53 protein-coding genes and 1 tRNA gene (2 of these 54 cut by a window edge) are annotated in these 56213 nt (G+C 60.4%); 32 read left to right on the forward strand and 22 right to left on the reverse strand.

Features of this window, described 5'->3' with window-relative positions; translation table 11 throughout:
* Nucleotides 1-254: the 5' end (the start) of a hypothetical protein gene (locus tag QZ383_RS13800; RefSeq protein ID WP_291446275.1), read on the reverse strand. The gene continues 280 nt to the left of window position 1, outside the view; 254 of the gene's 534 nt are visible here — the first part of the coding sequence; its start codon is at nt 252-254; its stop codon lies beyond the left edge, outside the window.
* A gap of 201 nt (nt 255-455) precedes the next feature.
* Between QZ383_RS13800 and QZ383_RS13805 the strand changes: the two genes are divergently transcribed.
* From QZ383_RS13805 to QZ383_RS13820, 4 genes are all read left to right on the forward strand, one after another.
* The gene (locus tag QZ383_RS13805) at nt 456-704 is read left to right on the forward strand and encodes a FeoA family protein (RefSeq protein WP_022658134.1); all 249 of its coding nucleotides are present in this window, start codon (nt 456-458) and stop codon (nt 702-704) included.
* Nucleotides 705-862: 158 nt separating this feature from the next.
* On the forward strand, nt 863-1117 hold the full coding sequence (locus QZ383_RS13810) for a hypothetical protein (protein ID WP_291446277.1): 255 nt from the start codon (nt 863-865) through the stop codon (nt 1115-1117).
* Between the two features lie 146 nt (nt 1118-1263).
* Complete coding sequence (locus QZ383_RS13815; RefSeq protein ID WP_291446279.1) at nt 1264-3399, forward strand: heavy metal translocating P-type ATPase; 2136 nt, start codon at nt 1264-1266, stop codon at nt 3397-3399.
* On the forward strand, nt 3377-3664 hold the full coding sequence (locus tag QZ383_RS13820) for an HMA2 domain-containing protein (protein ID WP_291446281.1): 288 nt from the start codon (nt 3377-3379) through the stop codon (nt 3662-3664). Before QZ383_RS13815 ends, QZ383_RS13820 begins: the two co-directional genes overlap by 23 nt.
* Nucleotides 3665-3741: 77 nt before the next feature.
* Here the strand turns inward: QZ383_RS13820 and QZ383_RS13825 are convergent, their stop codons facing one another.
* The 9 genes from QZ383_RS13825 to QZ383_RS13865 all read right to left on the reverse strand — a co-directional run bounded on the left by QZ383_RS13825 (nt 3742) and on the right by QZ383_RS13865 (nt 17757).
* On the reverse strand, nt 3742-4917 hold the full coding sequence (locus QZ383_RS13825; RefSeq protein ID WP_291446283.1) for an aminotransferase class I/II-fold pyridoxal phosphate-dependent enzyme: 1176 nt from the start codon (nt 4915-4917) through the stop codon (nt 3742-3744).
* A 79-nt stretch (nt 4918-4996) separates the two neighbouring features.
* Nucleotides 4997-6583 carry a diguanylate cyclase gene (locus QZ383_RS13830; RefSeq protein WP_291446285.1) on the reverse strand — a complete coding sequence of 529 codons (1587 nt, stop codon included), beginning with the start codon at nt 6581-6583 and terminating at the stop codon, nt 4997-4999.
* An 87-nt stretch (nt 6584-6670) separates the two neighbouring features.
* Complete coding sequence (locus QZ383_RS13835) at nt 6671-10021, reverse strand: efflux RND transporter permease subunit (protein ID WP_291446287.1); 3351 nt, start codon at nt 10019-10021, stop codon at nt 6671-6673.
* Nucleotides 10018-13170: an MdtB/MuxB family multidrug efflux RND transporter permease subunit gene (locus QZ383_RS13840; RefSeq protein ID WP_291446289.1), complete on the reverse strand. Its 3153-nt coding sequence runs from the start codon at nt 13168-13170 to the stop codon at nt 10018-10020. The genes QZ383_RS13835 and QZ383_RS13840 overlap by 4 nt, the downstream gene beginning before the upstream one ends.
* Before the next feature lie 67 nt (nt 13171-13237).
* Nucleotides 13238-14464 (reverse strand): MdtA/MuxA family multidrug efflux RND transporter periplasmic adaptor subunit, encoded by a 1227-nt coding sequence (locus QZ383_RS13845; protein WP_291446291.1) that lies wholly within the window; start codon nt 14462-14464, stop codon nt 13238-13240.
* Entirely contained in the window at nt 14464-16047 is a 1584-nt protein-coding gene (locus QZ383_RS13850) for a HAMP domain-containing sensor histidine kinase (protein ID WP_291446293.1), read from the reverse strand. Before QZ383_RS13850 ends, QZ383_RS13845 begins: the two co-directional genes overlap by 1 nt.
* Nucleotides 16047-16757 (reverse strand): response regulator transcription factor, encoded by a 711-nt coding sequence (locus QZ383_RS13855; protein WP_291446295.1) that lies wholly within the window; start codon nt 16755-16757, stop codon nt 16047-16049. Before QZ383_RS13855 ends, QZ383_RS13850 begins: the two co-directional genes overlap by 1 nt.
* Before the next feature lie 2 nt (nt 16758-16759).
* A complete protein-coding gene (locus tag QZ383_RS13860) occupies nt 16760-17209 on the reverse strand; it encodes a NirD/YgiW/YdeI family stress tolerance protein (protein ID WP_291446297.1) in 450 nt (149 codons plus the stop codon).
* Nucleotides 17210-17364: 155 nt separating this feature from the next.
* On the reverse strand, nt 17365-17757 hold the full coding sequence (locus QZ383_RS13865; protein WP_291446299.1) for a NirD/YgiW/YdeI family stress tolerance protein: 393 nt from the start codon (nt 17755-17757) through the stop codon (nt 17365-17367).
* A 211-nt stretch (nt 17758-17968) separates the two neighbouring features.
* Here QZ383_RS13865 and QZ383_RS13870 point away from each other — a divergent pair, with 211 nt between their 5' ends.
* Nucleotides 17969-18214: a hypothetical protein gene (locus QZ383_RS13870; RefSeq protein ID WP_291446301.1), complete on the forward strand. Its 246-nt coding sequence runs from the start codon at nt 17969-17971 to the stop codon at nt 18212-18214.
* Nucleotides 18215-18384: 170 nt separating this feature from the next.
* Here QZ383_RS13870 and QZ383_RS13875 read toward each other — a convergent pair whose 3' ends face one another.
* On the reverse strand, nt 18385-19059 hold the full coding sequence (locus tag QZ383_RS13875; RefSeq protein WP_291446302.1) for a S24 family peptidase: 675 nt from the start codon (nt 19057-19059) through the stop codon (nt 18385-18387).
* A gap of 331 nt (nt 19060-19390) precedes the next feature.
* Between QZ383_RS13875 and QZ383_RS13880 the strand changes: the two genes are divergently transcribed.
* The 22 genes from QZ383_RS13880 to clpB all read left to right on the forward strand — a co-directional run bounded on the left by QZ383_RS13880 (nt 19391) and on the right by clpB (nt 39161).
* The gene (locus tag QZ383_RS13880; RefSeq protein WP_291446303.1) at nt 19391-19645 is read left to right on the forward strand and encodes a hypothetical protein; all 255 of its coding nucleotides are present in this window, start codon (nt 19391-19393) and stop codon (nt 19643-19645) included.
* Nucleotides 19635-20267: a Mor transcription activator family protein gene (locus tag QZ383_RS13885; protein WP_291446305.1), complete on the forward strand. Its 633-nt coding sequence runs from the start codon at nt 19635-19637 to the stop codon at nt 20265-20267. The genes QZ383_RS13880 and QZ383_RS13885 overlap by 11 nt, the downstream gene beginning before the upstream one ends.
* 224 nt (nt 20268-20491) lie before the next feature.
* Entirely contained in the window at nt 20492-21175 is a 684-nt protein-coding gene (locus QZ383_RS13890) for a glycosyl hydrolase 108 family protein (protein ID WP_291446306.1), read from the forward strand.
* A 1-nt stretch (nt 21176) separates the two neighbouring features.
* Nucleotides 21177-21488: a hypothetical protein gene (locus QZ383_RS13895; protein WP_291446307.1), complete on the forward strand. Its 312-nt coding sequence runs from the start codon at nt 21177-21179 to the stop codon at nt 21486-21488.
* An 81-nt stretch (nt 21489-21569) separates the two neighbouring features.
* Nucleotides 21570-21983, forward strand: a complete 414-nt coding sequence (locus QZ383_RS13900) for a hypothetical protein (RefSeq protein WP_291446309.1) — start codon at nt 21570-21572, stop codon at nt 21981-21983.
* Nucleotides 21983-22336, forward strand: coding sequence for a hypothetical protein (locus tag QZ383_RS13905; RefSeq protein ID WP_291446311.1), 354 nt, complete (start codon nt 21983-21985; stop codon nt 22334-22336). Before QZ383_RS13900 ends, QZ383_RS13905 begins: the two co-directional genes overlap by 1 nt.
* A 29-nt stretch (nt 22337-22365) precedes the next feature.
* Entirely contained in the window at nt 22366-23742 is a 1377-nt protein-coding gene (locus QZ383_RS13910) for a terminase family protein (RefSeq protein WP_291446313.1), read from the forward strand.
* Nucleotides 23742-24524 carry a GNAT family protein gene (locus tag QZ383_RS13915; RefSeq protein ID WP_291446314.1) on the forward strand — a complete coding sequence of 261 codons (783 nt, stop codon included), beginning with the start codon at nt 23742-23744 and terminating at the stop codon, nt 24522-24524. Before QZ383_RS13910 ends, QZ383_RS13915 begins: the two co-directional genes overlap by 1 nt.
* A 1-nt stretch (nt 24525) precedes the next feature.
* Nucleotides 24526-26391, forward strand: coding sequence for a portal protein (locus QZ383_RS13920; protein ID WP_291446316.1), 1866 nt, complete (start codon nt 24526-24528; stop codon nt 26389-26391).
* On the forward strand, nt 26391-26756 hold the full coding sequence (locus QZ383_RS13925; RefSeq protein ID WP_291446318.1) for a hypothetical protein: 366 nt from the start codon (nt 26391-26393) through the stop codon (nt 26754-26756). Before QZ383_RS13920 ends, QZ383_RS13925 begins: the two co-directional genes overlap by 1 nt.
* Nucleotides 26737-27291 carry a hypothetical protein gene (locus QZ383_RS13930; protein WP_291446320.1) on the forward strand — a complete coding sequence of 185 codons (555 nt, stop codon included), beginning with the start codon at nt 26737-26739 and terminating at the stop codon, nt 27289-27291. Before QZ383_RS13925 ends, QZ383_RS13930 begins: the two co-directional genes overlap by 20 nt.
* A 70-nt stretch (nt 27292-27361) precedes the next feature.
* Nucleotides 27362-28354 (forward strand): major capsid protein, encoded by a 993-nt coding sequence (locus tag QZ383_RS13935; RefSeq protein WP_291446322.1) that lies wholly within the window; start codon nt 27362-27364, stop codon nt 28352-28354.
* Between the two features lie 98 nt (nt 28355-28452).
* On the forward strand, nt 28453-28896 hold the full coding sequence (locus QZ383_RS13940; RefSeq protein ID WP_291446324.1) for a hypothetical protein: 444 nt from the start codon (nt 28453-28455) through the stop codon (nt 28894-28896).
* An 82-nt stretch (nt 28897-28978) separates the two neighbouring features.
* Nucleotides 28979-29569 carry a hypothetical protein gene (locus QZ383_RS13945; protein ID WP_240824040.1) on the forward strand — a complete coding sequence of 197 codons (591 nt, stop codon included), beginning with the start codon at nt 28979-28981 and terminating at the stop codon, nt 29567-29569.
* A 40-nt stretch (nt 29570-29609) separates the two neighbouring features.
* Nucleotides 29610-31286, forward strand: a complete 1677-nt coding sequence (locus tag QZ383_RS13950; RefSeq protein ID WP_291446326.1) for a hypothetical protein — start codon at nt 29610-29612, stop codon at nt 31284-31286.
* Nucleotides 31286-31669: a tail fiber assembly protein gene (locus QZ383_RS13955; protein WP_291446328.1), complete on the forward strand. Its 384-nt coding sequence runs from the start codon at nt 31286-31288 to the stop codon at nt 31667-31669. Before QZ383_RS13950 ends, QZ383_RS13955 begins: the two co-directional genes overlap by 1 nt.
* Complete coding sequence (locus QZ383_RS13960; RefSeq protein WP_291446330.1) at nt 31660-33702, forward strand: hypothetical protein; 2043 nt, start codon at nt 31660-31662, stop codon at nt 33700-33702. Before QZ383_RS13955 ends, QZ383_RS13960 begins: the two co-directional genes overlap by 10 nt.
* Nucleotides 33703-33719: 17 nt before the next feature.
* Nucleotides 33720-34256: a GNAT family N-acetyltransferase gene (locus QZ383_RS13965; RefSeq protein WP_291446332.1), complete on the forward strand. Its 537-nt coding sequence runs from the start codon at nt 33720-33722 to the stop codon at nt 34254-34256.
* A complete protein-coding gene (locus tag QZ383_RS13970; protein WP_291446334.1) occupies nt 34256-34831 on the forward strand; it encodes a hypothetical protein in 576 nt (191 codons plus the stop codon). Before QZ383_RS13965 ends, QZ383_RS13970 begins: the two co-directional genes overlap by 1 nt.
* A gap of 220 nt (nt 34832-35051) precedes the next feature.
* The gene (locus QZ383_RS13975; protein WP_291446336.1) at nt 35052-36044 is read left to right on the forward strand and encodes a J domain-containing protein; all 993 of its coding nucleotides are present in this window, start codon (nt 35052-35054) and stop codon (nt 36042-36044) included.
* A gap of 114 nt (nt 36045-36158) precedes the next feature.
* Nucleotides 36159-36476: a chaperone modulator CbpM gene (locus tag QZ383_RS13980; protein WP_192113666.1), complete on the forward strand. Its 318-nt coding sequence runs from the start codon at nt 36159-36161 to the stop codon at nt 36474-36476.
* Nucleotides 36477-36557: 81 nt separating this feature from the next.
* Complete coding sequence (gene clpB, locus QZ383_RS13985) at nt 36558-39161, forward strand: ATP-dependent chaperone ClpB (protein ID WP_291446338.1); 2604 nt, start codon at nt 36558-36560, stop codon at nt 39159-39161.
* A gap of 176 nt (nt 39162-39337) precedes the next feature.
* On the opposite strand, the gene QZ383_RS13990 is transcribed toward clpB, so the two are convergent.
* From QZ383_RS13990 to queF, 6 genes are all read right to left on the reverse strand, one after another.
* The gene (locus QZ383_RS13990; RefSeq protein ID WP_291446340.1) at nt 39338-40405 is read right to left on the reverse strand and encodes a hypothetical protein; all 1068 of its coding nucleotides are present in this window, start codon (nt 40403-40405) and stop codon (nt 39338-39340) included.
* Nucleotides 40406-40753: 348 nt separating this feature from the next.
* The gene (locus tag QZ383_RS13995; protein ID WP_291446342.1) at nt 40754-41878 is read right to left on the reverse strand and encodes a glycerol dehydrogenase; all 1125 of its coding nucleotides are present in this window, start codon (nt 41876-41878) and stop codon (nt 40754-40756) included.
* Between the two features lie 57 nt (nt 41879-41935).
* Nucleotides 41936-43321 (reverse strand): signal recognition particle-docking protein FtsY, encoded by a 1386-nt coding sequence (gene ftsY, locus QZ383_RS14000; RefSeq protein ID WP_291446344.1) that lies wholly within the window; start codon nt 43319-43321, stop codon nt 41936-41938.
* A 9-nt stretch (nt 43322-43330) separates the two neighbouring features.
* Nucleotides 43331-44476: a hypothetical protein gene (locus tag QZ383_RS14005; protein WP_291446346.1), complete on the reverse strand. Its 1146-nt coding sequence runs from the start codon at nt 44474-44476 to the stop codon at nt 43331-43333.
* Nucleotides 44477-44510: 34 nt separating this feature from the next.
* Nucleotides 44511-46274 carry a lipid II flippase MurJ gene (locus QZ383_RS14010; RefSeq protein WP_291446348.1) on the reverse strand — a complete coding sequence of 588 codons (1764 nt, stop codon included), beginning with the start codon at nt 46272-46274 and terminating at the stop codon, nt 44511-44513.
* Nucleotides 46275-46442: 168 nt separating this feature from the next.
* Nucleotides 46443-46946, reverse strand: coding sequence for a preQ(1) synthase (queF, locus tag QZ383_RS14015; protein WP_192113672.1), 504 nt, complete (start codon nt 46944-46946; stop codon nt 46443-46445).
* A gap of 213 nt (nt 46947-47159) precedes the next feature.
* Here queF and QZ383_RS14020 point away from each other — a divergent pair, with 213 nt between their 5' ends.
* The 4 genes from QZ383_RS14020 to QZ383_RS14035 all read left to right on the forward strand — a co-directional run bounded on the left by QZ383_RS14020 (nt 47160) and on the right by QZ383_RS14035 (nt 49687).
* The gene (locus tag QZ383_RS14020; RefSeq protein WP_291446351.1) at nt 47160-47993 is read left to right on the forward strand and encodes a MogA/MoaB family molybdenum cofactor biosynthesis protein; all 834 of its coding nucleotides are present in this window, start codon (nt 47160-47162) and stop codon (nt 47991-47993) included.
* Between the two features lie 9 nt (nt 47994-48002).
* Nucleotides 48003-48896, forward strand: coding sequence for a UbiA-like polyprenyltransferase (locus QZ383_RS14025; RefSeq protein ID WP_291446353.1), 894 nt, complete (start codon nt 48003-48005; stop codon nt 48894-48896).
* A 10-nt stretch (nt 48897-48906) separates the two neighbouring features.
* Nucleotides 48907-49500, forward strand: coding sequence for a ribosome biogenesis factor YjgA (gene yjgA / locus QZ383_RS14030; RefSeq protein ID WP_291446354.1), 594 nt, complete (start codon nt 48907-48909; stop codon nt 49498-49500).
* A gap of 111 nt (nt 49501-49611) precedes the next feature.
* Nucleotides 49612-49687: transfer RNA gene (locus QZ383_RS14035), tRNA-Thr, on the forward strand.
* Between the two features lie 121 nt (nt 49688-49808).
* Here the strand turns inward: QZ383_RS14035 and QZ383_RS14040 are convergent.
* Nucleotides 49809-50300: a hypothetical protein gene (locus QZ383_RS14040; protein ID WP_291446355.1), complete on the reverse strand. Its 492-nt coding sequence runs from the start codon at nt 50298-50300 to the stop codon at nt 49809-49811.
* Nucleotides 50301-50454: 154 nt separating this feature from the next.
* On the opposite strand from QZ383_RS14040, the gene QZ383_RS14045 reads away from it, so the two are divergent.
* Complete coding sequence (locus QZ383_RS14045; RefSeq protein ID WP_291446357.1) at nt 50455-51198, forward strand: potassium channel family protein; 744 nt, start codon at nt 50455-50457, stop codon at nt 51196-51198.
* Nucleotides 51199-51292: 94 nt separating this feature from the next.
* Here QZ383_RS14045 and QZ383_RS14050 read toward each other — a convergent pair whose 3' ends face one another.
* From QZ383_RS14050 to QZ383_RS14065, 4 genes are all read right to left on the reverse strand, one after another.
* Nucleotides 51293-52453, reverse strand: coding sequence for an ABC transporter permease (locus QZ383_RS14050; protein WP_291446359.1), 1161 nt, complete (start codon nt 52451-52453; stop codon nt 51293-51295).
* On the reverse strand, nt 52453-53580 hold the full coding sequence (locus QZ383_RS14055) for an ABC transporter permease (RefSeq protein WP_291446361.1): 1128 nt from the start codon (nt 53578-53580) through the stop codon (nt 52453-52455). Before QZ383_RS14055 ends, QZ383_RS14050 begins: the two co-directional genes overlap by 1 nt.
* Before the next feature lie 62 nt (nt 53581-53642).
* Nucleotides 53643-55505, reverse strand: a complete 1863-nt coding sequence (locus QZ383_RS14060) for an ATP-binding cassette domain-containing protein (RefSeq protein WP_291446363.1) — start codon at nt 55503-55505, stop codon at nt 53643-53645.
* Nucleotides 55502-56213, reverse strand: partial view of an efflux RND transporter periplasmic adaptor subunit gene (locus tag QZ383_RS14065; protein WP_291446365.1) — the 3' portion only. It continues 284 nt past the right edge of the window; only the last 712 of its 996 coding nucleotides appear in the window; its start codon lies beyond the right edge, outside the window — the gene reads right to left on this strand; the stop codon is at nt 55502-55504. The genes QZ383_RS14060 and QZ383_RS14065 overlap by 4 nt, the downstream gene beginning before the upstream one ends.

Here is a 56213-nt window from a genome sequence, read left to right on the forward strand (position 1 = left end):
AACTCAGCAGCCACCTCGGCCTGAGGACGGGCCAGAACCGGCACGCTCTGCTCTAGCCGCTGGCACAGGCTGGCAACGTCCACACCGGGTTTGAGAATCAGCAGCATGGATTCAGAGCCGGGGCGCACATCAAGCACGTCCTTCTCTTTGCCAAGCGTTTTCTGCACAGCGCTGCGCACGGCAACCTCACCCAGAGCAGGATGGCGCAAACGCGCCCGGCCTTCCATACTATGCACTACATATTGAGGAAACATGGCCTCTCCTTGTTGCAGACTAAAGCCCTGATCTGTCATCAAATTTGAAAACGACTTTCTTTTCTCTTGACACAGAACCGTAATGAAGGCAAGGTTGTTTCGTGGATTACAGCAAGGGTTGAACACCCGGCCTGTCCATCCTGAACGGTTAAAAGCCATTGAACAAATTCGCCACCAGCATCAAACATAGAGAGTGCACGCATGAGCCAGATTGTCAATCTGCGTCAGATGCAAGTAGGACAGCAGGGAAAGATTGCAGCCGTTGAAGCCCTCGGCGAAATGAACCGCCGCATTCGCGACATGGGTCTTATCCCCGGCACCACGGTCTCCATTGTAGGCCGCGCGCCCCTTAAGGACCCTGTCGCCTTGCGCCTTTCAGGCGTAACCATCTCCTTGCGCAACAGCGAAGCCGACTTCATCAAAGTTGACCTTTCCGGCGCGTCCAGCTAGCTTTTATCTAAGCATCCTGCCCTGAAAATTTGCCAGTTTTACCGTCCGGTCGCAATAGAGCGACCGGACGGAGGCTGGACTATTATCTCGATTCGGCCATCTGCCGCATGCTGGAATCGCTGACCGAATCTGGACACACACGAGCAAGGAGAAGGAAAATGAACGAAGGCATGAAGTGCGGATTGTGGTTTTTGGGCGGCGTTGCCCTTGGTGTGCTCGGCGCGGTGGCCGTTAGCAAGGGCAAGCTGGATTTCAAGCCCCTGGCCACTGACCTTTTGAGCCGCGGCATGGACGTAAAAGACGCCCTGCTGAGCAAGGTTGAAGCCATCAAGGAAGATGTGGAAGACCTCACCGCCGAGGCCCGCCTTGCCGCTGAAAAGCGCAAGACCACCAAGGACGCCTCCGAGGCCTAATCCCGCAGTTTTGGCAACGCCTTTTCGGCGCTGAACTGCCAGTGCCGCCCGAGCATTCGGGCGGCACGCAAACTCTCCATCCTCAGTGTATGCAGAGGATCGTTCAGGACAGTGCGGCTCAGGCCGCCCCGCTTCAAGGAGCGCGCATGCGTTTTTTTATTGTTCATGAATTGCGTGGCATCACAACGCCGGAATCCGGCAGAATGCGCGTGCGCGCATCAAGCTGCCTCGGTGAAGGCCGTATTGAGGCGCTGGCTGGTGCCCTGGCGTCACTTGAGGGCATTACCGAAGTGCGCGCCAATGCCCTGATCGGCAGCCTGCTGATTTTTTATGACAACGAAGAAACGCGCGTCACGGCTCTCACCTTGCTGGTGGGCGCGGCTGATGCAGGCGCTCAGTTTGATATTCAGGGACAGCACTATGAAAGCGCACTTTCGCCCACTCAGGGGCTTCTGCCTCTGGTGCGCTATGTTTTCGTGCGCCCCTTTTTGCCGCTGGCCCTGCGCGTATTCAACAGCGTTATGGGCGCGCTGCCCTTTTTGTTCAAAGGTCTGGGCGCGCTTTTGCGCGGCACCCTGAGCGTTGACGTTCTGGACGCTGCCGCCATTGGCGCGTCGCTCATCATGGGCGACTTCCGCACGGTCAGCATGCTTACCCTTCTGCTGGGGCTGGGCGAGACCCTTGAAGACTGGACACGACGACGCTCCATGGCTTCGCTGACCGAAAGCCTTGCCTTGAATGTGGAAAATGTCTGGCTTTTGGTGGACGGCACCGAAGTTTCCGTCCCTCTGGCGCAGGTGCGCGAGGGTGATCTTGTGGTTGTGCATGCTGGCGGCTCCATCCCGGTTGACGGCGAGGTTGCCGAAGGCTGCGGCCTAGTGAACCAGTCGTCCATGACCGGCGAACCCCTTGGCGTGCGCCGCACAGAGGGTGCTTCTGTTTATGCTGGTACGGCCCTTGAAGAAGGGCGGCTTGTGATCCGCGCCCGCCATGTGGGCGATGGCACACGCCTGCGGCAGGTTGTAAAATTTATTGAAGAGTCTGAATCGCTCAAGGCGGGCGTGCAGGGCAAGTTTGAACGGCTGGCTGATCTGGCTGTGCCCTTTACCTTTGGCCTTGCCGGGCTTGTGTGGCTGATCACCCGCGATTTCCGCCGCGCATCTTCCGTGCTGCTGGTGGATTACTCGTGCGCCCTCAAGCTCGCCACGCCGCTGGCGGTGCTGGCCTCCATGCGCGAAGGCGCACGCCACGGCATTGCCATCAAGGGCGGCCGTTACCTTGAGGCCCTGAGCGAAGCTGATACGCTGGTCTTTGATAAAACTGGCACCCTAACCCAGGCCAGCCCCAAGGTTGTGGAGGTCATCCCGGCCCCTGGCTTTGAGCGTGATGAAGTGCTGCGCATCATGGCCTGCCTTGAAGAACATTTTCCCCACCCTGTGGCCCGCGCCGTTGTGCGTAAGGCTGAGGAAGAAGGCCTGCAACACGCGGAGGAACACGCCCACGTGGAATACGTGGTGGCGCACGGCGTTGCCTCCACCCTGCACGGTAAAAAAATGCGGGTGGGAAGCCGCCACTACATTGAGCATGACGAAGGCGTCGACCTTTCGCCCCTTGCTGAAGCTATCGGCCAGCAGACCGAGCTTGGCCGCTCCCTGCTTTTCATGAGCGAGGACGGACAGGCCGCCGGGTTGGTATCCATTGAAGACCCCCTGCGGCCCGAGGCGGCACGTGTAGTTGAAGCCATGCGCGGCCTTGGCATGCGCCGGGTACTTATGCTGACGGGCGATGACGAGCGTACGGCCAGAGCCGTGGCGGCGCAGGTGGGCATTACGGAATTTCGCGCGCAGGTGCTGCCTACGGACAAAGCCCGCATTGTGCAGGAACTGGCGGCAGAAGGCTGCAAGGTGCTCATGGTGGGCGACGGCATCAACGACGCCCCTGCCCTGTCAGCGGCGCATGTCGGCGTTGCCATGAGCGATGGCACGGATCTGGCCCGCGAAGTGGCCAATGTGCTGCTGACCCATCCCAGCCTTGAGGGGCTGGTCAGCGCCCGCCTGCTGGGTAACCACACCCTGCGCCGGATTCACGGGAACTTTGTGGCCACAATGACCCTCAACAGCCTGTTCCTGATGGGAGGCCTGTTCATGGTGCTTGGGCCAGGAGTTTCTGCCCTGCTGCATAACCTGACCACTCTTGGCGTTGCCCTTAACGCCATGCGCCCCCACCTGCCGAAAAGCCTGCCCGGCGAGGAGTTCCATTATGAACGCCATCCATCTGCTTAGGTATGTGCGCAGTTTTGTAGACGGCAGGGTCCGCATACGCCATCCCGCCCTGCGACACGAAAGCGTGTTACGGCTGGCCCGAGAGAAGATGGAAGCCATCAACGGCGTGCACGCAGTGGAAGGCAACAGCGTCAGCGGCTCCATGCTGATTACGTATGACAGCGCGGCAATCCCCCGCGAAAAGCTTTTTGCCATTGGCGAAGCCTGGGCGCGGTATCTTGATGCCGTCAACGCAGGCAAAGACAGCGCCATTCCGCAATTCTGAAAACAAACCCCGCAGGGCTACGTCTCGCGGGGTTTGTTGCATATGGCGGGGCAGGCCCCAAACATTTTAAGTTATTTTTACGCAAGGCCCGTTTTCACCAGCCATTCCTCAAACCGGGCAAGATGGGCAGCAAAACTTTTGCGGCCATAGCCTATGCGGAAATACGGTTCCTTGATGCCGTATACCGAACCCGGCAGCAGCAAAACTCCGGCTTCATGGGCCAGCCTTTCGCAAAAATCCGCCACTGGCTCGCTGAGCCGTATGCGAGGAAAGCCAATGGGGCCAGCCTGTGGGCGGTTATACGTAAACAGACTGGCATAACGGGCAAAAAAAGCGTCTGCCGTCTTGAGGTTCTCGCTAATAATAGCCCGATTTTTTGCCAGCAGATGTTTCCCATGCCGCAGAGCCACAAGGGCCAGCGCTTCCGAGGGGGTTGCCCCGCAAATGCTCAGATAGTTTTTGTAGCGCGCCACGTCTTCCATCAGTGCGGTGTCCCGGCAGGCCAGCCAGCCCACGCGCAAACCCGGCAAGCCGTAGGCCTTGCTGAGCACGCCGAGTGAAATACCCTTTTCGTACGCGTCTGCAATCCAGGGTGCGTTGTCGCCTGCCTGCTGCGCACCTGCGGTGGCCCCTGACTTTGCACTTTCCGGGTTCCAGCCCAATCCCCGGTAGACTTCATCGCAGAAAATCCAGGCTCCACGCTGGCGGGCCAGCTCGCACAACCTGCCGGTCTGTTCCGGGTTCAGGGTAAAGCCCGTGGGATTGTTCGGCGTATTGAGCACAATGGCCTTGGTGTCGGGCCGCAGCAACGCTGCCAGTTCATCCATATCTCCCTGCCAGCCCTGCTCCGTCTGACGCAGATGCCAAAAGTCCACATGGCAGCCCATGCTTCGGGCAACTTCATACAAGGACTGATAGGCGGGGAACATGCATACCACATGGTCGCCCGGCTCGAGCAGGGTGTTCATGCAGGCAAAAATACCTTCCTGCGCACCGGTAAACAGCACCACGTTTTCTTCGGCCATACCCGCGTACAGCCCTGCCACCGCGCGGCGAAGATCGGGCCTGCCGTTGTTTTCGCCATAGCCAAGGCTGGTGTTCAAAAAATCCTGCCGGGCTGAGGCCGCATCCGGCTCCAATCCCAGCAGGGCATCAATACTCATGGCCTCGCAGTCTGACTGCGCCAGAAGATACGGCGTAGAAAATTCGTATTTGCCAAAAAATACTTCAAGCTCAAATGCTGGAACACGCATGGTCTGCACCCGAATTCGGCCCAATCCGGCCCGTGTCTGCCCTGTGCTGGCGGCACTTCCACAGGGAATGCCCCGCCCGTTACTCAAGGCTGGTTGTGTAAAAACAGTAACGTCTTTTGCCAAGGCGCTTTGCCGTATACATGGCCAGATCACCCCGCCGCACCAGATCTTCGCGCGAAAGGCCCTGATCCTCAACCAGTACAACGCCAATACTGGCCGAAAGCCCCTGATACGCCTCGTGCGCGTCATACGCCTCAACCATGGCGGCCAGCAGTTCGCTGGCGCAGGTGCACAGATTTTCTTCCGTACACCCTTCGGGGAAGTAGGCGGCAAACTCATCCCCGCCCAAGCGGGCGATCACCGTCCCCCGCAGGTGCTTACGCAACAACTGGGCTGTCAGCACCAGGGCTTTGTCGCCCGTATAGTGGCCATATATGTCGTTGACATACTTGAAGTTGTCCAGATCCACATAGGCAAGCCCTGCCCCCAGAGGCAAAGTAACGGGTATCTGCTTGAAAAAATAATGACGATTGAAAAGGCCCGTCAGTTCATCAGTATTGGCCCGCTCTTTGAGCCGCTTTTCAACCTGTCGCTGCCGGGTAACATCACGGTAGATACAGATCATCCCGATCACATTATTAAAGATGTCAAGGATATCCTCTTCATACATATCAATAACGCGCTCGTGTCCATCCACGGCTGACCGCATTTTTACATGCTTGCCGTTGCGCGCAAAGCCCAGGCGCTCAACGGCCCGTTTGCGAAAAACCTCGCGCTTTTCGCCGATGATGTAATCCGTATCGGTGATGCCAAAGAGCTTTCTGAACCGCTCGTTAAAATTGACAATACGCCTGTCCGCATCCAGAAGCATGACAGCATAGGGAATACTTTGCAAAACAAGGTCAAGCTCCGCAGTCATGTTGGCAATGTCGGTCACATCGCGAGCAATACCCACAGTTCCCATAACACTGCCGTCGACATTGAACAGGGGAGCCTTGCGCGTCTTGAACTGGCGCATGCCCTGCGGGGCTTTAACCACCTCATCAAAAACCCCCACCTCGCGTGAGTTCATGACGATCTGATCCGTCTCAAGACAGACAAATTCACCCTGCGCGTATTCCTCCGGCTCAAGATCCCATATGAAATAATGCCCGCGCCCCTCAACAACCTCACGTTTTTTGCCCACAAGACGGCAAAAGGCTTCGTTCACCTTTACGTGTGCGCCCTTGGCATCCTTGAACCACACAAGGTCTGTGGTCAGGTCAATGACTGTGTTCAGGTGTAGTGTTGCGAGGTCATGATCCCGGTGCTGGCGCACGGCATCGAGCAGGCGCGCCACGTGAAAATCCCACAACGTGCTGTTTGCAGGGCCAAGCCATATATCATCAAGCATAGGCAGATATTCTGCCCCAGGCTGAACCTCGCCCGCAAAGATGAAAAGGGCGCCTGATCTGACGGCCTGGCGCATGGCGGGCAGATATTCAAGCCAGGGAGCGTCCAGCAGCACAATATCGGCCCCGGCGCATTGGGCCTGAGCGTCAGACTCCGGATCATGGTCGGCAGTAATTATATGGGCAAAACCGGGGCGTGGCGCGGCAGCGCCCAACGAGGCCTCCAGCAATGGATCCGAGCTGAGCAGCAGGATGTGCAGTGTGTGGTGGTACATGACATTCCTCGCTGGATCATCAGGTGGGGGGAATGACCATATCCTTTCCCAAATACAGGCAAAGGGCAATGGGGCTGCGCAGAAAACTTATGGTTTAACTACGATTTCCTTACTCTGCCGCGTCACCGAGCGACGCCGAGCTTTACGCCAGAGGTTGAAGCGGTGGCTCAGACGGTCAAGGCACAGATAGACCACCGGGGTTGTGTAGAGCGTCAGCAGCTGGCTGACAAGCAGCCCGCCCACGATGGTGACGCCCAGAGGCTGCCGGATTTCCGCGCCATCGCCATGCCCAAGGGCCAGAGGCACGGCGCCAAGAATGGCCGCTGCCGTGGTCATCATGATGGGACGGAAGCGCAGCATGCAGGCCTCAAAAATCGCTTTATCCGGCGGCAGATTACGCGTGCGCGATGCCTCCAGAGCAAAGTCGATCATCATGATGGCATTCTTTTTGACAATGCCGCAGAGCAGCAATACGCCGATCAGCGCAATGACGCTGAACTCCATGCCGCAGGCCATCAAGGCCAGCAAGGCCCCGCCGCCCGCCGAAGGCAGGGTTGAAAGAATGGTCAGCGGATGAATGAGACTTTCATAAAGCATACCCAGCACAATATACAGCGCGGCCAATGCCGCCAGCACCAGCACAACCTGATTGCCAGCTGTATCGCTGAACATTTTTGCCGTGCCCTGAAAACCGCTCACCACAGAAGACGGCATGGCAAGCTCCGCCTTGATGGCAGCCAGCGCCTCCTGCGCCTGAGAAAGCGATACACCGGGCGCAAGGTTGAAAGAGATGGTCACTGCGGCAAACTGCCCCTGATGCGCTACAGAAAGAGGCGCAAAAGCGGGAACCACAGTGGCGACGCTGAGCAGCGGCACAAGACCGCTTGTGCCCGGCAGGCGCACCTTGCCAAGAGCATCGGCCCCGGCCAACCAGTCAGGCCCGTATTCCAGCACCACATGATACTGGTTTTTATCCTGATAGATGGTCGATGCCTGACTTTGCCCAAAGGCATTGCCAAGGGCGGCGTCTACATCCTTCATGCTCAGGCCATAGCGGGCCAGGGCGTCGCGATCCACCTTGACCAGCGTTTCGAGGCCGCGCTCCTCAATATCGCTGTCCACATCCTTGAACAGGGCGTTTGCGGCCATAGCCCTTTGCAACTTGCGCCCCCATGAGCGCAGATCATCCAGATTATCGGCCTGCAAGGTATACTGATACTGCGAGCGCGAACCGCGCCCGCCCATCATGATATCCTGCGCTGGTTGCAGAAAAATCTGCAAGCCCGGTTCTGCAGCAAGTTTGGCACGCAGCCGCCCGATAACGCCCATGGCGTCTATCTTGCGCTCCGGCAGGGGCTTGAGGGCTATGAACACCCCACCGCCGCCGCGCCCGCCGTTGATATGGCCCGAAACGTGCTGCACGGCTGGATCGGCTTTGATAACGCCGATGAGCTTGCGCAGCTTTTCCTGCATGGCCTGGAACGAAGCGCTCTGGTCGGCACGTATGCCGCCCATGATAACGCCTGTATCCTGCTGCGGGAAAAATCCTTTTGGCACAACCACATACATCCACACATTGGCGGCAATGACCACCAACAGCGAGCAGATGGTCAGGCGCGGGTGCCGCAGCACCACGGGCAGGGTTGCAGCGTACCCCTGCTGCATGCCGGAGAGCATGCGCCCCCAGAAGTCCCCCACGCGGGCAAGCACACGCCGCCACCATCCCACAAGCCCGCCCGAGCCCATCCCGGCGGCCTGAGCTGCTGCGGCATCTTCATGAGTCTTGGAGCGCAGCAGGCGGGCGCTCATCATGGGCGTTGTGGTCAGCGAAACAACCATGGAAACCAGCACTGCAGTGGTGAGAACCACTGAAAATTCTCGGAACAGCCGCCCCACCAACCCACCCATGAACAGAATGGGCGTGAATACCGCCACCAGCGAAATGGAGATGGAAACGACGGTAAAACCCACCTCGCGAGCGCCGCGCAGGGCGGCGCGCAGGGGTGTTTCGCCCATTTCCAGCCGCCGCACGATATTTTCGAGCACCACGATGGCGTCGTCCACCACAAAGCCAGTGGAAACAGTCAGGGCCATGAGCGAGAGATTGTCCAGACTGTAGCCGCACAGATACATGACACCAAAGGTCGCCAGCAAGGACACGGGAGCCGCCACCGCCGGAATGGCCGTGGCCCTGCCGTTGCGTAAAAACAGAAACGTCACCAGCACCACCAGGGCCATGGAAAGCGCAAGGCTTTTTTCCACTTCGCGCAGCGAGGCGCGGATGGTCAGCGAGCGGTCAAGCCTCTGCCCCAGATCAGCACTCTCCGGCAGCCATGAGCGCAACTGCGGCAGCATTTCCTTTACCTGATCAACTGTCTCAATAATGTTGGCCCCAGGCGAACGGAACACAATCAGCAGCACCGCCGGTTTGCCGTCAGATACAGCCATGGCGCGCACGTCTTCCGGCCCGTCCTTGACCTCGGCGACATCGGAAAGCCGTACGGTTTTATCCCCCCTGCGGGCAACAATAAGCGACTTGTAGTCTTCAGACTTGCGCAACTGGTCGCTGGCCCCGATCAGCCAGAACTGGCCGCCGCTCTCCACTTGCCCCTTGGGCATGAAGGCATTGGCAGCCGCCAGGGCGGTGCGCACATCACTCATGGTCAGCCCCGCGCGGTTGAGCGCATCGGGGATCACGTCCACCCGCACGGCGGGCAGTGCGCCGCCGCCCACAATGACCTCGCCCACGCCCGGCAATTGCGAAATTTTCTGCGCAAGCACGGTTGAGGCCGCATCGTACAGCTGGGTACGGGTCAGCACGTCGGAGGTAATGGCCAGAATCATGATGGGCGCGCCCGCCGGGTTCACCTTGCGGTAGGTGGGGTTGGAGGGCATGGTGGGCAGATTGGAGCGGGCGGCGTTGATGGAGGACTGCACGTCTCTGGCCGCGCCATCAATGTTTCTGTCAAGGTCGAACTGAAGGATGACTTCCGTATTGGACAATGTGCTACTGGAGGTCATTTCCGTGACCCCGGCAATGCGCCCAAGCGAACGTTCAAGAGGGGTGGCCACCGTGGCGGCCATGGTTTCCGGCCCTGCGCCGGGCAGCTTGGCGCGCACGATCACCACGGGAAAATCCACCTGCGGCAGGGGGGCCACGGGCAACAGCCCAAAAGCCACTATGCCTGCAAGGGCAATGGCAAAGGTTAGCAAGGCCGTGGCAACAGGCCGCCGGATGAACGGAGCAGAAAGATTGGCCGGCAGAGCCTCCGGGCCAAAACGGTGCCTGCGGCCCTGCTCCAGCAGGGCTTTGAGCCTGCTCGCACGGCCAGGGCTGGCCTGCCCCTCCGGCTTTGCCGAGGTGACGGCATTGTCGGCCTGTTCAGCAGAAGGGCCTTGCAGAGGCGGATTATCCGCGTCTTGCCGTTCTTTACTCATGGCCGGGCCTCTTGCGGAGGCTTGCTCCTGGCTGCGGTTCCGCCCTGCCCTGCTCCGCTGTCTGCCGCATGGCCCTTGAAGCGGCGGCTCACGCGGTCAAACCACAGATAGATAACAGGCGTTGTGAACAGGGTGAGCGCCTGGCTGAAAATAAGCCCGCCAACCATGGTCACGCCCAGAGGACGCCGCAATTCCGCGCCCATGCCCCAGCCGACCATAAGGGGCAATGCGCCCAGCAGAGCCGCCATTGTGGTCATGAGGATGGGCCGCAGACGCAGCAGGCAAGCCTGACGAATGGCGGCAAGCGGCTCCTTGCCTTCGTTGCGTTCTGCATCCAGCGCAAAGTCGATCATCATGATGGCGTTTTTCTTGACGATGCCGATGAGCAGGATGATGCCGATGATACCCACCACGCCAAGATCCATATCTGCCAGTATCAGGGCCAGCAGCGCCCCCACGCCCGCAGACGGCAGGGTGGAAAGAATGGTGACGGGGTGAACGTAACTTTCGTACAGCACGCCCAGCACGATATACATGGTGATGATGGCCGCCAGAATAAGCCAGACCTGATTGTCCGTAGATGTGGTGAAGGCCTTGGCCGCGCCCTGCAACTGGGTGCGCAGGGCCGTGGGCAGCTCCAGTTCTTTTTCGGTTTCTTCCACAGCTTTGACCGCCGCGCCCAGCGAAGAGCCGCGCGCCACGTTGAAAGAAATGGTCGCCACCGGGAACTGCCCCTGACGCGCAATGGAGAGCCGCACGGGGCGCTCCTCAAGCGTTGCCAGGCTTGTGAGCGGCACTGGTTTGCCGTCGCCGCCCGTAACATAGATATTTTCAATGGACTGCGGCCCCAGGCGGAAACGGGGGGCGGTTTCAAGCACGACCTTGTACTGGTTGGTCTGCGTGAAAATGGTTGAAATCAGCCGCTGCCCAAGGGCATCGTACAGAGCGTTGTCAATGGTCGACATGCTTATGCCAAGGCGGCCAGCGGCGTCACGATTAATGTTCAGCCATGCCATGCGGCCCGGATTCTGGTAGTCGCTGGTGACCATTTCAAGCTCTGGCCGCTGGGCAAGGGCGTTCACAATACGCGGCAGCCACTGATCCAGCTGATCCCTGTCCAGCGCTTCTATTGAAAACTGGTACTGGGTGCGTGAAATGCGGTCTTCTATGGTCAGATCCTGTACAGGCTGCAAATACAGAGTCATACCGGGCAGAGCAGTGGATTTTTCCATAATGCGACGCGCAATGGCAGGCGCGCGGGCATCACGGTCATCCAGCGGCTTCAGTTCCACCGAAAGGCGTGAAGTTCCCATGCTCTGGTTGACGCCGTCCACACCCACAAAAAACACCACGCTCTCAACCGCAGGGTCTTGCAGTATGAGGTCGGCCAACTGGCGTTGCCGCCCGGCCATGGCCTCAAAGGACGTATCCTGCGGCGCTTCGGCCACCCCCTGGATGACGCCCGTATCCTGCACAGGAAAAAAGCCCTTGGGTACGCCAATGTACAGCAGAACCGTGAGCACCAGCGTTCCCACCGCCACAGCCAGAGTCAGGCTCTGGTGTTGCAGTACCCAATCGAGTTTTTCTTCATACCAGGCCAGCAGACGCGTAAAAAAACTGCCGTCTTCCTGCTGCGCATGACTTCCGTCATGCTGCTCGGGGCGCAGCATGATGGCGCAGAGCATGGGCGTGAGCGTGAGTGAAATAACCGCAGAAATAAGAATGGTCACGGCCAGCGTTACCGCAAATTCGCGGAACAGCCGCCCCACCACATCCCCCATGAACAGCAGGGGAATAAGCACCGCCACCAGCGAAATGGTCAGCGAAATAATGGTAAAGCCTATCTGCCCTGCCCCGGTCAGGGCGGCCTGCACGGGTTTTTGCCCCTGCTCAAGATAGCGCGAGATATTTTCAATCACCACAATGGCGTCATCCACCACAAAGCCGGTGGCGATAACCAGAGCCATGAGCGTGAGATTGTTCAGCGAGTACCCGGCAAGATGCATGACGCCAAGGGTGCCCACCAGCGAAAGCGGCACAGCCAGAGCAGGAATAATGGTGGCCCTGGCATTGCGCAAAAACAGCCAGATAACCCAGATCACCAGCGCCACAGCCAGCAGCAATTCAAGCTGCACATCGTGTACCGTGGCGCGGATGGTTGTGGTGCGGTCCGTAACCACGCGCACGTCCACATTGCCGGGCAAGGTTTGCTTGAGCACGGGCAAAAGCCGCAAAACCCTGTCTGCAACGTCTATGACGTTGGCTCCTGGCTGGCGTTGCACCGAGAGAACGATTGCAGGCCGAAAGCTCATGCCCTCCCCTGCCACATAGGCTGCAAGGCGGGCGTTTTCCGCACCCTCCACCACTTCGGCCACGTCGCGCAGGCGCAGAGGGCCGCCGTCCTTGTAGCCGATTATGGCCTCGGCATAGGCATCGGCAGAGGCAAGCTGATCGTTGGCGTCAATGGTGCTGGCCCGTTCCGGGCCGTCAAAGCTGCCCTTGGCGTTGTTGACGTTGGCCTTGGAAATGGCCGTGCGCACGTCCGCCAAGGTAAGGCCCGCATTGGCCAGCGCCTTGGGGTTCACCTGCACCCGCACGGCGGGGCGCTGCCCGCCTGAAAGCGTCACAAGGCCCACACCAGGCAGTTGCGAGATTTTCTGGGCCATGCGTGTGTCTACCAGGTCTTCCAGCCGGGTGAGGGGCATGGCGTCGCTGGTGACGGCAAGGGTGATGACCGGGGGATCCGCCGGGTTAACCTTGTTGTAAATGGGCGGCGAAGGCAGATCGCTGGGCAGCAGGTTATTTGCGGCGTTGATGGCCGCCTGCACTTCCTGCTCGGCCACATCCAACGCAAGCGTGAGGTCGAATTGCAGGGTCACCACCGAGGCGCCGGCGGAGGAAAGGGAACTCATCTGCACAAGGCCGGGCATGAGGCCAAACTGGCGCTCAAGGGGGGCCGTGACGACAGAGGCCATAACATCAGGCGATGCGCCAGGATAGAGCGTCTGGACCTGAATGGTGGGGTAATCTATCTGAGGCAGGGCCGCCACGGGCAAATAGCGGTATCCAAGCAGCCCTGAAAGAAACAGGGCCACCATGAGCAGCGAGGTGGCGATGGGCCGTAAAATAAATATGCGCGATAGGTTCATATGGCGGGTGCTCCCCCTTGCGGGAAGGGGTGGAAGACACGGTGGGCATTCCGGCTACGCCGGGCTGCTATTCTGCGGGCTGTGCCTTGGGCGTTTCTGCGGTGGCCGTAATTTTCACTTCAATACCATCGCGCAGGCGGTCAAGACCGTCTACCACCACCTGTTCGCCTGGTTCAAGGCCCTTATCAATAACGGTCAGGGCGTCCGTGGCAATGCCGGGGGTTACAGGTCGCACCGTTACGGCATCCTGCCCCTTGCCATTCTTGGCCGCCACATAGACGTAAGCTCCGCGCGACCCGAGCTGCACCGCCGAGGTGGGTACTGTGACGGCATTTTTAATGACGCGCACCTGCAAACGGGCGTTAACGAACTGGTTGGGGTACAAGGCCCCTTCCGTGTTGGGAAAACGCGCCTTGAGCTTTACCGTGCCGGTGGAAAGATCAATCTGGTTGTCCAGCGAGAGCAGCCCGCCCACATCAAGCAGATGTTTCTGCTCTCTGTCCCAGGCCTGAACAGGCAAGGGGCGGCGGTCAACGTCATCTTCGTGAGCACGCAGAGCCTGCACGACCAGCGGCACCTGACTTTCCGGCAGGGTGAACACGACATCACAGGGGCTGACCTCGGTAATGCGTACAATGCCGGATGTGTCCGAGGCTTTTATCATGTTGCCTTCGTCCACATTGCGCAGGCCCAGGCGGCCCGATGTGGGGGCCGTGATGCGGCTGTAGCTCAACTGGAGAGCGGCGGAATCCACAGCGGCCTTGTCGGCCTCTACCGTGCCCTCGTACTGGCGCACAAGGGCGCGCTGGGTTTCAAACTGCTGTGTCGCAATAAAATTGCCCTCTGCAAGCTTGGCATAGCGGGCCAGATCCTTGCGGGCATTGTCCAGCTGGGCCTGATCCTTGGCAAGAGTCCCGCGCGCCTGATCCAGCGTGGCCTGAAAAGGTCTAGGGTCGATCTCCGCCAGCAAGTCGCCAGCCTTGACCCGCTGGCCTTCCTTGAAATGCAGGCGTTGCAACTGGCCGTCCACACGACTGGTCACGAGCACATCGCTTGAGGGCAGCACCGTGCCCAAGCCATTGAGAAAATGGGGAACATCCTGAGCAAGAGCGGCGGCAACCCGCACGGGCGGCGTATCCATACCCATGCCGCGGCGCGCCTGATTGCCGCTAAAAAATAAACGCCAGCACAGCAGCGCAACCACTGCCAGCAGCAAAAGCAGCACCCATCGACGCTTGCCTGAAAACAAACCAAAAGCAGAGGCCATGCTCTGCCGAGATTGAAGACCGGGCATTATATGTCAACTCCATGAGATGTCTGAGAAAATATTACACGGAAGACAGCTTCGCCGTCTGCCGGATCTGAAACCATATCAAGCCGCCAGCCAAGCCTTTCGCAGGCTCTGAGCGCCAGCGAAAGACCAAGGCCACTGCCGCTGACTGCCTTTTGGGTACAGCGCACACCCCTGGCAAAAATATCAACACCAGGGGGGATACACCCGCGATTGCGAACAAGCAGCTCTCCCTGACACAGGGAAACACTGGCGCGCCCATTTTCAGTATACTGGCAGGCATTGTCCAGCAGATTGTTGAACACGATCGCCGCCAGTTCTTTTTGCCCACGGGCCAGTACAGTGGGGGCGATATCAGCTTGCAAAGCTACAGGCGGGCGCTGCTCCGGGCCTCGCCCGTGCGCTTTTTTGCCAGCGATGCGTGGCGTGGGCACCGTGGCAGTTTCATGGGAGGGGGCATCATTACCTGAAAAAGACGATTGAGACGGTGCATCAGCAAGGCCCGAGGCAAATTCAGAGGCCAAGTCAGTACTACTAACAGGAGCAGGATCGGGCAAGCGGCCGGAAGCAGAAGAGCAATGCAGCAGACCGTCCCCTTCCATTTCCCGCACTATCCCCCACAGCAAAGCGCTGCAATCCAGCGTTTGAAATTCTATTTCTTCGGGCCGGCGAGCCAGCATCAGCAGGGTGCGCACGGTATTGGACATACGAGCCGTTGTGCGCAACAGGCGCTGCACCACCGGGGCGAGACTTTCAGCCTGCGGCAGCCTTTGCAGTTGCAGTTCAAGAATTTCAAGGCCGCCCTGCATAACTGTTAGCGGCGTACGCAGCTCATGGCTCACATCGCCCGTGAAGTTGCTTTCGCGCAAAACAAACCGTTGCAGGGCTTCTTCGCGCGCAGCAATAGCCCGCGCCAGTACGCCCACTTCGTCATCAAGACCTGTCAGCGGAATGGGAGCCATGCCATCCGGCGTTTCCTGCGCATGGGCCTGCATACGCTCCGGGGGTCGGCTTTCCACAGCAGTGGTGAGCCTGCTGAGCGGCCCGGTGAGGCGGCGGCTCAGCACAACCGCCAGCACAACCGCCAGCGCGAGGCCGCTGACGGCGCAGAGCAACAAAATACGGTTCAGGCGCTGCTTCAGGGCCAAAAAAGCGCCCGTGCCGCCATTAAGCACATAGATGACGTCATCCCTGCGCTCAATGAGAATAAATTCTTCCATGTGGTTGATGAAGTGCAGGCCGTCCGGCATCTCCTGCCACTGCTGCGGTACCTGCTTGCCCACAAGAAAACGCCAGTGCATGACCACGGCAAGGTCTTCGCCGTAATAGAGGTTGCCGCCGCCGTTGTCTTCGGCTTCCCAGGCGCGTTTTTCTGCCTCAATAAAGGCTTCCATCACGGGTCTTGCGTGCCAGCCCACAAGGTAGGTTGCCAGCGAATCAAAGGAGAGCCGCCCCACGATGCCCAGGGCCGCGCTCATGATCAGGGCCAGAAACACAAAAGCCGCCAGCAGACGACGGCGGATGCTGGTTCTGCGGCGGGGTGCGGCTGCGTAGCTGCCTGCAAGCGGTGGTTCTGGCCGGGGCATCAGTCGTTGTCTCCGGGGTCGGTACTCAGGCGATAGCCTACATGCGGCACGGTGTGCAGCAGGGGGGCGGCAAAGGGTTTGTCCAGTTCGCGCCGCAGCTCATGAATATGGGTGCGCAGGGCGCTGCCTTCCGGCGGGTCGTCCCCCCAGAGGGCGTGCTCCAGGTCTTCGCGCCGCACGAGGCCGGGCGCAACGCGCATCAGTTCATCAAGAATGCGAAAACCCGTGGGGCTCAGGCGCAGGCGGCGGCCCTGCCGCTCGGCCCAGTGCTCGCCCGAATTAAATGTCAGATCCGCATATGTCCACACAGCCCCGCCATCGGCGCTATTGCCGGAAGACATGCGCCCACGCCGCAGCAGGGCACGTATGCGGGCTTCAAGCTCCTTGAGGGCAAAAGGTTTGACGAGGTAATCGTCAGCCCCGGCTTCAAGCCCCTGCACCCGGTCTGCCACGGCATCCCTGGCTGTAAGCATGATGATGGGAGTGTGTTTGTGGTGCTTGTCGCGCAGTTCGCGGCACAGGCTTATGCCGTCAATGCCGGGCAGCATTATGTCCAGCACTATGCAGTCAAAGTGCTGGTCAAGCGCCATGGCAAGACCCGTTCTGCCGTTGCGCGCGCAGTCAAGCTCATAGCCCAGCGGTTCCAGAAAGGCGTAGAGGTTGGCGAGAATATCCTCGTTGTCCTCCACAAGCAAAAGGGCAACGGCCATTGTCAGCGCCTTGCAGGGCCAGTTTTTTGCGCCGGAGCCGCTGTTTCAGGCAGATCCTTTGGCGTTATGGGCCCCATGACGGATATGGAATCCACTTCCACCTCGTTGGGCCGCTTGCGGTTCCAGTCCACATGCCCTTGCAGGCGCACCTTGTCCTTGGGCGTGATCGTCAGTTGCTCAAAAATTTTGTTGTCGATTTCCACAACAACCTGACCACTGTGATCCTCAAACAGGTAGCGGTGCTTGCGGCGTGGCAGCTTTTCCACCAGATGCCCCTCAAGAACGCATGGCGCGTCATCCTGCGCGCCCAGCACGTCAACAGCCCGCGTTACGGTGGTGGCAACGCCAGGCCCTTCAAAACCCGCTGCGACCGGAGCTGATTCCATAGAGATCACAAGACTGAACGCAAGGAACAGAATAAAAAGATACGGGGCGGGGCGCACTGTTTGCATGCTGTTCTCCAGAAAGGCCGGGCTGCGCCGCCGGATGGATTAATTTACTGTGGGGAGTGAAGGCAGGAGGCAGAAGATATTTTAAAAGCAGTTCCCGATGCCCGCGCACTGTGGCGCAGCCTGCGGACATCGGGAAATTTCCGCAATTTCGCGGTCTACTGCTGCATTTCAGCCTTACGCACGGCCATCACGCCTTCTTTGCCAGCCTTGACCACCATGACGCCGGTCAGGTGAACCTTGCTCTGCGCTTCAATATGCGCGGCAGCGGCGGCCTTTTTGCCAAGGGCCACGGTCATGCGGCCAGTGCTGTCTTCAAAGACGTAGCGGTTTTTCTTGCCCTGCACAGGTTCCACGATGGTGCCGGTAACGGACACGGGGGTTTTGTTGGCAGCGGCCAAAGCCTTGGCTACCGTATCGACCGGAGCGACTTTTGTCACGCCCTTGGCCTTGCGGGCAGCATGAGGGGCAGCAGGAGCATCGGTGGTGCTGGCGGCAAAGGCCGGGGCGGCAAGCATGAGGGACATGATCATAACGAGCAGATAACGCATATTTCCTCCAGAAACGTGCTTAAAAATTTTATGCAACGCGCCACATGTCGCGTGCGGACTTACATTGCAAACATGCACGTCAGCAAAACGTTAAGAATGCCCCTCCCTGCCTGTAAAAAAAATATTTCTCTGCTGCGTCTTTCACACGGGTGCCCTTTATTAACAGACGCAGTCCTTGTGATGCCGCTTCAAAACTGGTATGGTGGCTTATATGAAAGAGCTTGATCCGCACACCATCCGCCCATGCCTTGCATGCGGCGGCACCAATGTCCATCTGGAATCCATGCTCCCCCCTGGTCGCAGGCAGGAGGTATGGCGCGTTGTCTGTTCTTGCGGGCAAACCTCTCAGCAATGGTCGGTGTCGCAGGGTGCAGCCATCCGCGCATGGAACCGTAACCTTGCCAGCGAACACGACATGGATAAAATCGCCGCCCCCAGCGTAGCCCTCAAGAATTGACCGCAGGCTGACCCCGCGCAGCCCAGTAGCTGCCCCGCCTCTAAGGCTCAGGCTTTGTTTTGCCAGACCGTGCTGGTGGGGCAGATATCTGCTGCGTATGGCTGACGCTGCACTCCAGCCGAGGTCGAGCCCCTGTGTGCGCCAACCGTGCCGCATACGGGTTGATTGGCTCAGTCCAGCTCCCGCCCCACCCATACGGCCCTGCCAATGATACGCACCAGCCCGCCCAGTTGCTCGCTGGTATCGGCTTCGATAGGGGCAAAATCCGGGTTTATGCTGGTAAGTATGAGCTTGCCCGGCATGGCATCCAGCACCTTGAGATAGACCATGTCTTCCACACCCACAGCGTATATGCGCCCAGGCACTGGTTCACGCTGGCTCTGGTCTATCAGCACCACGTCATTGTTCACAATACGGGGCTGCATGCTGTCGCCGGAGACGCGCAACAGCACCATCTGCGCAGGGTTGCCCTTGCGCCGCAAAAAATCCCACCTGAAGGCATAGTGCCGCAGCACCTCGCCGCCGCTTTCAAAACTTTCTGTCCCAGCAGAGAGCCGGGCCTCAGCCATGGGAACCATCATAAGCCGCGCTTCAGGCGTCTGCGCCATACCGTTGCCGCAATCACCACGCCCGGCCAGCAGCCAGTCCAGTGAACACTCAAGGGCATCGGCGAGCCGCACGGCGTGACTGCCCTTGGGCATCTGCCCATTCTCATACTGCTGAATTGTCGTCAGGCTCAGACCCACCGTGTCTGCTAGCACCTGCTTGTGCAAACCCAAGTTTTCCCTGCGCTGACGCATGCGCGCGCCAAAAGCTGATACCAGGGGCGCTTGTGCTTTCTTCATGTTTTTCCCTTGTTTTTTGTTGTCTTGAGATGCTGTGGCATCAGATGGCCGACCATAGGCAGTTCACATTTTTTTATAAAAAAAACGAGCTGTTTATACACATCTATATTTGTTTTTAGGTAATTTCAAGTTTTCCTTAAAATTCAAAGAAAACTTTTAGAAGATTGATGTCAAGATGCCATATTTCGCGTATAATTTTTAATTTATGTTAATAAATTCATAATATTAAAACTTTTCTTATAAATAAAACTTTTCCTTGACTATCCCCATAAATAGTGATTTTTCTATTTTACGGCCCAATAAATTTAATTTCCTATTTCTGGAGCATAGCATGTCCGCATTTCCTGACGACATCCGTAACCTGAACGCTGTGCTGGATTTCTTACACTCCGGCGAGTGCGCCATCCAGCAGCCCATACTGCGCCTCGTCATCGCCCACCTGCGTCTTCTGGCTTGCCAACTGGATCGGGAACTTTCCCCGCAGTTCCTCATCCACTCGCAAACACCCCCCTCAACGCCAGAATCGCCCGCAATCAACATGTCCGCGCGCGCCTGCCAACCAGTGGAGACGCGCTATGACCAATAGGATCATTAACCCAGTACAACCCGATAACAACCAACCAGAACCCGCCAAATCTTCGGCGAAGACCTCTGCACCGGAAGGTGATTCACGTGCACGCCGCAAAAATAATCCCGCATGGGGCCATGCCCTGCGCATGGCTGAAACTGAAGAACAATGGAGGGAGCTTATCAACCACTTGCCAGACAACGCGCGCCAGATATGGCGGGCCCTGAATGACATGAAACAATTCTGGGGAGTGTTGCGCGCCTTTGGCGGGCAATGCATACGCGTCCCCCGCAAAGTGCCCAAAGACAGAACTCATCCGCTGCGCAAAACTCTTGGCCTTAAATGCCTGCGCAAGCTCATGGCGACTTTTGGCGGCACAAACCTTTATGTACCCCGTTGTACAGCTCTTATGACCCGCGTCCGCCAGCATGAGATCATCAAAGGTTTTTCACGCAGCACAGGGCGCGGCTCAAGCAGTACGGCTGCGGTGTCCAGCCTGGCACGCCGCCACGGCGTATCCGACCGCCGCGTTTGGCAGATTCTGAAAAAAGAGAGCTCCGTTCCCCCGCAGGGCAAACTGCTGCTGATGCTTGGAGATTCCGCGCAAATTTCTGCCCAAAAGCAAGATAATGCGCTGTAACTTAAGCCAAAGGCAGCAGATTCCCTGCCCCTAAAAAATTTAAGCCAGCGTTTATGCTGGCTTTTTTTGCCACCAATTTCTCATTTTCCGCCCAGATACCGCAAAAACAACGCATCCTGCGCCTTTGACGCTACTGAATCCTTTCAGTCTTACGCGCGCCCGGCTTTTTGGCATGTTCTCCTCACGCCGCTGATTGCGGCCACACTATGCCAAGGAGCCTCATCATGCCCAACCTGTTTGATACCGCCCATGCTTTTACCGCCAGATGGGAAGGCGGCCTCACCGATCATCCCGCTGATCCGGGCGGTCTGACCAAGTACGGTGTTTCCCTGCGCTGGGTGCAGGATCTTGCCCAGCAGGCACGGCAGGAATGCCTGCGCCAGCACAGAAGCTGCGACGGCTGTTCCGCTGCGTGTACCCCCAATTGCACATACAATGGCCTTGATCTGGATATGGACGGCGATGTGGACGCTGACGACATCCGCGCCTGCACCAGGCAGCAGGCCGCCGCGCTCTTTAAAAAGCACTTCTGGGATGCTCTTGGCTGCGCCGCTCTGCCCCTGCCTCTGTCCGTGGCCCTGTACGATGGAGCGGTCAACATGGGGCCAGCCAGAGCCGTACGCCAGTTGCAACAGGGCATGAACGCCGTTGGCGAAGATCAGCTCGACCACTATCTGCCCATTGCCGAGGACGGCATCCCCGGCCCGCGCACGGCTGAACTGGCCGAAGCGCTGGAATCAGCCAACCTTCAGTGGTTTGCCGCCCGGCAGATACTGCGCCTGCGCGATGCCTTTTACCGTGATCTGGCTGCCCGCCGTCCGTCCCTCAAAGTGTTTCTTGAAGGCTGGCGCAACAGGGTCAAGGCCCTGGCCCAGTATCTTGCGGAACTTGAGCGGGAGGCAAACTGACATGTGGGCTCTGCTAGGAACTCTGTTGGGGGGCATTACCGGCGCTGTGGGCAAAATACTGCCCGACCGCAATAGGCAGAACGATGCGCAAAGCCACATCAACGAGGCCGAAGTTGGCGGCGCGCCAGCAAGCATATTGCGGCTGTGGCGCTCCTTTCTTGGCTGGATGCTCTCCTTGCTGTTTTGTTGGGAGGTCGCGGGCAGGCTCATCATCATCCCCCTGCTTTTCCCGGCCTTGCGCGACCATCTGCCGCCCTCGGCCCTGAACCAGATCATGACCTTGCTGCTGGGCATGCTGGGGCTTGGATTTTAGGACATCCCGCGCTCGCAATCATGGTGCAGCAAGCAGAGCCAGGCACTTTAGAGCAGGCCAGCAGGCCTGGAGGATACTGTAATGATGGACATTTTTTCTTCCACAGGGGCAAGCCTGCTTGTTTTGCTTGTGCAGGGGCTGTTTGCCTGGGCCTTGTGGAGCCTGCGGCGGGCCTTTGTGCGGCAGGAGGACTACCTGCTGCACGTACAGCGCGATACCCGGCGTGAAGCCGCAACCACCCGCAGGCTCAGCGCCATAGAGGATAACCCGCGGCTCGCCCCCGATACCGCTGATATGGCAGGCCTGCACAACGAACTGGCGGCCCTGCGCGGTGAAATCCAGGCGCTCAATGTGCGCATCTCTGGTCTGGACAGGCTGCTTGAACGGCTTGAGCACAGCTTTGAGCGGCAGGAAGACCGCCTGCGCCTCGTGCCTCAAAGTAGTGCGGCCTTCGCGTGCCGCACAGGCGGCGATGCTGCGGGAGGCTGCAACTGATGCCCCCTGCAAAACGCAAAAGCACTTGCCGCAACTCCCCCTTGCTCGACAGCCTGGAACAACGGCTCGACCTGCTCACCCGCACCCTCAGCGCAGCTGATATTGCGGAAAAAAGCATCGATATCGTCAAAGAAATAAAGGAACTGCATGCAATCCTGCGCTCCCTGCGCGATGAAGCCTCGCCCGAGGCTCCGCCCAGGATGGTGGTTGTGTGGGGCGGCCCCCCAAGCGCCGCATCCGGCAGGCTGTCCGCAGATTTGCCCAAAACGTTACAAACATCACCCAAGGTGTCAGACACATCCGGCAAACCGCCCGCGCAGAAAATTCTGCCGCAATACGGCTCAAGCAACTAACGTTTACCTGAAAAACAAGGATATTTTCCATGTCCCAGCCTGCGCCCCATGTCATCCCCTATTGCCCTCGCCCTTTGCAGTGGCGCTTTCACGAGGAGCGAACCCGCTTCTGCGTGCTGCTCTGCCACAGGCGCTTCGGCAAAACAGTGGCGGCGGTCAATGACCTGGTGCGCCAGGCATTGCGCGTGGGCAGGCACGACTGGCGGGCAGCCTATGCCGCGCCCTTTCTTGGGCAGGCCAAGGCCGTGGCCTGGGACTACTGCAAGCAGTTTGCCGGGGCCGTGCCCGGTACGCGATTTCTGGAAAGCGAGCTTGTCTGCGTGCTGCCCACCGGGGGCCGCATCCGTCTGCTGGGAACGGAAAACGCGCAAGCCCTGCGCGGCCTGTATCTTGATGATCTGGTGCTGGACGAACCGGCAGACATGCCTCGCGAGGTGTGGACGCAGGTGTTGCGCCCCATGCTGGCCGACCGTCAGGGCCGCGCGCTTTTCTGCGGCACGCCTCAAGGCACGGACAACCTGCTCTATGACGTATGGCAGCAGGCAGGCGCTGATGAAGAAGGCATCTGGTCGCGCTTCCGCTTTCCCGCCTCAGAAACCGGCTACCTGCCGCAGCAGGAGCTGGCAGCGGCGCGCCGGGGTATGGACGAGGCCGAGTATCTTCAGGAATTCGAGTGCTCTTTTGCAGCGGCGGTGCGCGGTGCTTACTACGCGCCCCTGCTGGATACAGCAGAACGCGAGGGGCGCATCCGCCCCTTGCCCCACGCGCCGGAGCTTCCCGTGCATACAGCCTGGGATCTGGGCATGGATGACGCCACGGCCATCTGGTTTTTTCAGGTGGAGCCATCAGGCTGCTGGCGCATCCTCGACTATTACGAAGCTTCCGGCGAGGGGCTGGCGCACTATGCGCAGGTGCTGGCCGCCAAGGCCCGCCCTGCCGAAACGGCGGAATCAACGGCCCCCAATCTCCCAGATGGAACCATTGCCGGACGTGGATTTGTTTATGGTAGCCACATCGCCCCGCATGACATCCGTGTGCGCGAACTGGGCACCGGGCTGAGCCGCTGGGAAAGCGCCGCCCAACTGGGCATACGTTTTACCCTGGCCCCGGCTCTCTCGTTGGCTGACGGCATAGACGCCCTGCGCCGCCAGTTGCCGCGCTTCTGGTTTGATGCGGCGGCCTGCGCCCAGGGCGTAAAGGCCCTGCGGGCCTACAGACGGCGCTGGAAGGCTGGCTCCGGGCAAAGCTCGCAGGTCGCGCAGGCAGGCTCAGGCCCCTTGCACGACTGGGCAAGCCACGCGGCAGATGCCCTGCGCTACGCCGTCACGGGCTTTCGCCCGCAGCAGGAAACAGCCTCTGGCGCGCGCCGCGCCCGCACCGACTACGATTTTTTTGGAGGACGCTGATGCGCTTTACATACGCCCCCATTGTGGATCAACACGCCCGCGATGACGTTTTTGAACACATGGAAGCCGAAGGCCTCACAGCCAGCGCCATGAGTTCTCTGCTCAAGCCCACGCTGGCCCAGTGGCAGACAATCACCGCGCCGGAAAGAGGCGTTTTGCTGGGCTGTTACGGCCCGCCGCCGGAAGCCGCCTCTGCTTACGCGTCCACCCCGGCCCCATTGCTGGCCTGCGCCATGTTCAGTCCCCGCAGGGGGCGGGTGTGGGAGTTTGATTTCACCACCTTTCGTCAATGGGCGCGGCTGGCAGTGCCCATGGCACACGGGGGCTTGAGCTGGGCTTTTGCAAACCTCGACTGTTCCGCCGTCATGGGGCTTTGCCCGGCCCCCAACCGCCATGCATGGAGACTGGCCGAAGCCTGCGGATTCCGCGTGCTCGGGCGCTTGCCCGGCGCATGCCTGCATACCCGCAAAAATACATGGGTGGACGGCGTACTGGTGCTCTGCACACCGCAGGACTTGTCAGCAATCATACAGCATCAACAAACGGCAATCATTAAACATAAGGAGCACGTCATGGGATTTGGAGGAGGCGGCACGCCCGATGTACCCGCAGTTGCGCCCGTTCCCAAGCAGGAAGTGGAAAAACCCGTAACCGAGGCCGCCACTGCGGCGCGCCAGAACCAGAAAGACAAGGCCGCCAAGGCGGCGGGCATCAACGGCTCTGTGTACACCAGCCCGCTCAACCGCGCGGACGCAACGCGCAAAACCCTGCTGGGGCAGTAGCGTGACCGCACACATCCAGAACGGCATTGCACCTGCGGGGCAGTCAGCGCCCCTGAGTTCCGCGCAGAGCTCTGCGCAATATGCTGTGGACGTGCAGGCCCTTTCCCGGCGGCATGATGCCTTGCTGCGCCGCCGCGCACCGTGGGATGCGGCATGGCAAAGCCTGGCGGATCACTTTCTGCCCACGCGCTGCCGCCTCAATCCGCAGGTGGACGCGGCGGAAGAAGGCCCCATGCTCAACCGGGGGCTTGTGGACGCCACCGGCATTCTGGCCATGCGCACGCTTGCGGCGGGCCTTCAGGGCGGCCTCACCAGCCCGGCACGGCCGTGGTTTCGGCTGAGCCTTGACGATGCCGATCTGGCCCGCAGCCGTCCCGGTCAGGCATGGCTGGACGAAGTCGCCAACCGGATGCGCACCGTGTTTCAGCGGTCAAACTTCTACAATGCCATGCACACCATGTATGGCGAACTGGGCACCTTTGGCACGGCCTTTGTGTTTGAGCTGGCCGACCCGCAGCACGGCTTCCGCTTTATCCCCCTTTGCGCGGGGGAATATGCGCTGGACTGCGATGCAGCGCGGCGGGTGGATACGGTGTTTCGCCGCAGCGCCATGACCCTGCGCCAGATCGTTCAGGCATTCGGCCCCTCGGCCTTGCCCGAAACTCTGCGCGAGGCGGCGCGCCGCAATCCCGAGGAGCGGCGCAACGTCATTCAGGCAGTATACCCGCGTGAAAACACGCAGCACGGGCTGGCAGACGCAAGCCGCATGCCCGTGGCATCCGTCTACTGGCTGGAAGGGCGCGACGGCAACCGCCATGCACTCAAGGTTTCGGGCTTTCGCTCCTTCCCGGGCTTTGGCCCGCGCTGGGATGTGGCTGGCAACGATGTGTACGGGCGCTCGCCCGCCATGGACGCCCTGCCCGACTGCCGCATGCTGCAACAGATGGGCGTCACCACGCTCAAGGCCATCCACAAGGCGGTTGACCCGCCCATGAGCGTGGCTGCGGGCCTGCGCTCCGTGGGGCTTGATCTCACCCCTGGCGGCGTCAACTACGTGGACAGCGCTCCGGGTCAAAGCCCACAGGCGGCAACGCCCCTGTTGCAGATAAACCCCGACCTCGCCACGGCGCGCAAAGCCATGGAGTCGGTTCAGGATCAGATCCGCAAGGGGCTGTATAACGATCTGTTCAAGCTCATCCTTGATGGTCGCAGCGGCGTGACAGCCAGCGAAATCGCGGCGCGGGAGGAGGAAAAACTGGTGCTCGTTGGCCCGGTGCTGGAACGCCTGCACGATGAGCTGTTCATCCCGCTCATGGACCGCACCTTCGAGTGCATGCGCGAGCTGGACATGCTGCCCCCCTGCCCGCCCGAGCTGGCGGGCCGCCGCCTGCGCGTGGAGTTTGTATCCCTGCTGGCGCAAGCCCAGAAGCTGGTGGGCATCAATGCGGCAGACCAGTACATGGCCCTGACCCTCAAGGCTTCCAGCGCATGGCCCGAAGCCCTGGACACCCTCAATGTGGATCACCTGCTCGACAATTATGCGGAAAGTCTGGGCCTGCCCGTGAGCCTCACGCGCCCGCCGGAGGAACGCCAGCAGTTGAGGGCCGCCAGGGCTGATGCCGCCCAGACGCAGGTTCTCACAGAGGCCCTTGGCAAGGGGGTGGATATGGTGCGTCAGCTCTCGCAAAGCCCGCTTTCCGGCCCTGACGGCAAACAGGGCAGCGTGCTGGACGGCATCGCGCGTCTGCTACGAAACGCCCTGCCGGGCGGCCTGGCCCGCGCTGAACATACGAAAAAGGCACAGGCAACAGGACAGGCGGGGCAACGTAACGAACCCAAGGGCGCAAAGCCGGAGGAATATTGTTGATGGATGTTTTTGCCCCATACGAACAGGCGGAGCAGCAGGACCAAACAAAACAAAAGGCGCAGCAGCATACAGCCAACCGCGCCCAGACGTTCGATGCGGCCATGCGGGCCGCAGTGGACGGACTGATGGCTCAACCTCACGGGCGCGTATTGCTGCGCTGGCTGCTGCATCTGTGCCGCAACTTCAGTGCCGAGGATGTGGGCAATGCGCCCGAATCCTGCCAAAGCTCTCGCCTTTTCTACGCCGAAGGCCAACGCATGATCGGCATGCGCCTTATGCGCCTCATGCAACAGGCAAACCCCGGACATTTGCCCCGGTTGCTGCAAACCAAGGAGAACGACGCTCATGATCTCGACACCTTCTGAGGCTTCCTCCCCTGCGGAAAACGCCTTTTCCTCTGCTACCGGCTTTTCCGGCGCAGATCAGAGCAATGGAGAAACCGGCGGTGCCGCCCCTGCCGCCTCAACGCCACAGGCTGCCGCTGGAGCGGAAAATCCCGCTCGAGCGAATGAACAGGTCAATTCGCAGGCAGATCCGCAGGCCGCCCCCTATGCCCAACGCTTGCGCGAACATGAGGCAGGCCAGCGCCTCCAGTGGCAGGAACAGGTCAACAAATGGCGCAAGGAGGCCACGGAAGACCCGCAGATAGGCGGTGCAAACCTGCCCGCCACTGTTGCCCGCGCCCAGCTTGCCCTTGACCGGTTTGATGAAAGCAAGCGCATCGGCCAACTGCTGGAACAGACCGGCTACGGCAACAACCCTGACGTGCTGCGCTTTTTCAACCGCCTTGCCGATGCCCTCATGGAGGACGGGCTGGTGCAGGGACAGGCTGGCGGCTCCATGCCGCCGCTTGAAGAGCGCATGTACGCGGGCTGGAGTTCGCGCAGCGGAAGTATCTGATCTCGCCCCTGCAAATTGCACAGCACAGCAACAAAATTTCTTGAGCAACCTGCAAACAGACGAGGGTATTATGGCTAATTCCATGGGTTTGGTGGTGTCCCTGGCCGAGATGGAACAGTTCTACCGTGGCGACAAGGCCGGGCAGATCATCGAACTGATGAACAAAACCAACGACATCATGGACGATGTGCTCTGGATGGAATCCAACCAGAGCGACGGCCACCTCACCCGCATCCGCACCGGGCTGCCCGAAGTTTACTGGCGCAGGCTGTATCAGGGCACGCCGCCCTCCAAGTCGCAGTGGAGCCAGGTCAAGGAAGGTTGCGGTATCCTTGAAGCCATCATGGAACTGGACGTGGAAGAACTGCGCCTCTACGGCAGCCGCGACAAAGCCTTTCGCATGAGCGAAGGCGTGGCCTTTGCCGAAGCCATGCGCCAGAAAGTGGCCACCACCCTCTTTTACGGCAACAGCAATCTGAATCCTGATGAATTCAACGGCCTTGCCATGCGCTATCCCGCGCTGGACGCCAAAAACGTGCTCGATGCGGGCGGGCGCGACGAGAACGGCTGCACCTCCCTGTGGCTTGTCTCTTGGGGCGCGCAGTCGGTGCATGGCGTCTACCCCAAGGAGAGCAACGGCGGCCTCTCGCACGAAGACCTCAAAACCTACATGGCTCAGGACCCGGACGGCCGCAAATATCAGGTGGTGGGCGACAAATACAACTGGCGCTGCGGCCTTGCTGTGCGCGACTGGCGCGGCATCGTGCGCATCGCCAACCTGCCCGTGGCCTCTCTCGGCAAGCGCAAGGGGCAGAGCGGCTTTGTGGATATGCAAAAGTTGACCATCGAGGCCAAGAACCTCATGCCCCAGCACTTGCGCCAGAAGGCCGTGTGGTACGCCAATGCCGATGTGCTCACGGCCCTTGAGTTGCAAAATTCCGATGCGGGCAACGTGCAGTTGCAGTACGGCGAGTTCTTTGACTCCAAGGCCGTGCCGGTGCTGCATGGCCGCCCCGTGCGTCAGTGTGATGCCGTGCTCTCCAGCGAAGGCGTGGTGGCCTAATCACAATCCTTTGTAAACGAGTGGAAGCCCTTGCCGGGGCTTCCACGCCGCAATCCGCATTTTTGCCGTTCTTCCACTCTCATGCCAAAGGAGTTTCCATGGCTATCATCGACCGCAACTCCGTTTTTTTTGAAGGCCCCCTTACCGCCAACGCCACGGGACAACCGGTGGCCCTTACCGGCCTGAAGCTTCCGGGGCGCATGGAACCAATCCCCCTGCGGCTTTCTGTTACCGAGGCCTTTGCCCCGGATGAAACGCAGAGCCTCAGCATCTGCATGGAAGAGGCGGATCAGGCCGACGGCCCATGGGCTGCCGTTTCTGGTGCTTCGGTGACAGTGCCCAACCCGGTGGAATCTCCCGGCCTTGGCCTTGGTGCACGCCCCTACCTGCGCTTTTTGCCCCAGGGCGTCCGCAAGAGCTGGCTGCGTCTGACCTTTGCCGTCACGCCTGTTGACGGCAAAACCGTGAGCAAGGGTCGCATCTTTGCCGCCCTCACGCGGGAGGAAGACCTGCCCTACGAACCTGCCATCATGGCTGGCTAAAACACAGCCCGTCAGTCTACAGCCTCCGGCCCCCTGCGGGGCAGGCCGGAGGCTTTTTCTCCACTTCATCACAGGAACTGCCATGACCATCAGCCAGATAAGCGTGTGGAACCGCGCGCTGGGCTTTCTGGGGACGCGCAGTGTTGCCTCGGAGCAGGAAAATACGCCAGAGGCCCTGCAATGCCGCCTGTATTGGGATTCCGCCCGGCGGCAGGTGCTGCGCGATTTTCCCTGGAGCTTTGCCCAGCGCAGAACATGGATGGCCCTTGTGCCGCTGCCCGAAGGTTACGCGCCGGAATTCCGTTTTGCCTACGCCCTGCCCGATGACTGCCTCAAGGTGCACGAGGTGCGCCACGAGGGCATTACGGCCCGGCCCTTCTGCCTTGCGCAGAATGCTGCGGGCGATGGCTCGCTGCTGCTCACCGATGCGGCGCGTGCCCTTGCCCTGTACACGGAAGATGTGCGCAACAGTCGCCTTTTTGATGACCTCTTCGCGCATATGCTGGCCCGCAAGCTGGCGGCTCTCATAGCTGCCCCATTGCTTAAAGGCAGCAGCCAGAAGGCAGCCGAGCTGGAGCAGCTCTATGCCGCAAGCCTGCCCCCGGCCCGTAGCGCCGCCGCGTCTGAACGCAGTGACCGCCCTGTGGAAGACCCCTGGCTTGCCGTGCGCTGAGTGCACCCGCAATCACTGTAAAACCAGCAAGGAGCGAGGCATGACCCTGCCCTACAGCCCCAGCCGCGCCGTGTATGAAGGAAATGGCGCAGCAACGGCCTTTCCCTTTGCCTTCAAGGTCTGGAGCACAGACCAGCTTAACATCAGCATCACATCACCCAAGGGAGAGACCTCTCCTGCTCAGGGCTGGACAGCCAGCATCGGCGAAAGCGGCGGCACCGTGACCTATCTGCACAATGGAGCGCCCCTGCCCGCAGGCTGGCGGCTTGCCATAGTACGCAACATGCCCTTTGCGCAGGGCATAGACCTCATATCTGCCTCACGCTTTGATCCGCAGGTCATAGAAGACGGGCTGGATCAGGCCACTGCGGAACTTCAGCAACTGAACGAAAAACTCGCGCGCGCCGTCATTATGCCTGCCACCAGCGATAAATCGCCGGAAGAAGTGGTTGCATCCATCTATGCCAGCCGTGACGCAGCAGCCCAAAATGCCACCGCCGCCGAGCATTCTGCCGCTGCCGCAGTGGCGAGCGCAGCCACAGCCGCTCAAACGGTGGCCGAAGCGGCAGAAGCAAGCGTGAGCGCCGCCACTGCACAGGCTGATATTGCAGCGGCAAGCGCCTATACTGCCCAAACTGCCGCATATGCGGCGCAACAGGCCGTGCCGGACAACTTGCTCAGCCGCATGGCAGATGCGGAAGCAAAAAACACCCGGCAGGATGCGCGGATGGATGCTGCGGAGCAAGGTATCACCGCCATCAGCACTACCCTGATCGGTAGCGTTATGAGTGTGATGGCGGCAGAGGGCTACGTGCCCAACGGCACTGTTCCCGCTGACGGCGCGGAATACACGCGGGAGCAGTTCAGGGAGTTTTACGACACGTATCTTGCTGGCGGCAAACTGCTCACCTGCACATACGCCGCCTTCGCCGCCCAGGTGGCATTGACGGGCAACTGCGCCAAATTCGCAGTGGACACCACAGCCCAAAAGTTCAAGGTGCCGCTGCTGAAAAACGGCGATTCCATCACGCATGCCGCCAGTTCCACAGAGCTGGGTAAGAGCGTCAAAGCCGGGTTGCCTAACGCAACGGGTACCTTGGGTTATATCTTTGGGCGTGATTCCGGCACGAACTATAGTGTTCATTCTGGAATTTTTGCGCAGGTAAGCGAAACTACCAGATTTGCAGGTGGGGGTGGGGAGGCCTCTGTAGTGTCCGTGGACTTGTCACGAAGTAGTGCTATCTACGGCAACTCCACCACAGTCACCGATGAACAGGTACGCCTGCGGCATTTTGTGGTTCTGGCATCTGCGCAGAACCGTGCCAGCGTGTTCGACTGGTCAAATTACATGGCAGGTCTGGCGGGCAAGGCCAACCTGGATATGGATAACCTGACGCCAGCAGGCTCCGCCAAGGTGGCGGACTACGCCATGCCCAGCCAAAGGGTGGTGGCGGTGGCCGTTCCCGCTTCTGGGGGGTACACAGTACCAGCACCATCCGCAGGTTGGTTCAAGCTTGCTGGTGTATCCACAGCCGCAGGACAGTACATACGCTTGTCCACAGCTAACTATGTGGTAGATATCCTCGACTGGTCTTCTGGGCCGGGGCAATCACTGGGGATAATGGTACCAGTACGCAAGGGGGACGTAGTGTGGGCCAGTTATAGCTCACTAAGCGCAATGTATATGCACTTTGTTATTACAGAAGGAGGCAACTGATGCCTTGCCATATACTGTGCAATACCGCTGGCGATATTGAGATGTGGGACGCGCAGCCATTCCCCGGCAGTACCCGGGTGGATTATGAGGTGGTGCGCGGCTGGGACGGCAGGCCGTATAAGGCCGGGGAAGAACCGCCACGGCCTGCGAAAGCAATCTTTGAAGCCTTGCGTGCCTCCCGTGATATGCGGCTTGCCGCTACGGACAAGTATCTGTTGGCCGACTACCCCATCAACGAGGATGATCTGGCACAGATCAAGGCATACCGGGCCGCCCTGCGCGCCCTGCCCGAACAGCCCGACGCGCCGTGGGATGGTGGCGGAGAAGCTACCCCCTGGCCCGATGCTCCTGGGATTTTGCAGACGGGCCAGTCATGCGCATAGCCCTGCAAAACTTTACCGGCGGCGAAATATCGCCCACGCTCTCGGCCCGGTATGACCTTTCCCGTTACCGCAACTGCGTTGCCTGCATGGAAAACATGCTCCCCGGCCTGCACGGCGATGTGGCCCGGCGGCCCGGCACCCGCTTTCTGGCTGAGCTTGGGGCGTATTCCGTGTTGCTCCCATTCACCTTCAGCGCGCATCCGAGCCAGAATTTCCTTCTGGTTTTTGGCGAAAAAACCCTGCGCGTTGCTACAGTTGCCGGATTCACCACGGCACCTGCCATGGCGACCCCCTATGCGGCGGAAGACCTGCTTTCTGTCTGCCACGCGCAGGTTGGCGATGTGGTCTATCTGGCCCACCAGAAATATCCGCTGCACAAAATAGTGCGACGCGACGCGGCGGATGGAAACTATACCTGGAGCCTGGAACAGGTGAAGCTGAACACATCCCTGCCCGCCCCCGCCGCACCCACGCTGGCCTTTACTGGCAGCAGCGGTTCCTACACCCTGCGCTACAAGGTGGCGGCGGTGGATGCCAACGGCAGGCAGTCCCTAGCTTCTCCTGCCGGGGAGTGCACCGGAGCGCGGCACCCCTCCGACTGGGTGGTGGGCAACAGCACAACCATAAGCTGGCCTGCCATTCAGGACGCTGCGGAATACAACGTTTACCGCGAGGAAGCGGGCTACTTCGGCTTTATTGGCGTAGCCTCCGGCACCAGCTTCAGCGACCAGAACTACAAGGCCGACACCACTGACACGCCTCGCGAAGACTGGAATCCATTTGCGGACAACAACAATCCCGGCGTGGTGGCCTTTCACCAGCAGCGTATGGTGCTTGCCGCCACCCCCGGCACGCCGCAGGCGTTTTACATGTCGCGCACGGGCGATTTTGAATCCTTCCGCAAGTCGCGCCCCTTGCAGGATGACGACCCGGTGGAATACCTCATCGCCTCCGGTTCCATAGACTCCGTAACCTGGGTTGCCAGCTTCGGTGATCTTCTGGTGGGCACCTCCGGCAGCGAATACAAGGCCAGCGGCGGCGATGGATCAGCCATCACGCCCCAGAAGGTCAGTATCACTGCCCAATCATACTGGGGCAGCGCGGGGCTTGCGCCCATCATCATCGGCAACTCAGTGCTGCATGTGCAGCGCCACGGCTCGCGAGTGCGCGATCTTTTCTATTCGCTGGAAAAAGACGGCTATTCTGGCAACGACTTATCCATTCTTGCGCCGCACCTGTTTGAGGGGCACACCATCAAACAGTGGGCCTATCAGCAGACCCCCGGCTCAACCATCTGGTGCGTGCGCGATGATGGCCTGCTGCTGGCTTTTACCTACATGAAGGAGCACGACATCTGGGGTTGGTCGCGCCATGTGACAGACGGCGAGGTTATTTCTGCCGCAACAGTGGCGGATCAGGACGGCGACGCGCTGGCCCTTGTGGTGCGCCGCACCATTGCAGGCCGGACGCGCTATTTTCTCGAGCGGCTGGCCCCGCTCTGGAGCGACAGCCAGCCCATTGCCGAAGCCTATTTTGTGGATTGCGGCCTTGCCATCCGCACTGATACGCCAGCTTCAACCGTGGAAGGTCTGGACCATCTGGAAGGCTGCGCGCTTTCCGTACTGGCGGACGGCAGCCCTGTGGAGGGCTGCGTGGTGCGTAATGGCCGCATAGAGCTGCCCTACGCGGCCTCGGTAGTGCAGGCGGGCTTGCCGTATGCATCCGTGCTCTCCCCCCTGCCGGTGGAGGGCGACTTCAATTCCGGCACGACCCTGGCGCAAGGGCGGGCTTACGGTTCCTGCTCGCTGCGCCTGTATCGCAGCGTGGGAGGGCAATACGGCCCCAGCCGCAACGAACTGTACGACCTGCCCTTCATGCCGGAGCACTGGGGCGAGGCCGTGCAGCCCTTTTCTGGCGATATCACGTGCGCTCCCAGCGGCGGTTGGGACAACCAAACGAGCATCTGGCTGGTGCAGCGGCGTCCCCTGCCCTTTCGCCTTCTTGCGCTCACGCTGGACATAACCTTTGCCTGACACGGCAGGAGCAATCCATGCTGACCATAGCAACAGAAACATTTTCGCAACTATCCGCAGAAGCGGAACAACTCGCTGCCGCCCACTGGGATGAGGTGGAAGCCTCCCTGCACGGCGCACAGCATTACCGCCTTGACCATGAGCGCTATGCCAGTCTTGAACGGCTGGGCATGCTGCACATCAGCGCCGCACGCGGTTTGCCCGAGGCCGACCAAGGCGCGCCCTCCGATACTTCCAGCGCTCCACTGGCGGGCTACGCCGCCTTTACCCTGGTGGCCTGCCCACATTGCCCGCAAACCATGCTGGCGGCTCTGGACGGGCTGTATCTTGCCCCTGAGGCACGTGGCGGCCTGTTTGCCCTGCGCCTGCTGCGCCACGCGGAGTCGGCCCTTGCCGCGCGCGGCGTGAGCCTTGTGCAGTACAGTTCGCCGGTATCCCGCCCCTGCCATGCGCTCTACCGCCGCCTTGGGGCGCAGCCCACGGAGACCATCTGGCACAAACCCCTGCCGACAGCGCCAGCCAAGGCCGCAGGAACTATCGAGGAGGACAGCTAATGGCCATAGCAACCAGCACCGCCGCCATGATCAGCGCCGCCGTGGCCCTCGCCGGGGCAGCAGCCGGAACCGTGAGCGCCGTGCAGCAGGCAGAAACCCGCCGCCAGCAGACGGAATACCAGTCCGACCTTGCGGCCCGCAACGCCCAGCAGGCGGAACTGAGCGCACAGGCGGCAGACGAGGCCGCCCGGCAGGAACGCCGCGCAGGCTACGAAGCGGCGCAGGCCAAACGGCAGGAGGCGGCCCGCATCATCGGCGCGCAACGCGCTCAGGCCGGGGCATCAGGAGCGCAGACCGATGCAGGCTCCACGCTGGATAAAACCCTCGACACCGCAGAAAGAGGCGAACTGGACGCCCTCTCTGCCGAGCAGCAGGGACAAAGCAGAGCACACGCCCAAGACATGCAGGCCTGGAGCCTGCGCAACCAGGCGGCGGAATCTGCATCCAAGGCCGACTTTGCTGGCTCGCGCGCCGAAACGGACTATCTGGGGCTGAGCAGCACCCTGCTCAACGGAGCCTCCCGCGTGGGCCGCAACTTTTACACTATCGGTTCACGCGGCCCGCTGCTGCCGTAGGGCACCTATCACTGCCATGCCTATAAGCTCCTGCCGTCCCCTTTCGGGCGGCAGGGGACTTTTGTTGTTATTTATGGAAAGCCCCGCGTAATGCCAGACAAAAACACGGCATTTGCCTATTGACGATGCGCGGCCCGATATTACTTTTTATGGGCAGGCGTTGCGAACAGGTGTATTCTGGACGCACGTCAAGGAAACGACCCGACGGGGAGCACGCATCATGGCAGTATCGTACAAGGATTATTACAAACTTCTGGGAGTAGAACGCGCAGCGAAAGCCGAGGAGGTCTCCAAGGCTTACAAAAAGCTGGCCCGCAAATACCACCCTGACCTCAATCCCGGCGACAAGCAGGCAGAGGAGAAGTTTAAGGAAATCAACGAAGCCTATGAAGTGCTCAAAGACCCGGAAAAGCGCAAACTGTACGACCAGCTTGGCCCCAACTGGCAGCACGGCCAGCAGTTTCAGGGCGAACCGGGCTTTGAGAATGTGCATTTCACGTTCAACGGCAAAAATTTTGACGGTTCGGGCTTTTCAGACTTTTTTGAAACCCTGTTTGGCGGCGGTGGCCAGTATGGTGGCGGCGCTCAGTTTGGCGGCCCCTTTGGCGGCCAGATGGGCGGACAAGGTGGCGGGCGCGGGGCCAATTTCGGCCCTGATCCCTTTGGCGGATTTTCGTCCCGTCAGCGGCGTGGTCGCGATGTGGAAGCGGAGCTGGCCCTGAGCCTTGAAGAAGTGCTGCGCGGCGGCCCGCGCTCCGTGTCCATCAACATGCCCGCAGGTTCAAAGACCCTTGAGGTCAATGTGCCCGCCGGCATCCGCGAGGGGGCAAAACTGCGCCTCGCCGGGCAGGGCGACCCTGCGCCGGGCGGCACGCCGGGCGACCTCTTTTTGCGGGTGCGCTATCTGCCCCACCATGTTTTCAAGGTGGACGGAGACAACCTGCAATGCGATCTGACCCTGGCCCCGTGGGAAGCAGCCCTGGGCGCGCGGGTTGAAGTGCCTACCCTTGAAGGCAGCGTAGAAATGCAGATTCCCGCAGGCTCCAGCTCCGGGCGCAAGTTCCGCCTGCGCGGCAAGGGCCTGGGCGCTGGCGACAAGCGGGGCGACCTGCTGGCAAAGATCATGATTCGGGTTCCCGCCCAGATCACGGACGAAGAACGCGATCTGTGGAACAAGCTGGCCGAGACATCAACATTCAAGGCCCGCGCGTAGGGAACAATCAGGCAGCCGCCAGCGGACACCCCCGGGGCTGCGCAGGGTTTGCATGCATATTCCAGCGGCGCCGCCGCAGGCGGCAACCGATACGGTTACTGGTGGAGGACACAAATGAGCATGACCCCGAAAAAACCTTCACTGCCCGTGCCTTCAACGGTCATGGTCTGGCAGGAATTCATTGAAGCCACAGGCATTGCGCCGGAGCGGCTTCAGGAACTGATGGGCCTTGGCTGGATTGAAGCCCGCACCAGCGCGGCGCAGGATTTCCTTTTTCGCGATGTAGACATCTACCGTGTACGCAAGCTTGAGCGCATCTGTTGCGACTTTGAGCTGCCCGTGCTCGGCGGCACTATTATTGTGGATCTTCTGGAGCGCATAGATTCTCTGGAACGCAGGGTGCAACGCCTGCAGCATTTTGAAGACGAATAGCCGGTTTGAGAGCATGCAGCCTCCCGGCCAGAAATAACAAAATTTTGCCCGCCGCAGCGCGGGCGCGTGTGGAGGAAGCTTATGGACATCAACAAATTTACGGATAAAGCCCGCGAGGCTGTGGGTCAGGCCCAGAGCATTGCCGCGGGCATGGGCCATCAGGAGACGGATGCCGAGCATCTGGCCCTGGCCCTCGTGCAGCAGGAAAACGGCATTGTGCCCCGCATTCTGGAACAGATGGGCGTGCAGCCCAAGGCCCTCAGCGTTGCCATCGAGGGCGCGTTGCGCAAGCGGCCTTCTGTTTCCGGCGGCGGCATGGACCCCAACAAGATCATGATTACCCAACGGCTGGCAAAAATTCTGGGCGATGCGCAGAACGAAGCCAACCGCATGAAGGACGAATACGTAAGCGTTGACCATCTGTTTGCCGCGCTTACCGATGTTGCGCCCTCCTCGCCCCTTGGCGAAGTTTTCAAGGAATACAAGATCGCCCGCGCCCGTTTTGTGGCAGCCATGGAAGAGCTGCGCGGCGGCGCGCGCGTGACCAGCGCCACCCCAGAAGACACATTTGAAGCGCTGACCAAGTATGCCCGCGATCTTGTGGAGGCAGCCCGTCAGGGCAAGATGGACCCGGTCATTGGCCGCGATTCCGAAATCCGCCGCGTTATCCGCATTCTCTCGCGCCGCACCAAAAACAACCCGGTGCTCATAGGCGAGGCGGGCGTTGGCAAAACCGCCATCGTGGAAGGTCTGGCCTTCCGCATCGTCAAGGGAGACGTGCCGGAGGGCCTCAAGGGCCGCAAGCTCTTTGCTCTTGATATGGGCGCGCTCATTGCAGGCGCAAAATACCGTGGCGAGTTCGAGGAACGCCTCAAGGCCGTGCTCAACGAGGTGGAAAAGAGCGAGGGGCAGATCATTCTGTTCATCGACGAACTGCACACCATCGTGGGCGCGGGCAAGACCGAAGGTGCCATGGACGCGGGCAATCTGCTCAAGCCCATGCTGGCCCGCGGCGAGCTGCACTGCATCGGCGCAACCACGGTGGACGAGTACCGCAAATATATTGAAAAAGACCCGGCTCTGGAACGCCGCTTCCAGCCCGTCATGGTTGAAGAACCCACGGTGGAGGACGCCATCTCCATCCTGCGCGGGTTGAAGGAACGCTTCGAGGTGCACCACGGCGTGCGCATCAGCGACTCGGCAATTGTTGAAGCGGTGGTGCTTTCGCACCGCTATATCACCGACCGCCAGTTGCCGGACAAGGCCATTGACCTCATTGACGAGGCCGCAGCCATGATCCGCACAGAGATCGACTCGTTGCCCGCTGATCTGGACGAAGTGAACCGTAAGGTCATGCAGCTCGAAATCGAGCGCGAAGCCCTGCGCCGCGAAACAGATGCCGCCTCGCGCGAGCGCCTTGAAAAGCTTGAGAACGAACTGGCTGACCTGCGCGCCCAGCAGGCCAACATGCGCAAACAGTGGGAGAGCGAAAAAGGCTCCATCGACCATGTGCGCGAAATCAAAGAGCAGATCGAGCAGACCAAGCTTGCCATTGAGCAGGCCGAGCGCGCCTACGACCTCAACAAGGCCGCCGAGCTCAAGTACTCCAAACTGCTTGAGCTGGAAAAGAAGCTGGCCTCCGCTTCCGGCGCTGGTTCGGAACACGAAGGCCCGCGTCTGCTCAAGGAAGAAGTGCGCCCCGACGATGTGGCCGAAATTGTGGGCAAGTGGACGGGCATTCCGGTAACGCGCCTGCTTGAATCCGAACGCGAAAAACTTCTGCGCCTGGGCGACCAGCTGCACGAGCGCGTGGTGGGTCAGGACGAGGCCGTTACAGCAGTGGCCGATGCCGTGCTGCGCGCCCGCGCGGGGCTTTCCGACCCGGCGCGGCCCACAGGCTCGTTCATCTTCCTTGGCCCCACGGGTGTAGGCAAGACCGAGCTTTCCAAGGCTTTGGCCGAGGCGCTCTTTGATACGGAAGACAACATGGTGCGGCTCGACATGAGCGAATACATGGAGAAGCACTCCGTGTCGCGGCTCATCGGCGCGCCTCCAGGATACGTGGGCTATGACGAAGGCGGTCAGCTTACCGAGGCAGTGCGCCGCAAGCCCTACTCCGTCATCCTGTTTGACGAGATTGAAAAGGCGCACCCCGACGTGTTCAACACCCTGCTGCAACTGCTGGACGATGGACGCCTTACGGATAGCCAGGGACGCACGGTGGACTTTCGCAACTGCATAGTCATCATGACCTCCAACATCGGCTCCATGCACCTGCTGGACGGCATCTCCGCCGACGGCTCGCTGAAGGAAGGCGCGAGGGAAAGGGTCATGGAGGATTTGCGGGCGCACTTCCGCCCCGAATTCCTCAACCGCGTGGACGAAACCGTGGTCTTTCTGCCCCTGCGGCGCGACCAGATTGCCCGCATTGTGGATCTTCAGGTCAACCGGCTGCGCAAGCGGCTTGAAGACCGCAAGATCAGGCTTGAGCTTACGGATGCGGCCCGCAAGTTTATTGGCGATGCAGGTTACGACCCTGTGTACGGCGCGCGGCCCCTCAAGCGCTACGTGCAGCAGGCTGTGGAAACCCCGCTTGCCAAGGAGCTGGTGGGCGGCAAAATCCGCGATGGTCAGTGCGTCACTGTGAACGCCACAGACGACAAGCTGACCTTCCGGGCCGAGTAAGCGCATACGGATCACAGCTTAGCAGGCAAAATCATGAGGCCCACACGAACCATTTCGTGTGGGCCTCACTTTTTGGGGGGTAGGGATGCGGGACAGGTTGCGCGGAATATCTGGCGGAATATCCCGCTGAATGTCAGATCACTGCGTCAGGCGGCGGGACCGCCAGCGCGTTCGGGCTACTGAATTTCTTCGGGCTTGACCACAAGCCAGTTTTTATCGGCGGTGACTGGCTGGCCCAGTTCCTTCTGGCGGGCAGCGGCCTTGGTCCACATGTCTTCCATCTTCTTCATGGCGCTGTCTTTGCGGTTGATCCACACGCGCGCGCCGCCCTTTTCCACATCCACGCCGTTCAGCAGCATGTAGCCGTCAGAAATGGGCGTGTCGCCGCCCACGATGATGGGCTTTTTCCACTGGTCGATGTAGCCGAGGATAGTGCCCATCTTGCCTTCGTACCAGGTCATGGGATTCATGAGGTGGGTGGTGAGCAGCATGTCGAGGTTCTTTTTCTGGTCGTACTGGCCCTTTTCGATCTGGAGGCGCGAGGTGGTCAGGGCGCCGCTGGCGGGATCCTTGAGCAGCATGGTGACGCCAATGACGTTTTCAGGCTTTACGTTGTAGCCGTACTTGGGGTCGCTGGCCACCATGCGCACCAGTTCTTCACTGGCGGCTGTCATAACATACACGTTGATGCCGTTTTCCATCAGCTTGGCGTACAGTTCCTGCATGCCGGTAAAGGGCTTGGGCGGGTTGATGCTGGCTTCTTTCACGGTGTCGCCGCTGTAATACTTGGCCTTGAGGGGTTTTTTGTATTCCATGAGGCCGTCCACATGGCCCTTGAGTTCCTTAAGCGTAACGCCAGCAAAAACCTGCGCAACCCAGGGGTAGCAGATGAGGTCTTCGGTCTCGCACAGGCGGTAGTAGTAGCTGACCAGACCTTCCTTGAAGTCCTTGGTATCCTTGAAGGGAATGAGACGCAGTTCCTGGGGCAGCTTTTCGCGTGAGAGCGCGCCCTTCATTTCCATGTAGGCCAGCAGGGATTCTTCCAGATCATAGCGGTAGCTCGTGTTGTCCATGTCAAAAACGGCAAAGTTGCCCTGATTGGCATTTTTTTCAATCACCTTGTCGAGCTGTTCTTTCACAGGGGCGGGCCAGTGCTTCAGCTCTGTAGCGGCGTTGGCCGACTGGCTGAGCGTGAATGCAATGACAAAGCAACTGACAAACAATGCAAGGCAAATTTTTTTCATCACACGACTCCAAGCGTTAAACGTAAACAATCCCCACAAAATACATATCGGCCCACAAACCCTTTCAGATGTATTCTCAGCACCAGATAGATGCTCAAATGATTATTTCAGGCCAGCGTAACCTTCCAGTACAGGGGAAAGTCAATGGGGGTTTTCATATCTTGTTAAGCAGTGAAGGAACCCCCACTCGCAAACCGCAAAACGGCAAAATGCGCCCCAACCGGGAATAACAGGAGATCAGACTTCTCAGTGTTGCCCTGCAAATACGCAGAAAGGGGATTCCCGTGCAGGAATCCCCTTTCTATTGCTGACAATTTCAGCCCTGACGGCTTGCGCCGCAGGATGCTTTTAGCTTCTGAATGCGTTGCCCAGAGCGTCTGCCGCCATAATGGCCGCAGCGACGCTCTCTTCCGTGATGGGAAAGGGCATGGCGTGGATGGATTCTTCGGGCAGGCAGGCCTTGCGGGCCACCTTGCGCAGGGCTTCCGGGCTGATATCCGTAATACCGATATCGCTCAGGCACACAGGCAGGCCCACTGAGGTGCAGAAGCCCAACACTTCGTCCAGTTCTTCCGTGGGAGCGTTTTCCAGCACCAGTTGCACCAGCGTGCCAAAGGCGACCTTTTCGCCGTGCAGATAGGTGTGGGTTTCTTCCAGCGCGGTCAGGCCATCGTGGACGGCATGGGCTGCCGCCAGACCGCCGCTCTCAAAGCCCAGGCCGGAAAGCAGGGAATTGGCCTCAATGATGTTTTCCAGCGCTGGCGTCGCCATCTTGGCCTGACAGGCCAGCACGGCCTTGTAGCCGTCATCCAGCAGGGTGCGGTAGCAGGTGGCTGCAAGGGCTTGCGCTGCAAGGGTGCCTCTGGCCGGAGGGCAGTCGCCCGTGCGTGCGCCGCAGGGCAGGCCCGCGTTGACGGGAGCGCATGAACGCACGTTGGCCCGCGCCTCAAAATAGGTGGAAAGGGCATCGCCCATACCCGACACCAGATAGCGCACCGGCGAGGCGGCAATGATGGAAACGTCCATCAGCACTACATCGGGATTGCGGGGAAAGTAGGCGTAGTCTTCCATTTCGCCGTCTGGCGTGTAGATCACCGCAGAGTGGCTCGTGGGTGCATCCGTAGCCGCTGTGGTGGGCACCACAATGACCCCCTGCCCCGCCGCCACGCAGCGCGCCGTATCCAGCGCCTTGCCGCCGCCAAGCCCCACGGTGCAGTTGCAGGAATGCTGGCGCGCCAGCTCGCCAAGGCGGGCGATTTCAACGCGCGAACATTCGCCCTGAAATTCTGTTTCCACAAAGGTCACGCCAAACTTGGCCGCTGTGGCGTCCAGCGTCTGGCGCACCCTGTTCACGCTGCTTTCCGTGGCCACCAGCAGGGCTTTTGTGCCGTACTGCCGCACAAAATACCCAAGGTTGAGCAGTTCGTTCTCGCCCTGCACATACTTGGACGGACAGATAAACGCTCTTCTCATGGCATGCTCCGCTTCCGGCAATTGCGCCGGCATTGCAGGTTTGAATCCTGACCGGGCCTACGCGTCTTCCTTCACGCCCAGCAGGGCGCGGGCATAATCCTCGCCGCTGAAGGGACGCAGGTCTTCCATTTTTTCGCCAAGGCCCACATAGGTGATGGGCAGGTGATGCTGCATGGCAACGGCTATGGCTACGCCGCCCTTGGCCGTGCCGTCGAGCTTGGTGATGATGAGTTCATCAATGCCCGCAGCTTCCTTGAACAGTTTGGTTTGCGAAAGGGCGTTCTGCCCGGTGGTGGCGTCAATCACCAGAATGGTGCGATGCGGCGCGCCCGCATGCTTTTTGCCCAGAACCTGACGGATCTTGCTCAGTTCTTCCATCAGATTGACCTTGGTCTGCAAGCGGCCAGCCGTGTCCACATAGAGCACGTCCACGCCTTCCTGAAGCGCGCGATCCATAGCCTCGTAAGCCACGGCGGCAGGGTCGGAACCGGCGGTGCGCGCATGAAACAGCGCGCCCACGCGCCCAGCCCAAACCTGCAACTGCTCGATGGCGGCAGCGCGGAAGGTGTCGGCGGCGGCAATCATGACCTTTTTGCCCTGCATGCGGTCGCGGTGGGCCAGCTTGGCAATGGTGGTGGTTTTGCCCACGCCGTTGACGCCGATCATCAGCACAACTTCGGGCTGGTTAACGGCTGCAATACGGCGCGGCGCGCGAAAGATTTCTTCCACTTCAGCCATGAGCAACTGGCGTACCTTGCTGGATTCCGTAACCTTTTCCTTGCGGGCGCGCTCTTTCAGACGTTCCACCAGTTCAATGGACGGTTCGTAGCCAAGATCGGCCATGATAAAAAGCTCTTCCAGCTCTTCCCAGAAGGCGTCGTCCAGTTCGCCATGCCCGGCAAAGAGAGCATCCAGCCCCTTGGAAAACTGTTCGCGGGTGCGCGAAAGGCCCTGGCTGATCTTGAGAAACAGGCGGTTGCGCTCGTCCTCTTCGTCTTCCATATCAAGGGCGAGAGCCAGACGGTACTGCAATTCAGAGCGGAATTCCTCCACCTGCCGATAATCCATGCGGGTAAGCCATTCCTGAAAATCGCGCACAAAGTTCTGCGCTTCGGCCTCCGGGGCATCAAGGGCGCGCAGCAAGAAGAACAGACGCTGCCACAGCAGGTCGCCCGCTTCATCCACACCCTCAAGCACAATGCCAAGCCATACGGAAAGCCGTGGCTCGGCCTCGCGCAGCCGCAGAGTAAGAGCCTCATCAGCGGCAGATGCCGCAAAAGGCTGGGCAGTGGCTTCTGACGCTGGTCTCGCGGCAGGTTCTGCAAGGGATTCAGGTGCGGCTGCACCAGCTTCTGCGCCAATTTCTGCGGGCGCTTCCTGCGCCGCATTGGCCGCATCTTCCGCGCCGCCGAACATTTTTTTTATGGCAGAGAAAAAACCCATATGATCTCCTTATCTTCCGCCCTCTTGCACCGAGGGCTTGCTTTCCTTGCGGGCCGTTTGCCCTTCCAGCGCGCCCAGCACTTCGCGCAGCGCCAGCACGCATTCTTCCACGGCCTGAGCCGCAGAAGCGGCGTTCGAATCATTCACGGCCCATTGCATTGCATGCGCGGCAGAGGCCAGCCGCTCCGCGCCCACGCAGGGCGCTGCCTTTTCAAGAATCCGCCCCAGGCGGCAGAGGTTGTCCGCGTCTTCCAGCGAGTAGAGGCGCAGCAGCAGATCAGGGGCAGGGGCAAACGTTCTGCCGAACATGCCAGCCGTAACGCGCCAGGCTTCCGGGCGGCGCAGCAAAAAGGCCCGCCCAAGCTCGGCGCTCACAACAGCCCCGGCTGCGATATCTGCGCTCAGGGGCGCGGCGCTCCCGCCCTGCGCCTCTGCGGTTGGCTGCGGTGAGGCCTCATGACTGCGCGCGGCGCTGTCTCCTGCCGAACCAGATTCAAAAATATCTGCAAGGCCGGGTTCCATTGATGCTGCAGGAGCCGAATCAGCAACAGATTCAGTGCCGGATGCCGCAGTGCCGCGGGGTGCGGTACGCTCCAGTAGCAAGGCTCTCAGCCGGGCCAGATCGCCCCAGTGCCAAAGCAGGGCCAGCAAAACCAGGGTTGAAAAAAGGGCGGAAAGGCAAAACCGCGCCACTTCCCGGCGGGCCTTCTGGGCCAAATCCTCGTCAGTAATGCGGGGTGAGAGGTACACTTCCACCGACCCCACGGGGCGGCCTTCCATCTTGAGCGGATTCATGCCCTGCACGCTGTTTTCCGCAATTTCATCGTCCCAGGGGATGGGTTCCCACTGGTAGTTGCGCCGCTGCCCTTCCAGCATGCCACGCGGCGTCTGCACCTTGATGGCGTAAATGGATTCATCGGTCATGGCCGCCATAACGATTGTGCGGGCGGTCAGTTCGTCCAGCTCCCAGGCTGGCAGGGAAAGCAGGGCCGCCAGTTGCGCTGCGGTACGTCCGGCCTCGCTGCCAAGGCGGTTTTCCGCCTCCTGCCTGTCCTCGTTGACGTTCCAGACGCCAAGCAGCAGGAACAGCAGCAGTGCCGCCACCCAAACAGTCAGGGCAAGCCTGCGGCGCAGAACGTGTGAGATATTGGGCATATGCTTTGCCGCGAGAAACACGCTCCCGCGCTCCTTACTGTTGGTGTGGCCTGCCATGCAGACGGTGCGCCAGTGCGCGGGCAGCCGCAAGGGCATCAGCATCGCGCAGAACAAACAGACAAACAGCCCAGGCCGTTGCGCCGCCAATGATGGCAAGGGCAAGCCCCAGCCATATGCCGCGCCCGTGCAGCAGTTCCAGCAATTGCCATGCGGCAAGGGCCGTGGCCGCAGCAGCGGCACATTGGCGCAGTACAGCACCCGCCGAAGGCAGACATGCGCTGGCGGATGCCGCGCCAGCGGAACTTTTTTTCAGCGCCCTGCCCAGAATAGACAGCAAAAAGCCGCATTGCAGCCACAAGCCAAAGCTTACGGCCAGTGCCGGAGCCATGACACCAAGACTGCCCGAAAGACTATGGACCAGTGCGGCCCCGACCGCAAGCGTAGCAACCACAGCCCATACAGCGCTGACCGCTGTGCGTCGCACCTCGCCCAGCGCATTACAGGCCGCCAGCAGGGAGCGGTTGACGGCAAAGGCGGGCAGGCCCGGCAAATAAGCCCACAGGGCGAGACCTGTCTCGTAAGCCGCATTGTCGCCAAAAGCTCCGTGGCGCAGCAGGCCTTCCACCAGACGCGGCCCCACGGCCCACAATCCTGTGGCGGCTGGCAGGCTCAACAGCAGGGTCAAACGCAGGGCTGTGCGCAGCTGATCCGAAAAAAGCGAAAATTCTCTGGCAGCGGCAAGGCGGCTCAAAGTGGGCAGGCTTGCCATGCCAAGGCACACGCCCACCAGCCCAAGGGGCAGTTCAAGCAGCCGTTCGGCATAGTAGAGGGCAGCCACCTGCCCCCGGCCCATACTGGATGCCAGGGACATGGCAGCCAGCATGGCAAGCTGCGGGGCGGATGCCCCAAGCAGGCCCGCAGGCAGACGGCCAAGGCAGTTCCAGGCGAGGGATGCCGCGCGCCTTTGCAGCGAGGATTCATCCGCGCCCGCGCTGCCCTGCGCTGCATCCGGCCTATCGCCAGGCCCGGCATTATGCAGCGGCAACAAACGCCGCACGGCCAGCCACTGCGCCAGCCATTGCGCAATACCGCCGCAAAGCATGCCCACAGCCAAAGCCGGAGCCGCAGGCAGCAGGCCCAGAGCAGCCGCCCCTGCAAAACACAGAATGACAATATTGAACAGGGCAGGAGAAACAGCGGGCAGCCAGAACACGCCAAGGCTGTGCAAAAGGGCCATGCCCAGAGCCGCCATGCCCGCCGCCAGGGTATAGGGCAGACAGATGCGCAGCAGGTATATGGCCTCCTGCCGTTCCGGCCCATAAAAACCGGGAGCCAGAATATCAGTCAGCCAGGGGGTGCCCACCAGCCCAAGCACTGTGAGCAGGGTCAGCACAAGGCCAAGCCTCACGGCCAGCGCGCGGGCCAGCAGGCGCATGCTGCGGCTGCGCTCCCCCTCCACGGCATGACCGGGTGATGCGCCCATACGCTCCAGATGCACAAGGCTTGCCGTCAGGGTCATGGAAAGCGAGCCTTCGCCCAGCATGCGGCGCAGCACATGGGGCAGCCGCATGGCAGCCACCAGCGCATCGGCGGCAGCGCCGCCGCCCACAAGCCAGGCCATGCTCATATCGCGCAAAAGGCCGAGCACACGCGAAACAAGGGCAAAGCCGCCCAAAAGAGCCGCCGTGCGTGCAATGCCGCCAGAATACCCGGGGCCGTGCTCGGCAGGGCCAGCAGCGCAAGACGAGGGGGATTCACCACCTTTGCCGTGCGCGCAGCCGCTTTCAGAAGCGCTCATTATTCCTCGTTTCAGCCTTGCAAAAAATCAGGGCAGCGCACCGCTGGGCAGTTCTGGGGGCGCTTGTCAAAACACGTGAAAGCAAGCTGCCTGCAACAAACATTTCCGCTCCCGGCGGCACTGGGCTTTTAACAGCCCTTGGTGCCGCCGGGAGCAAACGAGTCGCAACTACGGGCGGTGCGGATCGGGTTCGGACTTCCACGCGGCCACGGCTTCGCGCACAAGGCGATTCTGCTCTTCGGGCATGGTATCCTTGAAAGTTTCGGCAAACACGTGGATACGCGTGCCGCCGCGTGGCGCAAACAGGCCCTTGACCCGGCACCAGCAGGGATTGAGCAGAGTGCGCAGGTCTTCCAGCACATTGTTGGTGATGGTTTCCATAAACGACTGGTGATTGCGAAAGGCGAACATATAGAGCTTGAAGCTCTTGGATTCCACGCACAGCTCATCGGGAATGTACTCCACCGTGATGGTGCCGCAGTCGGGCTGGCCGGTCACGGGGCAGAGCGAGGTAAATTCGGGAAAGCTGATGCTGATCACATACGGGCGCTGGGGAAAGCAGTTGGGAAAGGCCTCCAGCAGGGCTACGCTGGGGCCGCCCTCCGGGGACTGAAGGCGGCCTGTGCCTAGAACCTTCAGGTCCTGGGTCTGATCCTGGCTGCGGGTACTCATGGGGATACTCCTTAAAATACACGGAAATGACGCTACTAGGCAGCGTTGGGGGGCCGCCTGAGCGGCGGACGCGGCATGCGCAGGCGAAAGGCCTCACTGGCTGCGCAAACGCAGGCGCGTATCGGACTTGTAACCCATTGCGCTTGCGGCTACAATAATCTATTGCCCACTCCAATCCGATACCATCCATCGGCCAGTTCCCCGGAGCAACGTATGAACATCCTGCTGCACGTACACGCCTGCAAGCGGGGCCAATGTCTGCCCCTGCTGCCTGTTGCCGCCACGGATACCGATTTTTGCCGCAGTCACGGCCTCATGACGCCCGAGCCGTGGGCAATGCCCCACCTGCGGGTGGGCACATGCTTTTGCGGGGCCTGTGGCACAGCCCTGCTCAAGGTTACGGGGCGCGCCTGGATGCCCTTGCCGCCAAACGTGGCAAACCCGGGCGGCAACGGAGAGGAACCGTGGCAGGCAAGCCACGCGGTGCAATGCCTGTTTTTGACTGCCCTGACGGATCTGCCCGAAGGCCCGCTGGAAGTAACCGCCAGAAAAACCGGGTACAGCCTTGCCTGGGTAACCCTTTCGGACAAAGGCGCACGCGGCCAGCGGCTGGATTTGAGCGGCCCCGCCATTGCCGAAATGGTCGGCTCCGCCATGCCGCTGAGCCACAGCCAGGGATTTTTGCTACCGGATGAAGCCGTGCGACTGCGCGCCCTGCTGACGGAGCTTGCCCTGAGCCAGGGTTTTGACCTTATATGCACCACCGGCGGCACCGGGCTTTCGGCGCGAGATATTACGCCGCAAACCACTGCCGCCCTGCTCGACACGCCCTTGCCGGGCTTTACTCAGGCCATGCTGGCCGCCAGCCTTGCCAAAACGCCCCACGCGGTTATTTCGCGCGCGGCTGCGGGCGCGCTGGGGCAAAGCATCATCATCAACCTGCCGGGCAGCCGCAAGGCCGTTGTGGAAAACCTTGCCGCCGTACTGCCCGCCCTGCCCCACGCCCTTGCCAAATTGCAAGGCGACCCCGCCGACTGCGGCGGTTAAGGAGAACACATGGGCTTTTTTCCGCATTCCGGCATGAGGCTTTCCACGCCTTTTGGCCAGTTTGGCGACATTTGCCGGATGATCAAGATTGAGCATTCCATTTTTGCGCTGCCCTACGCCTGGGCAGGAGCGGTACTGGCAGCACGCGGCTTGCCCTCTGCGCGCAGCCTGATTTTTCTGACCATCGGCATGATCGCGGCGCGCTCATTCGCCATGGCCTTCAACCGGCTGGCCGATCTGCCCTTTGACCGCGACAACCCGCGCACACAGGGCCGCCCCCTGGTCACGGGCGTTATCAGCAAGGGGCAGACATGGGCCTTCTGCGCGCTCATGGCAGTTATCTTTATTGCCTCCTGCGCGGCGCTGAATACCGTCTGCCTGTGGCTTTCCGTGCCTGCGTTGCTGTTTGCGGCCATCTACAGCATGCTCAAGCGCTTTACGGCCCTGTGCCACTTCTGGCTGGGCGCGACCCTGGGTCTTGCCCCGCTTGCTGGCTGGCTCTCGGTCAATCCCGCAAGCCTTGGCCTTGCGCCCGTGCTGCTGTTCTGGGCTGTCACATTCTGGGTAGCGGCGTTTGACATCTATTATGCGTTTCAGGACATGGATTTTGACGTGGCCTTTGAGCTGCATTCCGTGCCTGCTTCTTTTGGGCCGGATACAGCCCTGACGCTGGCCGCGTTCTCGCATGCCATGACGTCCATCTTCTTGTTGCTGGCGGGTTTTGCCGCCGGGCTTTCCTGGCCCTGGTACGTGGTGTGGTTCGGCATCAGCATCATGCTGCTTGTGGAGCACAGGCTCATGAAGCCGCAGGATCTGCGCCATGTGAACACAGCCTTTTTTACCATCAACGGCATCATTTCGCCGGTCGTGCTGGCTGGCGTGTTGCTGGGCATCTATATCTGACGGAGAGGCAATGCCGCGCAAAAAACAGTACCAATGGAAATCCAGCGATGAGGCAGAAGGCTTTGACTTGCCGCCCAGCCGCTCTGAAAAAAAACGCCAGAGCCTTGCCCTGCAAAACATGGGCGAAGAACTGACGCGCCTTGGCCCGCAGGAAGTCAAAAACCTTGACCTGCCCGCAGACCTCAGGGAAGCGCTGCAACTATACGCCCGCATAGGCGACCACGAAGGCCGCCGCCGCCAGATGCAGTTTATTGGCCGCGTCATGCGCGAGATCGACCCCGCGCCCATCCGCGCCATGCTGGATGCCCGACGCGAGGTTTCAGCGGCAGCCACCGCAGCCCTTCATCAGGCAGAGCAGTGGCGCGACCGCCTGCTGACAGCTGACCAGGACGAACTTGCGGGCCTGGTGGAAACCCTGCTGACCGCAAGGGCACTGCCGGAACAGAACGCAGAAGAAGCGCAGACATCGGGCAAGGGCGCTCTGCCAGGTCAGGATGAACTCCTGACCATGACCCTCGCCGCCCGCAAGGAAGCTGCGGAGAACACCTCCCCGCAGGCCCGGCGCGCGCTTTTTCGCGCCATCCACGGCATGCTGAAAGCGTAATCCCGGCGATTTTTATCTCCCAACCCTGTGCTTTTTCATAAAAATAAAAAAAATGCGCAGGAATGCTTGACGATCACCTACGGTTAGGATAGAAGCTTTCTTCGTTGCTACGCCCTTGTAGCTCAGTCGGTAGAGTGCATCCTTGGTAAGGATGAGGTCAGCAGTTCAATCCTGCTCAAGGGCTCCACAAAGAATCAAAGGACTTACGGAGAAATCCGAAAGTCCTTTTTTTGTATCCCCGCCTGACTGGAATTTCAGATAAAAAAAAGCCGCCCATACGGACGGCCCAAAATCATAAAAATTGCACATCAGGGAAGCTGCGGCGGTTGCGGCATCAAGGCCCGGTAGGGGCCGCGCATGCTGTACACAAAGTTTGCCATGCGCGCATCACCGCTGACCACAAGCATGAGCAAAAGTTTGGATTGCGCATCCTCACGCACAATGCCGTAGCCCTTCACGCCCTTTTGCTCAAAGGTAAATTCCCACTGGCCATTGCTGCGAAGTACAGGCGTCGAGCCCTGCAAGCGTTTGGCATTGCCCTTGGCGGCCTGCTCGGCCTCGCCCGCATTGGCAGGCCCCACAATAATGAGCGCAGAACTTTTGTGATCCTTCTGCCCCATCACAACCTGTACGGCTTCCTGCACCTTGGTAGGGCCGTTCACCACCACCCAGTCTGCGGGCAGATCAAGGCTGTAATATTTTGTGGTCAGGGGCGCGGCCTGCGCCTGCGCTGCAAGCAGAACCATCAGCACAAGCAGGGGCAAGCCCCGCATAACAAGCCGGATAAATTTCTGGGGCATGGCAATCTCCATTACATTCCAAGGATGCCGGAGTGTACGGCTCTCCTTCCCGCCTGTCCACACGCCATGCTGCGGATACATGGGCGGGTATAAGGGCGCGCACCCTCTTGCCGGGGAAGATTCATACCTGTAGTATGCGCGCAATGAGGATAGTATGCTGAAACTACGAGCACTACGCGCCCGGCTTTATGAAAATCGTTTTGAACTGCTCATGCTCTCGCTGTGGTGCGTGTTCATCCTGAACATCATATTTCCAGAAAATATCTACAGGGGCACCGCGCAGGCAATATATCTGCCCATCCAGTTGCTCGCGGCTCTTGTACTTTTTGAATTCAAACCCCGCATTCTGCGGCTAGTCCTGATTTTCGGCGCGCTACTGCTCGTGGGCCGGGCCATGGATCTATTTTTTATCAGGACTATGAAAGAGGAAATGCTGCTGCTCTATCTGTGTTTTTTCGGCAGCATCATGTTTGAAGTATTCCGGCAGATAGCCCACGCTCAGATGTTTACGACCAAGATTGTTTACGCTGCGGTGTGCGGCCTGCTGCTCATTGGCTATTGCGGGTATTTTCTGTTTCTGGCCATCGAGTTCCATCAACCGGGTTCTTTCATAGGTCTGGGGCCGGGCGATCAAGCGGTCAACGATCTGTTCTACTTCAGCTACGTGACCATCCTCACCATCGGCTACGGCGACATCACGCCAAAGACATGGATCGCCAAAAACGCCACGGTGCTGGTGGGCTTTACAGGCTACCTCTATTCCATTGTCGTTATTGCGCTTATTGTGGGCAGGGCCCACCGCATGCCGCGCAGCGCCGTTGCCCCCACAAAAAAACCAGCCCCGCTGCCTGCGCGCTCTCCGCAATCATCTTCCGCCAAGAAACCGCCGGAAGCCTGACCCACATCCTGATTCTGCACCGCTTCACTCCAGCAGTCAGCAGCACACGGCCTGCCTGATTCGTACCCCTATGAGGGGCGCGCAAAACGTCCGCTCAGGCCTTGCGTTTGAACATCCACACGGCAACGCTCACAGCCACCGCGCTGATGCAGGCAATCTTGCCTAGGCTCACCGCTGCCGCAGCCACGGTAATATCCTTGAGAAAAACACCCTGCACAATGGTGGTGAAATGCCGCATGGGGTTCAACTGGCTGGCGTATTGCAAAAACGGCGGCATGTTGATGACGGGCGTAACCGCGCCGGAAATAAGGATGCACGGCACCCCTACGGTAAAAGCCCCCAGAAAGGCTTGCTGCTGCGTGGCCGATAACGACGATACCATCAGCCCCACCCCGCCCGAAGCCATGGCAAAAACCAGCATGGCCATGTAGAGCAACACCAGCGAACCGCTAAACGGCACCCCGAAACCGAATACGGAGATGAGCAGAAAAATGGTGCCGTGCACCAGCCCCACCAGACAACCCGGCACCAGCTTGGCAAGGGCGATCTCCGTAGGCGTGGCCGGGGAAACCAGCAACTGGTCAAAGGTGCCCACCTCGCGCTCCCGCGCTACGGAAAGGCCCGTCACCACCAGCCCCAGCATAAAGCCCAGCATGCCTATAAGGTTGGGCAAAAAGAACCACTGAAATTCCAGATTGGGGTTGAACCAGCAGCGCACGCGCACATCCAGCTTGGGTGCGCCGCCTGCCGCGCTGGTTGCTGCGCCGAGCGCCAATTGCCCCCGTGGCGTGGATTCCCCAATGCCGCGCACAATGGTTTCAAGATAGTAGGAGGCAATCTGCGCCGCATTGGAGCGCCTGCCGTCGAGTATCACCTGCATCTGCGCTGGCGTACCCGCATCGATCCTGCGGGAAAATTCATCATCAAACACCATGACAAACAGGGCATTTTGCCGCTCGATGGTCGGGCGGATATCCGCCTCGCCATTCAGAAATGTCACGCTGCGGAAGGTGTGCGACCCCTGTAGCCTGCGCACGATCTCGCGGCTCCAGTTGCCGCTGTCCTGATTAAGCACGGCCACGTCCACATTGCGCACTTCCATGGTGGCCGCCCAGCCAAATACCACAATCTGCATGAGCGGTGGCACGATAATAAGCATGCGCGAAACCTTGTTGCACAGCAGCACCAGCAGCTCTTTGCGCACAATGGTCGCCATGCGCCGCAGGTTCAGACGGGGCAGCGTTATTCTTGCCATCACGCGTCCAGCCTTTTGACAAGGTTGCGGTACACCAGCCCCAGCAATACCGAGGCCAGCAGCCCCATGAACAGAAGGCTGGGGCCAAACACGCCCCACACATCCCCGGTCAGAAAGATGGTACGCAAACAGGTATTGAAGTAGCTGGCGGGCAAAAGCCGCGTCAGCGCCTGAAGCACGGGCGGCATGCTGTTGATGTCAAATACGAAGCCCGAGAGCAGCAATGCGGGCAAAAAGCCGGAGAACAATCCCGCTTCAGCAGCCACCAGTTGCCCGCGCAGGGTTACGGAAATCAGCAGCCCCTGCCCCAGCGCGCTCAGCATGAATACGGACGACAATAACACAAGCACCCACAGGGAGCCGCGAAAGGGCACGGCAAAGAGCGTCACCGCCGCCACCGCGCACAGGGCCATGCTGAACATGCCCATGCAGAAATATGGAATCAGCTTGCCCAGCAGCAATTGCATGCGGCTCACGGGCGTGGCGAACATGGCCTCCATGGTGCCGCGCTCCCACTCGCGGGCAAATACCAGAGAGGTCAGCAAGGTGCCTATCAGGGTCATAATTACCGTGATGGCCCCCGGCACAAGAAACTGCACGCTCTTGGCGGCAGGATTGTACCAGAAGCGCGGCTGAATATTGATGGGCAGCGCTGCTGCAACGCCATCTGGCAAGGCCGTGCGCTGCCAGGACATAATCAGCCCCTGGCTGTAGTTCTGGATATACTGTGCGGTATTGGGTTCTGAGCCGTCCACAAGCACCTGCACGGCCCCGGCGCTGCCCCGCTCAAGCTGCTCGTCAAAATCCTGCTGGATCACCAGAATGCCCTGCACCACAGAATCGCGCATCATACGCCCTGCATCGGTCATGGTGCCCACAGGCCGCGTGGCAAACCACGGGGAGTGGGCAAAATCCGCCGCAAGGCTCAGCGAATGCCGCCCGCCGCTCTGATTCAGCACGCCCAGCCGCAGCACGCCCGCATCCAGCGTGATGCCGTAGCCAAAGAGCAGCAGAAAAATGAACGGCAATACCCCGGCCACCAGATAGGACGAAGGATCGCGCACGATCTGCTGAAATTCCTTGCCCACGAGGGCAAATAGCTGTCGTAACCAGATGTTGCGTAGCATAGAGCCTGATTTTGGGTTGTATGTCCCGGAGCAGCGGCTTGCAAAAAACTCGCGCAAGGCGGCTACTGCGGATGCTCCCTGTCGTATTTTTCAATGCTGGCGATAAAGGCTTCTTCCAGCGTGGGGTCTTCCACCCCGGTGCAGGACGCCTTGAGTTCGTCCGGCGTTCCCATGCTGATCGTGGCCCCGCGATAGATCAGCGCGATGCGGTCGCAGTATTCGGCTTCTTCCATGAAGTGGGTCGTCACCAGCACGGCGGCCCCGGCTGTGGTCATGGCGGAAATGTGCTTCCAGAAATCCCGGCGGGTACGCGCGTCAACGCCAGAGGTCGGCTCGTCAAGAAACAGCACGGGCGGTTCGTGCAGGGTGGCGCACAGCAAGGCCAAGCGCTGCTTTTGCCCCAGCGGCAATGAGCCTGTGCGGCTGCGCAGATAGGGCTGCAATTCCAAGGCCTCTGCCAGTTCTGGCAAAAGGGCGTTGCGCCGCTCCCTGGAAAGACCATACAACTCCGCAAAAATGGTGATGTTTTCGCGCACGGGAATATCCGGATACAGCGAAAACTTCTGCGCCATGTAGCCCAGCCGCGAGCGGGCCTCGCTGCCCGCGCTCAGCAGGTCTACCCCGTCCACGGCGCAACTGCCGGATGTGGGGCGCGAAAGCCCGCAGAGCATGCGGAAGGTGGTGGACTTGCCCGCCCCGTTGGGCCCGAGCAGACCAAAAATCTCGCCGGGGCGCACATCAAAGGAAATATCGCGTGCCGCCACAAATGCGCCAAAGCGTTTGGTGAGGTTGCGGGCCGAGATGGAAAAAGTCGGGCCGGAATCAGCGTGAGCAGCGGACAAAACTACGTCTGACGGAGTGGCAACAGAGGGGGGCGCTCCTGACGCACCCTCATGCGCCAGAACAATGCTGCCACCGCCGCTGCCCTGAATGCCGGAGTGGTTGCCGCCGTTGTGGCCCACATGCAGTTTGCCATAGGGCGAAGGACTCTGGTTGATGCCGCCCACGGCGCTCATGTAGGCGTCCTCCAGCCGTGGGGACACAGCCTCCCCGCCACGGGCCAGCACCTCGCGCCGCAGATCGTCAGGAGCATTTGCCGCCAGCACCAGCCGGATGCGGCTGCCCTGAATGAGGGCGTCTTCAATGCCGGGTCGCATGGTCCACAGGGCCAGCTCCTTTTTATGCGTCCCCGCATCGGCCCGCAGCAGAAAAACCCGCCCTTCGGCCCGCGCGGTGAGTTCCTCCGGCGGCCCGGCAAACAGTACGCGTCCACTGTCCAGCATGATCACGCCGGGGCAGCGCTCAGCTTCATCCAGATAGGCGGTGGACCACACAACCGTCATGCCGTCCTGACTCAAATCCTGCACCATGCGCCAGAGTTCACGGCGCGACTGCGGGTCAACGCCCACGCCGGGTTCGTCAAGCAGCAGCAGGCGTGGCGAACCCAGCAAGGCGCAGGCAATGCCCAGCTTCTGCTTCATGCCGCCAGACAATCTGCCTGCAAGGCGCTCGGTAAAAGGGGCAAGACTGGTGAATCCCAGCAGCTTTTCAAACACACGGTCGCGATCCACCCCTTCAAGGCCGCGCAGGCTGGCATGCAGGCGCATGTTGGCCATGACGGAAATATCCTCGTACAGGCCAAAGCGCTGCGGCATGTAGCCAATGCTGTTGGGCTGGCTGCGCATAAGCTCTGCAGGACTTTGCCCAAAGAGGTTTGCGCGCCCCTCACTTGGCGGCATAAGGCCCGCCATTATGCGCATGAGCGTGGTTTTGCCCGCTGCGTCAGGCCCCACCAGCCCGGTAATGCGCCCGGCGGGGATGACCGCATTCACGCCGTCCAGAGCGGTGACGGCCTCGCGCCCCTTGCCAAAACGCATGACCAGCCCTTCCAGACAGACAGCCTGATTGGCGGCGCTGTCGCTCATGGCGCTGGCGTATCCTGCAAAATGATGGTCACGGGCATGCCCTGCCGCATGACGTTTTCCGGGTCTTGCGCCTGTACACGCAGCCGGTAGACCAGAGCTGTGCGCACCTCGCGCGTTTCAACGGTCTTGGGGGTAAACTCCGCCGTGGGCGAAATAAAACCCACAGTGCCGGAAAAGCTCTTGCCCGGCGCCGCGTCCACCAGAATCTTCACGGGCATGCCGGGTTTGACGCGCCCCAGATTGGGTTCGTCCACGTAGGCCCGCAGCCACAGGGGGTCAGTGAGGGTGAGGGTGTACACGGTCTGCCCGGCCTGCACTATGGCCCCGGCCTCGCGGGCGCGGGTGAGTACAATGCCCTTTTGCGGCGCAACAAGCACGACGTCGCGCAGCTGGATTTCCGCATGATTGAGGGCTGCGGCGGCAGCGGCAACAGCCGCCTTCTGCGCCAGCACTTCCTCTTCCCGGTAGCCGGAGAGCAGCATGTCCAGCTGATCCTGATTGGAACGCAGCTTGGCGCTGGCCTCACTGTACTGAGCGCGGGCGTTGTCCAGATCTTTTTGCGAAATAGCGTTGGAAACGCGCATGGCCGCCACGCGGTTCAGGTTGATCTGCGCGTTTTCTGCCAGAGCGGCAGAGCCGCTCACCGCCGCGCGGGCCTGAGCGATTTCTTCCACGCGGTAGCCGCGCTCAAGACGCAACAGGGAGGCC

This window comes from Desulfovibrio sp. (assembly GCF_019422935.1).
Lineage (GTDB): Bacteria > Desulfobacterota > Desulfovibrionia > Desulfovibrionales > Desulfovibrionaceae > Desulfovibrio.

Excerpts from the sequence above, each read along its gene's own strand:
- QZ383_RS13875 (WP_291446302.1), bottom strand. The coding sequence starts at position 19,059 with ATGAAGAAAGCACAAGCGCCCCTGGTATCAGCTTTTGGCGCGCGCATG.
- QZ383_RS13865 (WP_291446299.1), bottom strand. The coding sequence starts at position 17,757 with ATGCGTTATCTGCTCGTTATGATCATGTCCCTCATGCTTGCCGCCCCG.
- QZ383_RS13870 (WP_291446301.1), top strand. The coding sequence starts at position 17,969 with ATGAAAGAGCTTGATCCGCACACCATCCGCCCATGCCTTGCATGCGGC.
- QZ383_RS13960 (WP_291446330.1), top strand. The coding sequence starts at position 31,660 with ATGCGCATAGCCCTGCAAAACTTTACCGGCGGCGAAATATCGCCCACG.
- clpB (WP_291446338.1), top strand. The coding sequence starts at position 36,558 with ATGGACATCAACAAATTTACGGATAAAGCCCGCGAGGCTGTGGGTCAG.
- QZ383_RS14055 (WP_291446361.1), bottom strand. The coding sequence starts at position 53,580 with ATGCTACGCAACATCTGGTTACGACAGCTATTTGCCCTCGTGGGCAAG.
- QZ383_RS13810 (WP_291446277.1), top strand. The coding sequence starts at position 863 with ATGAACGAAGGCATGAAGTGCGGATTGTGGTTTTTGGGCGGCGTTGCC.
- QZ383_RS13860 (WP_291446297.1), bottom strand. The coding sequence starts at position 17,209 with ATGCAAACAGTGCGCCCCGCCCCGTATCTTTTTATTCTGTTCCTTGCG.
- QZ383_RS13830 (WP_291446285.1), bottom strand. The coding sequence starts at position 6,583 with ATGTACCACCACACACTGCACATCCTGCTGCTCAGCTCGGATCCATTG.
- QZ383_RS13910 (WP_291446313.1), top strand. The coding sequence starts at position 22,366 with ATGTCCCAGCCTGCGCCCCATGTCATCCCCTATTGCCCTCGCCCTTTG.
- QZ383_RS13900 (WP_291446309.1), top strand. The coding sequence starts at position 21,570 with ATGATGGACATTTTTTCTTCCACAGGGGCAAGCCTGCTTGTTTTGCTT.
- QZ383_RS13930 (WP_291446320.1), top strand. The coding sequence starts at position 26,737 with ATGATCTCGACACCTTCTGAGGCTTCCTCCCCTGCGGAAAACGCCTTT.
- QZ383_RS14020 (WP_291446351.1), top strand. The coding sequence starts at position 47,160 with ATGAACATCCTGCTGCACGTACACGCCTGCAAGCGGGGCCAATGTCTG.
- QZ383_RS13990 (WP_291446340.1), bottom strand. The coding sequence starts at position 40,405 with ATGAAAAAAATTTGCCTTGCATTGTTTGTCAGTTGCTTTGTCATTGCA.
- QZ383_RS13855 (WP_291446295.1), bottom strand. The coding sequence starts at position 16,757 with ATGGCCGTTGCCCTTTTGCTTGTGGAGGACAACGAGGATATTCTCGCC.
- QZ383_RS13840 (WP_291446289.1), bottom strand. The coding sequence starts at position 13,170 with ATGAACCTATCGCGCATATTTATTTTACGGCCCATCGCCACCTCGCTG.
- QZ383_RS13815 (WP_291446279.1), top strand. The coding sequence starts at position 1,264 with ATGCGTTTTTTTATTGTTCATGAATTGCGTGGCATCACAACGCCGGAA.
- ftsY (WP_291446344.1), bottom strand. The coding sequence starts at position 43,321 with ATGGGTTTTTTCTCTGCCATAAAAAAAATGTTCGGCGGCGCGGAAGAT.
- QZ383_RS13825 (WP_291446283.1), bottom strand. The coding sequence starts at position 4,917 with ATGCGTGTTCCAGCATTTGAGCTTGAAGTATTTTTTGGCAAATACGAA.
- QZ383_RS14060 (WP_291446363.1), bottom strand. The coding sequence starts at position 55,505 with ATGAGCGACAGCGCCGCCAATCAGGCTGTCTGTCTGGAAGGGCTGGTC.
- QZ383_RS13945 (WP_240824040.1), top strand. The coding sequence starts at position 28,979 with ATGACCATCAGCCAGATAAGCGTGTGGAACCGCGCGCTGGGCTTTCTG.
- QZ383_RS13915 (WP_291446314.1), top strand. The coding sequence starts at position 23,742 with ATGCGCTTTACATACGCCCCCATTGTGGATCAACACGCCCGCGATGAC.
- yjgA (WP_291446354.1), top strand. The coding sequence starts at position 48,907 with ATGCCGCGCAAAAAACAGTACCAATGGAAATCCAGCGATGAGGCAGAA.
- QZ383_RS13895 (WP_291446307.1), top strand. The coding sequence starts at position 21,177 with ATGTGGGCTCTGCTAGGAACTCTGTTGGGGGGCATTACCGGCGCTGTG.
- QZ383_RS13940 (WP_291446324.1), top strand. The coding sequence starts at position 28,453 with ATGGCTATCATCGACCGCAACTCCGTTTTTTTTGAAGGCCCCCTTACC.
- queF (WP_192113672.1), bottom strand. The coding sequence starts at position 46,946 with ATGAGTACCCGCAGCCAGGATCAGACCCAGGACCTGAAGGTTCTAGGC.
- QZ383_RS13850 (WP_291446293.1), bottom strand. The coding sequence starts at position 16,047 with ATGCCCCGGCCAGAACCACCGCTTGCAGGCAGCTACGCAGCCGCACCC.
- QZ383_RS13805 (WP_022658134.1), top strand. The coding sequence starts at position 456 with ATGAGCCAGATTGTCAATCTGCGTCAGATGCAAGTAGGACAGCAGGGA.
- QZ383_RS14050 (WP_291446359.1), bottom strand. The coding sequence starts at position 52,453 with ATGGCAAGAATAACGCTGCCCCGTCTGAACCTGCGGCGCATGGCGACC.
- QZ383_RS13885 (WP_291446305.1), top strand. The coding sequence starts at position 19,635 with ATGACCAATAGGATCATTAACCCAGTACAACCCGATAACAACCAACCA.
- QZ383_RS14005 (WP_291446346.1), bottom strand. The coding sequence starts at position 44,476 with ATGCCCAATATCTCACACGTTCTGCGCCGCAGGCTTGCCCTGACTGTT.
- QZ383_RS13995 (WP_291446342.1), bottom strand. The coding sequence starts at position 41,878 with ATGAGAAGAGCGTTTATCTGTCCGTCCAAGTATGTGCAGGGCGAGAAC.
- QZ383_RS14040 (WP_291446355.1), bottom strand. The coding sequence starts at position 50,300 with ATGCCCCAGAAATTTATCCGGCTTGTTATGCGGGGCTTGCCCCTGCTT.
- QZ383_RS13980 (WP_192113666.1), top strand. The coding sequence starts at position 36,159 with ATGAGCATGACCCCGAAAAAACCTTCACTGCCCGTGCCTTCAACGGTC.
- QZ383_RS14010 (WP_291446348.1), bottom strand. The coding sequence starts at position 46,274 with ATGAGCGCTTCTGAAAGCGGCTGCGCGCACGGCAAAGGTGGTGAATCC.
- QZ383_RS13950 (WP_291446326.1), top strand. The coding sequence starts at position 29,610 with ATGACCCTGCCCTACAGCCCCAGCCGCGCCGTGTATGAAGGAAATGGC.
- QZ383_RS14045 (WP_291446357.1), top strand. The coding sequence starts at position 50,455 with ATGCTGAAACTACGAGCACTACGCGCCCGGCTTTATGAAAATCGTTTT.
- QZ383_RS13905 (WP_291446311.1), top strand. The coding sequence starts at position 21,983 with ATGCCCCCTGCAAAACGCAAAAGCACTTGCCGCAACTCCCCCTTGCTC.
- QZ383_RS13835 (WP_291446287.1), bottom strand. The coding sequence starts at position 10,021 with ATGAGTAAAGAACGGCAAGACGCGGATAATCCGCCTCTGCAAGGCCCT.
- QZ383_RS13975 (WP_291446336.1), top strand. The coding sequence starts at position 35,052 with ATGGCAGTATCGTACAAGGATTATTACAAACTTCTGGGAGTAGAACGC.
- QZ383_RS13935 (WP_291446322.1), top strand. The coding sequence starts at position 27,362 with ATGGCTAATTCCATGGGTTTGGTGGTGTCCCTGGCCGAGATGGAACAG.
- QZ383_RS13890 (WP_291446306.1), top strand. The coding sequence starts at position 20,492 with ATGCCCAACCTGTTTGATACCGCCCATGCTTTTACCGCCAGATGGGAA.
- QZ383_RS13845 (WP_291446291.1), bottom strand. The coding sequence starts at position 14,464 with ATGCCCGGTCTTCAATCTCGGCAGAGCATGGCCTCTGCTTTTGGTTTG.
- QZ383_RS13955 (WP_291446328.1), top strand. The coding sequence starts at position 31,286 with ATGCCTTGCCATATACTGTGCAATACCGCTGGCGATATTGAGATGTGG.
- QZ383_RS13970 (WP_291446334.1), top strand. The coding sequence starts at position 34,256 with ATGGCCATAGCAACCAGCACCGCCGCCATGATCAGCGCCGCCGTGGCC.
- QZ383_RS13820 (WP_291446281.1), top strand. The coding sequence starts at position 3,377 with ATGAACGCCATCCATCTGCTTAGGTATGTGCGCAGTTTTGTAGACGGC.
- QZ383_RS13925 (WP_291446318.1), top strand. The coding sequence starts at position 26,391 with ATGGATGTTTTTGCCCCATACGAACAGGCGGAGCAGCAGGACCAAACA.
- QZ383_RS13880 (WP_291446303.1), top strand. The coding sequence starts at position 19,391 with ATGTCCGCATTTCCTGACGACATCCGTAACCTGAACGCTGTGCTGGAT.
- QZ383_RS14025 (WP_291446353.1), top strand. The coding sequence starts at position 48,003 with ATGGGCTTTTTTCCGCATTCCGGCATGAGGCTTTCCACGCCTTTTGGC.
- QZ383_RS13965 (WP_291446332.1), top strand. The coding sequence starts at position 33,720 with ATGCTGACCATAGCAACAGAAACATTTTCGCAACTATCCGCAGAAGCG.